Here is a 57,671-nt window from a genome sequence, read left to right as displayed (position 1 = left end):
TCAGCGACCAGACGTGGTTGGTCGACTTCATCCGCCAACTCAAGTAATTCGAGGCGGAGTAACCAAGCGTCCGGTAACTGGACGAGTGTCTGGTCGATCAGTTGCGGCAACCGTTCCCGACCAGCACGTCCTTCGCGAATCTCACGAACAACTTCAAAGATTGGATCAGCCGCTGTCAACGGACGCTCGATTCGTTCGAACTCGATCGTTTCTGGAATTGGCTTCAGTGCTTCAACTTCCGTTCCCGGGAATGCTGACGTGATGTCACCGACGATCAATTCCATCCGGTCCATCGTCATCGTTTTCCCATCGTTCGAGAGCGTTGCTGCTTCTAAGACGACGAGTGCCCGGTGACCATTGACGTTTTGAATTGCTGTGATGTCACCTGTGACGTGAACATTTCCTTCCGCCCAGTCGAGACGTTCACCGACTTTGACTTGCATCAATACTTCGTTCAATTCCTTGCCGTGAAGGAGTGTAAAGCCTTCCGGATGATCTGCAAGTCCTTGACCTGTCAACACTTCACCGTTTGCAGCCAGCGCTGTCGGTCCAGTCAGTTTGACGATATGCAGCGAATCGTGAATTTCTTGCGTTTCAGGAACACCGACGAGTGAGAGACCGCTGTCGAAAACGAGCGTCGACAGGTTGCCTGATTCAACGGCTTTCGTCAGTCCGTGGATGCCACCGCGAATGTAGGACATCGATTGAGCGAATTCTTCAAGTGCGTCGCGGAGTTGTTCAAACGATTCACAGACGAAGAGTTCTTTTTGCATGCTCGTCACGTCATGTTTCGTCGCAAGTGCTTTTTCAAGCGAGAATGGATGTTTAACGACCGCGTCCGTCAAACAATGGCGACTTTCACCGACTGATGATAGAAGACCTGCCCCGTAGATTTGTGGGTTGTCGATATCACCGATCAAACCGAATTCAACCGTCCACCAGAACAGACGTGAGATTTCGTTCGCTTCCGAAATCCCTTTGACGTGTGTCCGTGTCTCTGCAAGCTCAATTTCAGCTTGTTCGATATCGGCTGACGTCGAGAATGGACTCTCTTTGACGATCGTCAATTTCTTTAGTGCCTTGAATACGTCATGCTCGGCTTTATGATTAAAGGCATGTGCTCCGATCTCACCGAAGCGACGAACGAATTCCGCGTAGACCGGATTCATCAAGATCGGTGCATGCCCCGCTGCTTCGTGCAGAATATCCGGTGCTGGTGTATAGAGAATGTTATCGACCTTCCGGATGTCGGTCGCAATCGGTAATAAACCATGTCCTTGGAAATCGAAGAAGGCGACGCCAGGAATGAGACCATCGACAGCGACTGTTCCCCAGCCTCCACGGCTTAGGTTCGCCGTCATCTCACGTACATCTGGAATCCGTTCCGGGCTGATGCCCGATGCAGCAAGCCCTTCGAGGTATGCTGGATGTGCTGTATCTTGTAACGTATTTAAATTCAGTCGCATGACGTATCTCCAAACGGCATGATCTGTTGGCGTGTAGTCTTCGTAGTGCTGTGGTGCGACATGTGGACGTAAGTGACTTGGAATGATTGGTGTAGACATATGAGTTCCCCCTTGAATGAATGTAAGATAACAAAAAAGCCCCTGCCGAACGTATCGTTCGACAGGGGCGACGAAAGCCGCGGTACCACCCTGATTACCCAGTCATCAACTGAGTCACTCATGATTGGGATAACGGTTTGCTCCGCTCGCTTACGCAAGAAGCTCAGAAACTGTAATTCAACACCATCTGTGTACACGTTCGCAGCGCCACGTGCTCTCTGAAACAGGGAGATGGTCTTTACTTCGGTTTCATCATCGCTTAATCTTTCGTTCTGTTATGCTGTTATACTGTTATGCTTTTAGCAAGTAAAGTATCGTTAAGGAGGACTATACGCTTACTTTTTACTTTCGTCAATGGCTTTTTTACGTTTAAATCGATTAAATGTTTTATCACGGACTGATTTTTGTTCGATCGTCAATGATGTGATATGGCGACGAAGCCCACCATTGAGCCGTTTTTCAAAGGATTCGAGTTCTTGTATCCACTCGTTCATCGAGACGACGATCGGTAAAATTTCCATGATTACTTCTTCCTCGAGTTCATCACGGTCGAGAAAAGAGTGCTTGACGAAGGCAATGTTCTCTTTGACGAGATCCTCCATCGCGAGCGGTTCTTCCGTCAACAGGAGATCATATGTCAGCAAGACTTTCTCTTGTCGCTGGGCGATGTGCATCAAGTGATAGAACAGTTCACTTCGAAGATCGTCTGCAATCGAATCAAGTGCCTTCTCTCGTTCTCTGAAGCGCTCCGCCGTCGCGACGCCACGTTCGAGGCACGATTGCATATGTTTGAGGATCAGCAGGTTCCGTAGAAGCGAGGCATGCTTCTGACGCGTTCCTCTAATTTCTTCCTTGTGTAGGTTGAACAGGTTTTGTGTCTCAAGGAGCGAACGTCCCATCTTATCGATTGCTGCCCGATATGGGGTGACCTTGCCTTCAAAGGCAATTGCTCGCGTGACGACGAGTAGTTTCTCAAAGAGTTTCGTCGCTTTCTGGTAATAGACATTGCCGTAACGTGGCGGGAAAATCAACGCATTGATGCCGAGTGCACAACCGATCCCGAGCATGACGAGCAAGTAGCGGATCAAAACGACTTGCCAAAGTGGTTCGGTCGCAGTCGCGACACTTTCGAGAATGACGATGATCATCAAGACGACGTGTGGAATCGTCCGCCCGAAACCAAAAGCTAGCAAAATCGAAATTGCTGCCATGATGACGATCCCGATCGCAAGCGGATTCGCCGGGTTATCGCCTAAAATCCAAAGTGCGAGTAACGTCAAAAAGGCACCAATCAAGTTGGCCTCTGCTTCCTCGAGAAATTGTTTCCATGTCTGATAGACCGAAGGCAGGAGTGTCGTCGCTGCCGAGATCGCAGGCAGGATTGGGCTGAGGTTGAACAGGTTACTGATCAACAGCGCCAAGATGACCGCGAGACCTGTCTTAATGGTCCGTGGTCCGATTTGTAAGGATTGTCCACCCATGTCCATCCCTCCTTCTTATTCAGTATGCCCTCTATTCTTCACCGTTAGCCGTCAAAATTCAACAAAAAATCCCCTCCGCTTAAAAACGGAGAGGAGATTTAGGTGAATTATGATGCTTTCGTACCTGTTCCTTCTGTCATTTCCGCTTTCGCGACCGATTGGTCAACAAGCGGTTTTTTGAGGAAGGATAGGATTGCCGCACCGACGAGTGAACCGATGAGGATCGCACCCGCGTAACCGACGATTGCCATGACCGTACCTGATGGACCATCAAGTAACGGGAAGACGAAGATACCGCCGTGTGGTGCAGGGAGCAAGACGCCGAAGACGATCGTCAACGCACCAGCGATCGCTGAACCGATGACGCTTGACGGAATGACGCGCAGTGGATCGGCTGCAGCGAATGGAATCGCACCTTCAGTGACGAACGATGCGCCCATTGCGTAAGCAGCGATACCTGCTTCACGTTCTTGCGGCGTGAATTTCTTACGTGCGAACAATGTGGATGAGAAGGCAACGATGAGTGGTGGAACCATACCACCTGCCATGACAGCTGCCATGACTTCCGTGTTACCTGCTGTAAGAGCAGCTGTACCGAAAACGTATGCTGTTTTGTTGATTGGACCACCCATGTCGATTGCCATCATCGCTGCGACAAGCATACCGAGGAGGATTGCGTTTCCACCACTGAGTCCGTTCAATGAATCTGTGAGCCATGTCATGAACTTCGCAATCGGCTCATTGATGACGAGCAACATGATCATTCCTGTGATGAATGAACCAAACAGAGGATAGAGCAAGACTGGTTTGATTCCTTCAAGTGCTGCTGGAAGACCTTTGAATACTTTAACAAGCAAGAGTACGACGTACCCGGCAAGGAAACCGGCAATCAATCCGCCGAGGAAACCAGCGTTACCGTTGCTTGCAAGGAAACCAGCGATTAGACCAGGAGCAAGACCTGGTTTATCAGCGATCGACATCGCGATAAATCCAGCGAGGATCGGAATCAAGAGACCGAACGCGGCTTTCCCGATCGTCATCAATTGCGCAGCGAATTCATTGTACGATGGATCTTTTGGGTTCGCAGAGTTGATACCCCAGAAGAAGCTGATTGCGATCAAGAGACCACCTGCAACGACGAGTGGTAACATCGCGGATACCCCACTCATCAAATGTTTGTAGAATCCGCCACGAGCTGGTTTTGAGCTTTCGCTTGAACCGCTCGCTTTGTAGACAGGTGCATCCTGTTTGACGGCACGGTTGATCAATTCTTGTGGTTTCCGAATTCCTTGTGCAACTGGTACTTCAACGACGTGTTTACCGTTAAAACGATCCATCTCAACTGCTTTATCCGCTGCGACGATGATGGCTGTCGCATCGTTGATATCTTGTTGTGTCAAACCGTTCTTGACGCCTGTCGATCCGTTCGTCTCGACTTTGATACGGACACCCATCTCTTCCGCTTTTTGACGAAGGGCATCAGCTGCCATATACGTGTGTGCGATTCCTGTCGGACAAGCTGTGACGGCAAGGATATATGGTGCGTCTTGATCGACGTTGTCGCTTGAGACGTCAACTGGACCTTCTTCTTCGCGTTCCTTCGCTTCGATTGCTGCGATGACTTCGTCTTTCGTTTTAGCCGCAAGGATCGTATCGCGGAAGTTCATATCCATTAAATAAACGGATAGTTTCGAGAGTGTTTCAAGGTGTGCATTATCTGCGTTCTCACCCGCCGCAATCATGAAGAACAACCGACTTGGTTGACCGTCGAGTGCTTCGTAGTCAACGCCTGCCGAACGCCCGAAAGCGATTGCTGGTGTTTTGACCGCTGCTGTTTTTGCGTGTGGGATGGCAATACCTTCTCCTAAACCTGTCGTACTTTGCGCTTCCCGTGCGAGAATTGCTTCTTTATATGCCGAGCGATCGTTTAGTTTTCCTGCCCGATCGAGGACGTTGACGAGTTCATCGATGACAGCGGCTTTAGATGACGCTTGTAAATCAAGTTGAATCGTATCACGTGTCAAGAGATCAGTAATTTTCATGAGTAGTCACACTCCTTTTAGGATTGAATGAGTTCAACGACGTTGACGTCTACGAGGAGACGATCGATATCTTCTTTCGTACAAAGACCGAAGGAATAAGCAGACGCGCTGCCAGTCGTTACCGCATAGCGGAACGCTTCTTCTGGTGATTTGCCGAGCGCGTGGCTGGCGACGAATCCAGCGACGAGTGAATCTCCGGCACCGACGGAATTGACGAGCTTTCCTGCCGGTGTGTTTGCCGTGTAGGCACCTTGACGATTGACGAGCAGTGCTCCGTCTCCTGCAAATGAGATGACGACATTCTCGGCACCACGCTCGACGAGCTGTTGCGCGTATGGAACGGCCATCTCCTTCGAAGTAATCTCGACGTCGAAAATTTCACCGAGTTCATGGTGATTCGGCTTGATTAAAAATGGACCGAGCGGTAAGACTTCAAGCATCGCTTCCTTCGTCGTATCGACGGCGAAGCGGACGTTCCGTTCATTCAAGATCGTCGCGATATGACGATAGAGATCATGCGGTAGACTGCTTGGGATACTGCCTGCGAAGACGACGATGTCACCGGCTTGCATCGTCTTGAATCGGGATAATAAATGCTCCAGCTCTTCCGGTTGAATCTTCGGTCCCGCTGCATTCAGCTCAGATTCTTGATCGGCACGAATCTTTACGTTGATCCGCGTCTCATCTTGAATCGGTGTGAAGTCCGTTAACACGCCTCGTTTCTCGAGTTCCGTCCGGATGAATTGTCCAGTACTTCCTCCAAGGAATCCGAGTGCTTGTGTTTCTACCTCATAGTTTTTTAGGACGAGAGAGACGTTGATTCCTTTCCCTCCGGCCACTTTTTCCGCCTGTTCGACACGATTGACTTGTCCTGCCTCAAATACCGGTAACGTGACATAATAGTCGATTGATGGGTTGAGTGTCAGTGTATAAATCATTTCGCGTTCACCACCTCTGTGTATTGACTGTATTTCGCTGCTTGCTCACTGGATGTCGTCGTGATGATCGTCGCCGCTTGCAAGGACGCCACCCGACTGAAGCTGATCGCATCCAGCTTCGTCTCATCGACGAGTACATACGATTGTTTTGCTAATTCGATCGCTGTCTTCTTTACGAGTGCCTCTTCCGGATCTGGTGTCGTGAAGCCTTGTGCCGGATGAACACCGTTCATCCCAAGGAACGCGACATCAAAATGGTAAATCAACATTCCTTCACGTGCGTTGTAACCGACGAGTGCCTGCGTTGAATGCTTGAGTTGCCCTCCGACGACGAACGTCGGGATACGGTGATAGAGTAACGTGTTCGCTAGAGGAAGACTGTTCGTTACGACCGTAATCGCCTTCTCTTCGAGATACGGAACGATGGCAAGCGTCGTCGTTCCGGCATCGAGATAGACATACATACCGTCTTCAATCAGGTCGGCAGCCGCTCGCGCGATCCGTTCCTTCTCTTCGACATGCTGATCACTCTTCTCGAAGTAACTCAGTTCTTCAATTTGCAAATGGTTTGCTGTTGCTCCCCCGTGCACTCGACGCAGGTGACCTGCTGTCTCGAGTTGTGATAAATCCCGACGAATCGTGGATTCACTCGCACCGGTTTGTTCGACGATCTTTTGCATCTTGACGACTTCTTCTCGGGCTAAAAGCTCAAGGATGAGTTGATGGCGTTTTTTGGTTAACATAAGGTTTCCCTCCGCATCTTTAATATAAAGCGTTTACATATAAAAATCAATCAAAAACGTTCAAAATTTATATAAATTCTTTATAAAACGTTCAAAATACGACTTTTTTCGACATGAAACCGTTCTTATAGTTTCATTATACATCAAAAACGGTCATTTTATGACTGTTTTATTTTTTGAAATCAATCATTTTTTAAATTTTTGACGATTTTCACAAAATAAAAAACCACTTTCCAAAGTAATTTGGAAAGCGGTGAATGCAATTCAATCAATTCGGTCATCTTCGTTCACTGGACTTCATTTTGTAAACGACCGATTCCTTCAATCGATACTTCGACGACATCCCCTGTCTGAAGGTAGACCGGTGGTTTCATACCATGTCCGACACCAGCTGGAGTTCCTGTCGCGATGACATCTCCGGCTTCAAGTGTCATCCCACGTGACACTTCCACTAAAATCGTTACGACGTCACGCAACATTAAGGCGGTTGATCCTGACTGTCGGAGTTGCCCGTTCACACGTGTCTCGACGAGGACGTCACTTGGATCAAAGCTATCCGCTGAGACGATGACCGGTCCAAACGGACAGAACCCATCGAGTGATTTACCACGGAAGAACTGGACGTGTTCTTTTTGTAAATCCCGTGCCGTCACGTCATTGACAATACTGTAGCCAAACACATGATCAAGCGCATTTTCTGGTGTCAGATCACGCCCCGTCTTGCCGATGATGATGGCGAGTTCTCCTTCATAATCCAGTTGCTTCGTCAAATCCGCATGCCGTTCGATTGGTTCGAACGGACCGACGATCGACGTCGGTGCTTTCGTGAACAAGACGAATTTCCCTGCTCCCGCCGTATCCATCTCTTTGATATGATCAGCATAGTTCTTGCCGACGCAAATGACATTTCGTGCTGGTACATACGGTGCGAGTTGTCGCACATCCCCTTTAAGTAGTGGTGCGATATCTAAATCAAGATCAACATCAAACTCACGTGAAATCACTTCAAGCAATGAATCGGTGTAGACTTGCCCTGTTACATCATATGTAGTGCCCTGTTGTTCAACCCCGATGCCAACTTTTCCATCTTGCTCAAATCGAAACCATTTCATCTTAAATGCCCCCTTTATTTTTAGTATAGCGAAACGGATAACCCGTCGCACCTAACCTCTTCAGCCTATATTCAGTCCTAAAATCATTTTACTATTATTTTCAAAGATAGAGCACCATCTATACATGTTACTCAATCGTTCCTCGATCTTGTTGTTCGTTTTATCTGGTGAAAAATTATGAAATCATCCGTTATAAATAGTTATCTCATGAATCATATTGAACAAATAGTACATTTAAATATTGAAACATCCTAAAATTGTTTATTCTTGCGATAAGAAGTTAAACTTTTCTATAGGAATATGATCAACGTTTATTGAACAATTGTATTTTTCTAATATGTTTTGAAGTAATGGAAAAATGTCGTTCAAATTATTTTTTTGTTTAAAATCATCAATAACTTCAACATCAAAGTTCCATCGACATTCTTCTTTATCCTCTAAAAAACCACCCGCCACTATACATAACTCATCATACGTTTCTTGAGTAACTTCCTCAGATGAAATAAGGAGTGCCTTAATATAATTATCATCTCCGAATTCGTCTTCCGAGATTCCATCAATATTTTTTAAATAAGGAAAATCGTCAATTGTGCTAGGACGTTGATAATCAATCAGTATCATGCAATAAATAGGTGGTGTTAAATAACCAGTTCTCAAAAAATATGCTTCGACCGACCTTAAATTGATTATTCTATTCAGGTGGTAATTTTTCATTTAGTGAACCTCGTTTATTTATTAGAGTGAGTTTAATTAATATTTTTAACGTTAGTTCAGATAACTTTCTTTAATAGTTTACACCTTATCACATCATACAACTATCGGATATATAGTACTTATATGACTCGTCAAGATAATAGAAAGGGGTAGCATTCCCATGTACCTAGGAATGCTACCCCTTTGATAAAATTCATTATGCAATCCGTTGCGCTAATCGATCAACAAGAGCCTGAGACTCTTCATTTAATCCTACCAATTCAACTTTTTTGCCGAGTCGTTCATATTTCAAGACGACGTTCTCGATCGCTTCGATGGCTGAATCATCAAATAAGTGACACGCTGAGAAATCGAGCGTGATGATCGATGTTAGATCAGCATCGAGCTGGAACTGTTCCGCAAATGCAGTCGTCGACGCAAAGAATAACGGTCCACGGATCGTATAACGGACTCGTTCTGTTTGCTCCTCACGCTCGACTTGGATGCGAGAAATTTTTGACGCGAATAATAACGCTGCAAGCAAAATCCCGACAAGGACACCCATCGATAAGTCATGCGTCAATACCGTCACGAGCACGGTCGCGAGCATGACCGCAGAATCACTTTTCGGTGACGTCTTGAGCATCTTGAATGAGCCCCAGTCAAACGTCGCATACGAGACGAAGAACATGACACCGACAAGTGCTCCCATTGGAATCGTCATCAATAGATCGTTCATCGTAAACATCAATAGCATCAAAAACACACCTGCTGTCAACGTCGACAAGCGACCGCGTCCACCGGATGTGACATTGATGACTGATTGCCCGATCATCGCACAACCTGGCATTCCACCGAACATACCGGCGATAATGTTCGCAATTCCTTGTCCGCGCGATTCCATCGCTTTGTTCGACGTCGTATCCGTCATTTCATCAACGATTCGTGCTGTCAGTAACGATTCGATCAAACCAACGAATGCGAGTGACAAGGCATATGGGAAGATGATTTGAAGCGTCTCGAGTGAGAACGGGACATCTGGCAAGAAGAAGCTTGGTAACGCCGCTTCGATTTGTCCCATATCCCCGATGACACGGGTATCAAGCGAAAAGACGACTGTTAATACCGTCATGATCGTGATCGCAACAAGTGGCGCCGGAATCGCTTTCGTGACCCGTGGAAATAACAAGATGATGGCGAGTGACGCGGCGACCATCGCATACATAATCCAGTTTTGCCCTTCGAACTGTGGCAATTGCGCCGAGAAAATCAGAATGGCGAGCGCATTGACGAATCCGACCATGACAGCTCGAGGAATGAATCGTAATAACTTGGCAATTCCTAAAAAGCCGAACGCGATTTGTAGAATTCCGGCAAGTATACCGGCAGCTAGTAGATAATCAACACCGTGATCTTTGACGAGCTGAACGACGACGAGTGCCATCGCGCCAGTCGCAGCCGAAATCATTCCAGGGCGACCACCAGCAATCGAGATGACAATTGCAATGATAACGGAAGCGTATAGCCCAACCATCGGGTTGACACCAGCGATCAGCGAAAACGCGATTGCTTCCGGGACGAGTGCTAAGGCAACGACGATTCCGGACAACAAATCCGCTTTTGGTTGCAAGAACCACTCTTTTTTCCATTGAGTAAACATATGATGATTGAGACCCCTTTTCTAACATGAATGATCTCAGTGTAATGGGATTAGTTCCAAAAAGCAACCTTTTTAGGAAGTTTTAGTCCGAATGTGGGCAATCTCATCGACCATCGTTTTATAAGTCGCCATGATTTCCTGGCCCGCAAAGACCGGATCTTCATCCATCGTCTCGAGTGCCCGGCGCAGGAGATGGATTTTCGGTTTCTTACGTTCGAGCAATTCCTCATAGATGAAATCGAGAACTTCTTCATGTGCTTCCTTCGATTCTTCGGAAATCGAAGACAAGGTGATCAAACGCTTCATATGTGCGCTCGTCTTTTCGAATAAATCCTTCCGGATGACGACTTCATCTTGTGGACGATCGAGCCAGACCGATAGGAATCGTGGTGGAATCAACTGTTCCTCCGTCCGACTGACGTCTTCGACAAGATGCGTCAACCGATTGAACACATAGCGGACGACCCGTTCTGGTTGAGTGTTCGGCTCAGATTGACGGAAGAAGTACATTGCATATTGCAACATCCCCGTGTAAATGACTGCTAAATCTAGAAGGTACGGTTCCTTCGTCTGACCGAATAAATCACGTAATCGTTCGAACGTCCACTCGATCTCAAGAAGACGATTGTTTTCCATGAACGTCTTGAGTTCTTTTTCGTTCGAAGCAATGGCCTCTTCGAACAATGTATATAGTTTATATTTTTGCATCAATTCCAAATAACAGTTTCCTTGTTGAATGAACGTCTCGTAATCCGAGACATCCCGTCCGACGAGAATTTCCTTACGCGCGATCCGCATTTTTTCAAAGACGGTATTAAAGACATCAATGAATAATTCGTTTTTAGAGGAGAAGTAATTATAGAACGTCCCTTTAGAAACGTTACTGTGTTCGAGAATATCCTGAATGGATGTCGATTGATAACCCTTTTCGACGAATAGTTGATAGGCAGCATCTAATAATTGTTTCTTTTTTGGATTCATGGTCTTGTCCTTTTCTGTTCATAATTGGTTCGACAACCACTTATTTTAGTGTATGAAGCAAATAATTTGAACTCATTCGACTTCTGCTGGTAAGATAGCCAAGTCAGTCATAGAATTCAAGTCTAACATTTTAGACTCGTAGTACAAAAGGAGCATAACGAAATGCAATCAAGCAAGCAATCATCACGACTTTATTTAATTTTAGCTGTCCTCATGGCAGGTGCGTTCGTTGCGGTCCTAAACTCGACGTTACTCAACATCGCCTTACCGTCGATCATGAAATCGTTCGGTATTCAGGCAAGCACCGCCCAGTGGTTGACGACGGGATATATGCTCGTCAATGGAATCATGATTCCGACGTCAGCATTCCTCGTCCAAAAGTTCTCAACGCGTCAACTGTTCTTGACGGCGATGACATTGTTCTCACTCGGAACGATTATCGCCGGACAAGCACACATCTTCCCGCTTCTACTCGGTGCGCGCATGATGCAGGCGTCGGGTTCTGCGATCATGATGCCACTGTTAATGAACGTTCTCTTGACCGGTTTCCCAATCGAAAAGCGTGGGCAAGCGATGGGAATCTTCGGACTCGTCATCACCTTTGCTCCAGCAATCGGACCGACATTGTCCGGGTGGATTCTTGAACATTATGAGTGGCGGATGTTGTTCCATCTCGTCACACCGATCGCATTGCTCGTACTCTTCACGGGTGCCTTCTTATTGAAGAAAGAGACGGTTCAAAGTTCACTTAAGCTCGATTTGTTCTCACTCGTCCTTTCAAGCTTCGGCTTCGGTGGTTTGTTGTATGGATTTAGTTCCGCCGGTTCTGCCGGATGGGGATCTTGGACGGTCATCGGATCATTGATCATCGGTGTAATCAGTTTGACTTCCTTCATTATACGTCAATTCATGCTCGAAGAACCGATGCTTGAGTTCGGTATTTTCCGGTATCCGATGTTCGCTTTATCGCAAGGGATTTCAATGGTCTTGAACATGTCAATGTTCTCCGCGATGATCTTGATGCCGATCTACATCCAGACAATTCGTGGCATCTCACCATTTCACTCTGGTCTCTTGATGTTACCGGGTGCGATCGTTATGGCGATCATGTCACCAATAACAGGTCGTCTCTTCGACCAATTTGGTGCTCGCATCCTTGCCATCATCGGCTTATCACTGACTGTCTTGACGACGTTCTCATTCAGTCAGCTAGCTGCGGATACGTCATACGCGTTCCTCGTCATCATGTATACGTTACGTTTCCTTGGAATCTCGATGGTCATGATGCCGGTCATGACGAACGGATTGAATCATATTCCACAACATTTGACACCTCACGGGACGGCATTAAACAACACGTTGTCACAAGTATCGGGTGCGATTGGTTCAGGTCTGCTCGTGACGATCATGACATCGCGGACGAAACACCACGTTCCGGAACTCGCTTCACAACCTGAAGCTGCAAATCCGGAATGGTTGCAGATGCAGGCGATGATCGAAGGAATCAATGATACGTTCTTTATCGCGACGTTACTCGCACTTGCTGCTTTGATCTTATCGTTTTTCATCAAAAAACGACGGACAACGACACTCGCAGTCGTCGAATCCGTCGATCAAGAACAAAAATATGCATGATTTGATTCTCCCCTGTCTAAAAAGATGGGGGAATTTTTGTCTAATCCAAACGTTTGTTTAAATGCTGTCGATCATACATTCGTTGATTCGTACTCCCCCGAAAGCTTGTCGTTCGGTCAAGTTTCGATAGGATGAACGGACCATCAATCAATCCATCTAGTCGGCGTAACAAGGGGTGCCATTCTCGGTGCTTGATGATCTCTTCCAACACATAGCCCGTATACAAGATCACTTCATAGTCTGGTCCGAGTCGTTCTAGTAGCCGATAGAGCGCTATTGCTTGTAACAACGGTTCCCCACCGGATAGCGTCAGGCGCCGGTGACCGGTTGCTTGAATCCGTGCGACCGTCTCGTCAATTGTCCAAGCTACGCCACCTGCAGGATCCCAGGAGGACGGATTATGACAGCCGGCACAGTGATGCGGACAACCGGCAAGAAATAACACCGTTCGTAAACCGGGACCATCGACGACGGAGTCAGGAAGAAGCGAGAGGACCCGTAACATCGTGTTTCACCCGATTCTGCTCTTCTGCCCGTTTCGCTTCATTCCAGCGGTCCAGCGTACCGACGAGATATCCGGTGATGCGCCGAATGCGTTCGATCGATCCACTCCCGCAAACCGGACATTGATCCTCGATCGTCTGCTCCGTTCGGCAATCAAGACAACGATCGACGGGATGATTGATTGATCCATAACCGATTCCAGCCTCCGCCATTAAACGAACGATGTCTTCGATTGCTTCCGGATTTCCAGCAAGCGCACCATCCGTCTCGACATAGGTGATATGACCGCCATTACATAATGCATGGAACGGGGCTTCGAGTTGAATCTTCTCACGGATCGTCACGGGCGCATCGACAGGAATGTGAAAGGAATTTGTATAATACGGTCGATCTGTCACTCCTTCGATCTCACCAAAGTCACTTACATCGCGACGTGTGAACTTACCGGATAATCCTTCGGCCGGAGTTGCGAGTAAACTAAAGTTCAACCCTGTCTGTTCGCCAAAATTGTCGACTACCGTCCGCATCGCTTGAATCAATGCAAGACCAATCCGGTGTGCTAGTTCGGAATAACCATGATGACTCCCCGTCAGAACGGACAAACATTCAGCAAGTCCGATGAAGCCGACCGCTAACGTCCCGTGTTTGAGGACCGGACCTACCTGATCCGTATTTCTTAGCGTCTCACCGTCTTTCCAGACGTGTTGATATAAAAATGGAAACTCGTCAGCCGTTCGACTTGCCTGGAACTCATACCGTGCGATGAGTTGCCGGCATGCAAGTCTTGTCGTATCTTGGACGACTTCGAACATTTGATCGACGGTTTGACTCTGGAGTGCCAAACGGACGAGATTGATGCTCGTGAAGGATAAATTACCACGACCTGTGACGGACGGTATGTCTCCACGATCCTCGAATACACGGGTCCGGCATCCCATATACGCGACTTCCGCTTTTCCCGGTTGCTCCTGGTGATTAAATGGTGCATCGAGAAATGCAAAGTTGGGAAACAATCGCTTTCCTGTTACCCGTGTAGCGAGTTGAAACAAATCATAGTTTGGGTCCATTGGTGACAGATTGATTCCTTGTTTCACTTTATAGATCTGAATTGGAAAAATCGGTGTCTCACCCTTGCCCAGCCCACGCTCCGTCGCTGTTAGCAAGGCACGTTGGAAGAGCCGCCCTGCATACGTCGTATTCGTTCCGTAATTGACGGATAAAAACGGAACCTGTCCACCACCGCGCGAATGCATCGAATTCGTATTATGAATGAATGCTTCACATGCTTGAAACGTTTTTTCATACGTCTCCTGCCATGCATGTCGCTCCCGCTTACGCCGCTTCCAATGCGGAACGAGGTCATTTAGTTTCGTCCATTCCCGTTGATAGGTCTTTTCGACGAACGGTGCTAAATCATCATCAAAGGTTGCGAAGGCTTGTCCGCCATGCTGCATGTTTTGATTCGCCTGGACGATGATTGCCGCAAGGGCGAGGGCAGAACGAATGTCTTGCGCCGGACGGATCGAACCGTGCGTTGTCTGAAATCCGTTTGAGAGTAACTGACCGAGCGGAATTTGGGCACAAGTCGTCGTCCCAGTCACATAATAATCGGCGTCATGAATATACAAAATGTTGTCGTCAAGCGCCTGCAAGACATCTGCTTCGAGATGTCGTCGCATCATCTGCCGTGCTGCTTCCCCAGCAATCCGTTGTAACTTCGCAAGTGGTGTTTTGCCATCAATGTTTGCATTCTCTTGTTCGATCTCTTGCGGTGGTGTGAGTAACGCTTCTAAGCTCTCCATGATTCTTCTTCCTCTCACGCTTTTTTGTAATCACTATAGCGAGAGTACAGAAACGTTAGCAATCCCTGCACAATTTACGATTTTTTCAACTGTTTCAGCCGTTCTGTCATCAATCTGTTCGATTTATCGTTCAAATGTCTGCATCTTACTCGTTTTAGCCAAGCGCATGAATTTGGACGAATCTCACACGTGAAACGACAAAAAAGAAGAGGCGCATGATATCGCCTCTTCTTCGTCTCTTCATTCTGCTTCGAGTAACGCGTCCGTCGCACTTGGTAACTTGACCCGAAAAACCGTCCCTTCTCCCAAGATCGATTCGACTTCGATGTTGCCATCATGCGCTCGAACGATTTCCTTACAAATCGATAATCCAAGACCTGTTCCGCCGATTTTTCGGCTGTCTGAGTTATCGACACGATAGAACTTGCTGAATAGATGCGGCATCGAATGACTCGGAATCCCGATTCCGAAATCACGGACGCTTAGTTCAATCTGATTGTGCTGATGGGTCAGCGTCACAACGACATCCCCACCGTCCGGTGAGTATTTGACTGCATTATTCAATAGATTTCCAAGTAGCTGTTTCATACTGTTCGCATCTGCTTCGACCATAAAGTCCTGTTCGTCATTCAAATCAAGCTGCAGACTATGTTGTTCCGTCGCTGCTTGATAAAACTGAATTTGTTCCTTGACGATTTCTTTCAGATCAAAGATTTGTTTATCATACTCTTGCTTTCCTGACTCCATCCGCTGGACGTTCAAGAAGTCGCTGACGAGATTGGTCAATCGTTTCGATTCATCATGAATCGTTTGCAAGTATCGCTTGTTCCGCTCGGGATCCAGATCCCGTTTCAACATCAGCTCCGTAAAGCCATAAATCGAAGAGAGCGGTGTTCGAAGTTCATGCGAAACCGTCGAGACGAGTTCTGATTTGACCCGATCAACCTCTGTCTCAGCCGTGACATCACGGAAGACGAGGATCGTTCCTTTCGACTGTTCTCCATGCGCGATGGCTTCGGCATAAACTTGAATGAAATATTCACCCTGGTCGATCGACAAAGAGAACATGCCCTCAGGGATCTCACCCGATAAGACTTCTTCAAAGTACGCTTCAAAAGCTTCTTTCTGGTCCATCTGCTCGAACATCGTCTCTGGTCGGACTTCAAGAAACGTCATCGAGTCATTGTCTTCCTCGACCTGTAACGACTGGAAGATATCAAATAATGCCTGATTCCCTAAGATCGTCTTTTCCTCATGTTTGATATAAAGAATCGCTTCCCGAACGGAATTCAACAGTTGCGCCGTCTCTTTTCGTTCATATTCCATCTGTTCATAGAGTGACATCCGCATCAATGAAATGGCGATTTGTTTCGAAAATGATTCCAGTTCCGCCAAATCTTTTTGATTGAACGGCGCGTCAAAGCGCGCTAAATAGAGACAAGCAATCAATTCCTCTTTCGCCGGATCCATGATCGGAATGACTCCCTCATAGACATGATACGGATACTTGATAAGATCATCATTGGCGACCTTTTTCGAGGAATGCGCTGTCTCCTTTGAAATCATGACCCGTTTCAGCAGCAATGATTCTGTTTTTAAGCTCTCCTGCTGATCCTCTGTCATTTCCTTTGGAACGACTTGGGCGATCTCATTATTCTTGATCAGCAACAGGGCACCAAATTCCGTCTTCGTCAACCGGACGATCGTACTGATGACAGAAGAATAATCAAATAAACTCTCTTTTGAAGCAAGTGTTTCGATTAATTCGTTCCGATCTTGTAGATGCAACTCGTTCGTCCGAGTCACTTCCAAAGCGCGCTCAAGTTCGTCCTGCTTTTGCGTCAGTACTTCCTGATTGCGTTCCATTTCTTGATTCTTTGCTGACAGTTCCGCATGTTGTGATGAGATCGATCGTGCCATTCGGTAAAACGATGCCGTCAATTGACCGACTTCATTATGGCTGTCGACGTCATGCTCGAGCGAAATCGACTTTCCTTCCGCAAGACGACGACTTTTGACATTCAGTTCGCGGAGCTGTGACGTCACACGATGAATCAACGGACGGACGATGAACAATAGACAAAATAAAAAAACCATCAAGTTCAAAAACCAGAACCATTGTGTCTTTTGTAATTGATCGAGTACTTGTTCCTTCGTCCGACCGTCTGCATTGTCCACGTATAAATAACTGGCAACCGATGTGATGACACTTAGTGCAAAGACACTATAAAAAATTGCCATCAACTGTCTGCCTAACTTCTCAGTCATCCAGTGTTTCATGTTCATAAATCCTCCTAGCAGTATATTGCCCTTCGTTCAAGATTGTTTCCTCCTCATCTATTATCATCTAATGATTCCCGGAAACATCTTTCTTGAATCCTTTATGGTCGGGCAGGCGAGAGTCCAATCCCGGTCACGAGAGCAATCGCATCAATGACTTGCCCTTTCGTCAGATCATCCGTCTCGATCTGTTGACTGAACAGCGGATCGGATAATTGCCGTAGTCGTTGTTCCGCTTGTTGACCGCCCCACGAGTTTGGACGCTCAAAGCGGCTGATCAGGCGGCGTTTGACAGTCGTCTCCTTCGCCATCAAGGCGATATGACGGACATCATGTCCAGTCTCGCGTAACGTCCCGATGATTTCCTGAAAGTACGCTGGATTCGTCAAGGTCATCGGTACGATGATCCGCGCTTCTTCCGTATCGAGCTGTTCGAGGAGCTGACGGTTGAACGTGCGCCATAACGGCTCATCCTGAAAGTCATCTTTGTTTGTCGGCAGCTGTGCTCGTAAAAAATAACCCGTCTCTTCCGGATCAAAAATGTGTGAGCCGCTCCAGCGTTGTTGTAATCCGTTTGCTGCGGTCGTCTTACCAACACCAAACGTACCGTTAATCCAAATGATCATCTTGTTCTCCTCCATCCTGTTTTTGTTGTACTATACTGCTAAAACGGTCGACAAGTTTCAATCGACGATAAAAAAACACTCTGCTAAAGAACAGAGTGTTCACCCATATAACCATGTGATTAAAACCGGTGCGATGACACTGGCACAGACGGCCGTCAAGACCATCGTCAATAGACCGACCGCTCCTTCCCGTTGATCGAGACTCATCGACTTCGTCGCGCCCATGACATGAGCGATTGATGCTAAACCGACCCCACGGCTGACGAAGTGGCGAATCTTCAATCCCGTCATGAGCTTCGGACCGACGATCGATCCAGTTAACCCCGTCAATAAAACGAAGGCAGCCGTCAGCGTCGTCGTCCCACCAGCTTTTTGTGAAATTGCCAAGGCGACGGGTAACGTGACCGACTTCGGTAACAGAGCAAGATTCGTTGTCCGCTCAAGATGAAGCAATAGACCAAGTAACAAATCAGAGCTCATGGCAATACATGTTCCAAGCAAAACACCAAGTCCGATTTCTGGTAGAAAACGCCGAACGTGATGCCGGACGCGGTAGAGCGGAATCGCAAATGCCGTGATTGCCGGACCAAGCATCTTCGATAGATATTGTCCACCTTGCATGTATTCTTCGTGTGAGACTCCAGAACAGACGAGAATTAAGATCAAAACTGCCGTTACCGTCAGGATTGGTAACGTCCAGACACGAGGATAACGTTGATAGATGAACATTGCGATACTAAACAATGCAATTGACAGGATGATCCAAAACAGTGCCTCATTCATGTCGTGTCACCGCCTCTTTTCGGTGTGCTAGTCGATCAACGATATATGCTGATCCGACTAATGTCAGAAGGCTACTGATGATGACGATCAATACGATCTGTAAACCGGATGTCCGGAGAAATGCGGTATAATCCATGATTCCGGACAGTGCTGGAACAAAGAACAATGGCATGACGAACAGAAGAAATGTCCCGCCCCGTTCGACGGCCACAAGCGGAATCAGACGGCTTTTTAACGCCAGGTACAGTAGAATCAAGCCGATGATGTTACCGGGTAATGGTAATTGAAAGGTTTTGCTCACCCAGTCCCCACTGAGTGAAAAGCAAAAAATGAGTGCGATTTGAGCAATGATTTGAATAATACGCATAACGCGTGACAGCATGATAAAGGTCCCCTTGTTAACAGTTTCGGGTCCTATTATCCGCCTCTTTTCCTTAACAATCAATGAAATCTGGTTAATCAAGTGAAGTAACCGTTCTCATGAGAATCCACGTATTTTTTGTACTAGGACAAACAAAAACTACTCAATCGTGTATCAGTACAATAAATGATTCGAGACGAACGAAAAAGAGGCTGACTCCAAAAAAGAATGACGCGTCTTTTCACGCACTTTCCTCAGGCGAGACACAAGCCAGTTTTCCTGCTTTATACAAGCAGGAAAGCGGGTCTTGTTTGTCTCTGAAGCGCATAAATGCGCTTTTTCCTGTAGGAGTTGCGTATGACGCGTCATTCTTTGTAGAAACTAACTTTTGAGTCAGCTCCCTTTTCTATAATCTGAGACGACACCTGAATGGGATCGACTCCTCTTCTTGATCACATGACCCTTTTGAATAACTTCTCGAGTTCATATGTCGTCCATTCGATGATGACTGGACGTCCGTGTGGACACGTGAACGGCATCTCTGTCTTCGCTAAATCATCAATCAACCGACGCATCATCTCATCGTTCAACGGATGATTCGCCTTGATCGATTTCTTACATGCCATCATGATGGCGGCATCTTCCCGATACGTCTCAAGATCGATTTTCCGTTTCATCAATGCCTCATCGAGTAATTCTTGAATCGTCTCTTCCTGGCGATGGGACGGGAACCACGTCGGGACTTCTCGGACGATGAAGCTCTGTGGACCGAACGCTTCGAATTCAATGCCGACGTCTTTCAGCAACGGAAGGATTTCCTCCATTCGTTTCATGTCATCTGACGAGATTTCAAACGTATAAGGGAGCAATAATTGCTGCCGTTGCTCCGGTGGTCGACCGAACATGACTTTATACGTCTCGTATTTGATCCGTTCCTGCGCCGCGTGTTGATCAATCATATACATCCCGTCTTCTCCGGCACAGACGATATAGGACGAATGAAGTTGTCCGATGACGTCGAGGTGTGGAAAGCGCGGACGCGCGTGGGATTCCTCCATCGGTTCGACAACGTCCTGCTTGACCGGTTCTATGGGCTCGAATAGATCATCCTCGTTACTAAATGGCAATGGTTTCTCTACAGAGGGTCGATCGTCCTCTTGGGGTTTTTTCGGAATCGGATAATTCCAGACTGCTCGCGATGACGTCTCTTCGACCGGTTCCGCGACGTAAGAAAAATCGAGTTTCTCTTGACTACTCGGATCCTTTTTCGGTTTCGGTGGCGTCACCTTCGGAATCAACGTCTCTCGGCTGAGCGTCATCTTGATTGTCTCTTGAATCAACTGGCAGAGCTCCATCTCTTTTGAGAGACGAACTTCCCGTTTCGCCGGGTGGACGTTGACGTCAATCAGGAGTGGATCCATCGTCACCTCAATGACGGCAATCGGATACCGTCCAATCGGTAAGAGCGTATGGTAACCGTTCAAGACCGCTTGCGTCAGGGCGAAGTTTTTGACCGAACGTCCATTGAGAATCAACGTAATGTAATTCTTCGAGGCACGGGTCACTTCCGGTTTGACGAGATGACACGTCAATTGATAATCGGCATTCGCGCCCTTGGCGACCAACGTTCCTTGAATCGTTTGATGACCGTAGACACTCGCCAGCGCTTGCCGGACGTCTCCTGATCCGTTCGTCTGGATCAACGTCTTTCCTTCATGGGTAGCCCGAAGCTTGACGTCTGGATGAGCAAACGCCATCCGGTTCAGCACGTCCGTGATCGCCGCAAGTTCCGTATGCGTCGTCTTCAAATACTTCAGCCGTGCCGGTGTATTGAAGAAGAGATGCTCGACCGTCAATTCCGTTCCCCGGTTCATGGCAGCTGGTGTCCGCTGAACGACCGTCCCGTACTCAAGCGTCACTTGAATCCCTTCCGCGTCCTCGCGTTTCGTCTTCAACGTCACTTTACTGACGGACGCGATCGAGGCAAGGGCCTCTCCGCGAAAACCAAGTGTCTTGATTCGGAACAAGTCATGCTCGTCCTTAATCTTACTCGTCGCGTGACGAACGAAAGCCAGTTCAGCGTCATCCGGGTAAAACCCGTGTCCGTTGTCACGGATCGTCATCCGTTTCATTCCGGCTTCTTCGAGTTCGACATCGATTTGGGTCGCACCGGCATCAAGTGCGTTCTCGACCAGTTCCTTGACGACCGACGCTGGTCGTTCGACGACTTCTCCCGCCGCGATCCGGTTCGCTAAACTATCGGATAATTCACGAATGATTCCCACTGCATTCTCCTCACTTTCTCGCTTCGGCTTGTAGACGATACAGCGTATTCAATGCCTCGAGTGGCGTCATATTGATCAAATCAAGACTCGCCATCGTCTCACGCAGCGGATCCGCATCTGAGAACAGACTGAGTTGATCAATCGGCTCCTCCTGAACAGGAGCTTTTACAGGTGCTGCGACCGGAACAGGCTCAGCCTGCTCGAACTCGGACAAGAGGACTTGCGCCCGTTCGATCAGACTATCTGGTAAATCAGCTAACCGTGCGACATGGATTCCGTACGATTGGTCGGCTTTTCCGTCGCGTACTTCATGCAAGAAGACGACACGCCCATCTTGTTCAACGGCACGGACATGAACGTTCGCTAATCGATCAATCGATTCTTCGAGCACCGTCAGTTCATGATAATGGGTCGAAAATAGCGTCTTCGCTCCAACGTGCCGGGCGATGTGTTCAACGATTGCTTGTGCGAGTGCCATCCCGTCGTACGTCGAGGTCCCGCGACCAATTTCATCAAGCAGGATCAAAGACCGGTCCGTTGCACGCGTCAAGGCTTCTTGTGTCTCGACCATCTCGACCATGAATGTCGACTGTCCACTGACGAGGTCGTCTGCTGCCCCGATCCGGGTGAAGATTTGATCGAAGATCGGCAGTTCCGCTTGAGCAGCTGGTACGAACGAGCCAATTTGATGCAATAAAGCAATCAAGGCGAACTGTCGCATATAGGTCGATTTACCGGACATGTTCGGTCCAGTGATCAACAGCATCTCGCGTCCTTCGTTTAAGGTAATCCCGTTCGCGACGTATTCACCGCGCGGTAAGACTGTCTCGATGACCGGGTGACGTCCTTCCTGAATATCAACCGTTCGGCCGGTCGTCGTGATTGGTCGGACATAGTCGTGTGTTTCGGCAATCTCAGCCAGTGCGACGAGGACGTCGAGTTCCGCAATCCGGCGACTGACGCGCTGTAAGCTTTCGATATGTCCTTTGACTTCATCGCGCACTCCACAGAAGAGATCGTACTCGAGCGTGACACTCTTCTCTTCCGCCCCTAGGATCAGCGCTTCTTTTTCTTTTAATTCCGGTGTGATATAACGCTCAGCATTGGCGAGTGTCTGCTTCCGTTCATACCGTCCTTCCGGTAACAGTTTGGCATTTGCACGCGAGACCTCGATGTAATAGCCGAAGACACGGTTGTAACCGATCTTCAACGTCTTGATGCCGGTTGCTGCTCGTTCATTTGCTTCGAGTGTCGCAAGCCACGTCTTGCCGTCTTTTGAAGCGACAAGTAACTCGTCGAGGTCTGGTGAATAACCGGACTTGATCATCCCGCCCTCTTTCGTTGAGATCGGTGGGGCTTCAACGAACGCACGATCGAGTAGATCGCTCAATTCGTCGTGTGGATCGAGTCCGAGACTAAGTTGACCGAGACGTTCGCTCATCATCTCTTCAAGTGCTGATTGGATACGGGGAATCAATCGCAACGTCGACTTCAATTGAACGAGATCACGCGCTGACGCTGTTCCGTAACCGACTTTTGCGACGAGTCGCTCAAGATCATAGACTTCCCGTAACGTATCTTTTAATTGCTGACGCTCGAAATAGTGTTGCAACAGTTCCTCGACAGCGTCGAGCCGTTCCGTGATGACTCGCTCCGATAACAACGGTTTTTCCAGCCAGCGTTTCAGCATCCGTCCACCCATCGCTGTACCTGTCACGTCAAGTAGACCAAGCAACGAACCCTTTTTGTCTCCTGTCCGTGCCGAGCGGACGAGCTCAAGATTCTTGACCGTATTCGGTTCGAGTTGCATGAAATCGCTCGCTTCGTAGACAATGGCTGGTTGCAGATGTGTCAACGCTCGTTTTTGTGTATCGTGCATGTAGGCATAGAGGACAGCAAAGGCTTCCGCTTGGGCTGTATCAATCGCGCGATCTCCATGTGGATGTGTCTCGCGTCGTGAACTGCGCGTTAGCGGGATCCGTAAGGACGCAAGTGCCGTCTCATGTTCCTCTGTCGTGACGATGATTTCCCGTGGCAAGATAATGCTTAATTCTTTGATTACACCATCGAGTGTTGCAACGCTTGTCAAGGCACTCTCACCTGTTGAGACATCACCGCGGGCAATCCCAAAACGACCGTCCTGTTCGACGACCGCTACTAGGTACCGATTCTCTTTTTCCGTCAACGCAGACATCAACGTTCCCGGTGTGATGACTTGGATGACTTCGCGTTTGACGAGTCCTTTCGTCAACTTTGGATCCTCGACTTGATCACAAAGCGCCACTTTATAACCACGCTCGATCAACTGTTCGATGTAGCCGTTCGCCGCGTGATGGGGTACGCCACACATCGGAATCGGATGCTCCGCGTTCTTTCCGTTTTTCGCCGTCAACGTCAACTCCAGTTCATGGGCGACTTTCTTGGCATCCTCAAAAAATAATTCATAAAAATCACCGAGCCGATAAAACAAGAAAGCGTCCGGATAATCTGCCTTAATCGAGAAGTATTGTTTCATCATCGGTGTGTTGTGTACTGCTTCCATTCTTCCACCTCATTCGTCGAAAAAGCCGACGGATGTCCGTCGGCTTTTCGTTCATTTCGTGATTAGTAGCCGCAACCGCCGCTTTTGTTTTCTGCTTCCATGCCGCTACCTGTCTTACCTGCAAGAACGTCTCCGTCCGTTGCTTCGATGATTTGATCCGTAATCCCGTTCGAGATCGTCACCGTGATGTATTGGAGAAGTCCGTTGACTTCTTCTTGCGTTTCTTGGAACTGTTGGACGACAGGCATCTCATCAAGCTCAGCGAACAATTTATCGAGCTTCGCTTCGACACGTGCGAGTGCTTCTGTTTTGCCGTAATGTTGGCAGTTGACTGCCTCTTTTTGAAGGAACTTGATTTGTTTCATCATCTTTTGGACTTTTTCATTCCCATTGATGTTGGCTTCTGCCGCTTTGAATCGTTCTACTTCCGGTGTCTCTGAAATCATTTTGGCGATTTCATTGGCTTTTTCGATGATTTGTTCATCTGTATACATCCACATTCGTCCCCTCTATCGTTAGCGAACACGTCGCTTCCCTTAGCATTTCTGAACGATTCCTCGTTCTATCGCATTCATTATACCGTTCTGACGATAGAGTGACAAGAATAGTTCCTTATTCAATCGAACGCCATAATAGATAGGCAGCGTGACTGCGAACAGGAGCGAATTCCTCTGCCAGTCGCGTCGCTTCTTCTACTGTCGGTCGATATCCAAGTAATCGTTCAAAAGCCCGTAATATCCCAATGTCCGATGCCGGGAAAAGATCCGGACGACCGTACCCGAACATCAGGACGTTTTGAACCGTCCATGGTCCGACACCTTTCAGTGCAATCAATGTCTCAGCGATTTCTGCGTCGGTCGCTGACGTCAATTCCTCATAATTAATCTCTGCTGTTGCTACCCCGAGTAGATAATCGACTTTACGTCCTGATAGTTGCAGAGCGAGCAAGTCCTCGCGACGCGCTGCCGCTAGTTGGCGCGGTGTCGGCGGTAGGATGATTCCATCCTTGACCGTTCCGAATGTCCGAAAGACACGTTCCGTCAACGTATGCGCAAACGACAGATTGATTTGTTGATGGATGATCGAACGAATCAAGGCCGTGAACGGTGAATGATCAAGAACGAGCCGTTCGTCGCCGAACTGTTCGACGATCGCATGTAATGACGTCGTCTTAAGACGCTGCGCAGGATTCGGCTCACTGAGTCGAAAGCGTCGCTTGAGTTGTGCCAACACCGCTGCTTGCGGTCCTGAACCGTCAATCCGTAACGTGAAGCCGTCGATATATTCAACCGTCGTAATATACGCCTGTTCTTCAACGAAGATTGGAACAACGAGTCGCCCATTCTGTTCGATTTGTAACGGGTCTTCCGTCAAACGAGACACGATTCCTTTAAAATCAAATGCTTCCGACAACGTCAGATCATACGTCCACCGACTCATCCGACGAACACCTTGATGGCACCGAGGATCAAACCGATGATGAATCCACACAATGCTCCATTGACCCGGATCCATTGCAAGTCACTGCCAACCTTATCCTCGATCATGTGAATGAGTGTCTCGGTATCGAACCGATTCAAGTTCTCGCGCACGAGTCCGCCGATTTTTTGGTGATTTTGTTCGACGAAACGCACGAGTTGCTCCTTCATCCACTGATCACTGCTATCCTTGAACGTCGGATGCTGTTCCCAGTCGTCTAAAGCGCGCGAAAGCATCGGCATCGCCCGTTCCGTCCAGAAAGCGTCTGACGTCAAATAGCGTTCGAGCTCGATCAGACCAGCGTCATATGCACGTTCAATGACCGGAACGAAGTCAAACCGGTCGACCTCACTTGCCTTCCAAGCATCGATTTTCGCGAGACGCTCTTCATCAATCGACAACTGTGCCAGGTTACGACGCAGATGATCGAGAATCGCGAGTCGATTCGGATGATGGACGTGTCGCATATCTTGAATGACCGTCAACAAGACGCCTTGAATGACCAGACTGAGTTTTTCTTCCGAATAGACTTTTTGGACGGTTCGCGCCGTCACCCGCAAAAACGTATTCTTTTCTTGGTCAATCATTGCCGTATAAGCAAGGCGGCCAATCTGATCGCGAATGATCGGATCTTCGAGAAGACGTTGGCCGTAATCGAGTAACTGATCCATCAGCCACTCGTCGAGTCGACGTTCCTCATTCAACTCCATCGCCCGGACCGCCAGCCGTTTGGACGGATACGCTTTGATCGTCTCCGTCACCCGTGTATTCGCAAACTCAAGAATTGCCTCTTTCGGTAGTTTCCGAATCAAACCCATCAACAGCTCGGTGACGGTTGCTCGAAAGGCAGGTAAGACCAGAATCGAACGTAAAATTTTGATGACACGATCTGCAAGCGTCATATGTTGCAGCTTCGCAACGATACTTTCTTTGTTCAGTAAGTCCGTCTCGAGCATATGAACAATCGATTCGATGACCCGTTCCCGATTTTTCGGCAATAGGTTCGTATGGGGAATCTTTAAGCCAAGCGGATGACGAAACAGCGCCGTGATCGCGAACCAGTCGGCAATCCCACCGACGAGTCCGGCTTCAAAACCACTCTGGAGCCAAAAGACCCAAGCATTTTCTTTAAATGGCAATGAGACGACGAATCCGACCGCCATGAAAATCAACGAAACGGTTGCAAGCCGCCGTGTCGATGTTTTAGGTTGTTCAAATGATGACACATCGTTTCCTCCTTCAACTGAGTCACTTATCTACCTTACGAACGGGACAAGGATTAGGTTTCGACACGAAAGAGCCCCAGTCATCGACTGGGACTCCCTATGTACTTAAAACGTGTATTCACCAAAACGGTCGCCATCCCATGTCGCGGTTGCCGTTGAGACAAAATAGACCAGTCCGTTGCCGAATGTATTTTCCATTAATGAAACGAGTTGTTGACCATTTGTCTGTTCAACGAACGCTAATCGGACTTCTTCTTTCCCTTGATAAATCCGTTCGTAGACACTTAAACCGCGTGCATTGAGAAACGTACGCGCCGACTCGAATTGAATCGGACCGACTTCAGGTCGTCGTTCCTGAATGAACGACTGACATTTTTGCTCGAATGTCTCCATGGTTCTTCACTCCTTCTCTCTTTGTGTTCATGGATATCATGTTCCCGACTCTTCCTCATCATAATCCTCAAATGTGAAAAAAGCGACAGATGCGTCGCTTCTTTCATCATTTTACGACGATTTCTCACAATCTGACTCCAAACTGTCGGGCAGCATGGATCGCAGACGTCGTCGCACCGATCGTTCCAGCACCCGGAAAGATGGTATCGCCGATTGCAAAGAAGTGATTGACACCTGTTCGAAACGGTGCCGCGAATAGGAGACTCGTACTCGGACGTTGCGGATATCCACCGACTCCACCATCCGGACGGAACGTATAGCGGACCCATGCACCTGGTCCACCCGGATGGCGTTCGATTGCCTGTTGCGCGAAGCCAGGAAACTGCTGTTCGAGAATGGCTTCGAAGATCGCCGACATCGTCTCGACTTGTCCGTCATAGCGTTTCCGGTTCGTCTTATCAAACGTACCAATCGGAACATGGCATGACATCGTCAGCGTCCGCTGACCAACTGGTGCACGTAATCGATCATCCGGACGGGACAGCGAGATGAAGGCATGACCTGAAGGTAAGGACGGATCATGAACTTGCCGGAATGCTTCGTCAGACAAAATGAGTGCCTCTGGAATCGCCGCATAATACGTAAAGGTCGCCCATTGCTGTAATTTTTCCTGTCGTCGGTACGTTCGTCGTAACGTTCGTCGCATATCCATGCTGACGACTTCCCGGATGCCTTCAAGAGGAACCGCACAGATGACAGCATCAGCAAGCATCAAGCGTCCTCGGCGATCCTCAATCAAAAATCCATCTGATGTCTTTCGAATCGACGTGACTTTTCGCCCAAGGAGACAGGTTGCCCCGCTCTCCTCTGCTGTCTCTTTCAATTGCTCAGCTAGTCGGTACAAGCCTCCCGGAACATAATAGGCACCTTCATGATAAATCGATAAGGCGACGGCTCCTAGTAAAGCTGAGGCCTCCTGCCCTGTCTGCATGCTGTCGAGCAAAATCCCATCGATCACTTGTGCGAATAACGTATCCGCTAGTCGATGTTTTCGTAACAAATGACCAATCGTCAGCGGAAAATACGGCAAGAGAACAACACTTTTCGCGTGACGGACTAACCGCCGGACGTCTGCTGGATCTTGAAGTGGTAATGCTGGAAGTTCTGCCATTAGCGGACGAATCATCTCGTGAATCTGCTCGATTTCAGCAAAGAAAGCCTGAATCGACGATGCCTGCTCCGGAAAATGTGACGTCAATTCGGTTAGAAACGCAGCACGATCCTGATAATAATGAATCGTCCGTCCTGCGATGCGAATCGTCATGACGACGTCGAGCGACTCGACCTGATGCGTTACTCCAAGATGATCAAGAACACGGGCGTGAATACCACCGGGCTCAAACCCCATTCCGAGTGTCGCCCCTACCGGATACGTCAGGTCCCGGCGCGTGAACTTCCCGGCTGATCCCCCCCATTCACGACTTCCTTCAAGGACGGTAACAGTATGGCCTTCTTGTGCGATCAGAGCCGCAGCCGTTAAACCTGCAATTCCTCCGCCGACGATGACGACGTGTTTCATGATGATTCCTCCTCCGTGACCCGATTTTCTTTAAATAGGAAATTGCGGATTTCGCGGAAGACCGGCTCCCGGCGATGAATCGTGAAGTGATCATATTTATACGATTTTGTCTGGATATTATCCGTGTAGTTCTCGAGTGCAAAGGAACTCTTTAACGAAATCAGATTGAAATCGCCTCCTTTGGCACCAAACGAATAGACGAGTACATCGCGCGGCCACGTCTCGAGCCGCTTAGTTAAATTGTTCATCGCTGGTGAGCCCTTCGCGAGATCACGAATGGCGGGACTGTTCGTATTCGTGCCAAGCGGTGCGAGCGTCAACCCGAGTTTTGCATAATCGGAGCCGGCGATTGGTGAGTCGAGCGTCACAACTTTTCGGACGTGATACGGCATCTCTTCTTGGACCGTATAGGCGACGACATCCACACCACCCATGCTGTGCCCGACGAGCTGGATATCGGCAAAGGTCGCTTTTTGTTTCGCATCATACGCAGCAATCGCTGCATTCAACCACTTTTGTTGATCGGCAAGGCTCGCCTCGTCGTCTGCAAAGACGATTCGGACAAGCGGGTAGCCGGTTGGCGAGGGTGTGACGCTACAAGTCGCTTTCCCAGAACGAGTCACGTCACATCGACCGCCATCATCGGCAACTTTTTTTTTCGTGAAGTTCTGAATCATTGGGACGAACGTCCGCTCTGTACCGAACAATCCATGGACGAGGAACGTCGGTACGATTTCACTCTTTCCTTGCGTAACGATCTGACGCGTTGGCGGTGGAGCACTCGATGTATCTTCCGCGAATAGCCACCATGCCCCTCCTCCGACAATCAAACAGACAAGGAGCGAAATACTGATTGTCTTCAACTGTTGCCGACGCAAACGACGGACACGGTGAAAGATCCAGTAAAGCAATAAGCCAACACCGATCAATAATACAACACCGGTGATGATCCAGCCTGTCGGATTTGGTACATAGGCAATCAACTGTAGTTGGTTTGCTTTCGTTCCGTATAATTTCCATGACACATCATGGTAATTCGACCAGTCGATCTTTTCTCCGTTTTGGAGACCAATCACTTTCGGACCGTGGAGCTTGATCTCGATATCGGCTTGGCGAATATAACGATCAGCAAGTTTCTTGACTTGACCCGTCGGTTGATACCCTTTGATGTTCAGGCGATCGATACTTAGATCGATGTTCGTATCAAGTCGATACGTATCAAACCAAAATCCGTCTGATTTTTTCATGTCGAACTTCGTATCAGGTGGAATGAGAATCCCACCGATGCCCGTCTTCCATTCGTCTTTGATCGACGTCATGTCCTTGAAGTTCGCAAATGTCTTCTGCATCCGGATGCCTTCGTAGTCATCCTTCGTCTTGAACGTCTTTGCCGCATAGCCATTCTTTTCTGCCTGTTTGACATAACCTTTCCAATTCGGATTTAGATTCAGTAAACGCGCCACTGGATGTTCCTTTGCGGCATATGTCGTTTTTAAGGTGACGCTCTGATCGGTATGGATCGTTGCATCGTACTGGATGCGAATACACCCCCCAAGGAGTAGTGTCAGCATCAAAAATGAGAGCAGTATCCCTTTCTTCTTCATACTCATCAGGTCACATCCTTTCCTCATCTATTATTCCCTATCTCGCAAAAGTAAAAACGGTCGACTTTGATTCTTTCGTCATGACGCACTTCAGGCAGCGGATCGCTGATCCGCTGCCTGAAAGTATGCGGACCTGGTTCGTCCGTGATCGATATCAACCGATCAAGTTTAATTCACGACCGACTTTTTCGAACGCTGCAAGCGCTGTCGTCAAGTCTTCGCGTGTATGTTCCGCCGTTACGATCGTCCGAACACGTGCTTTTCCTTTTGCAACGGTCGGGAAGGCGATTCCTTGAGCAAAGACACCTTCTTGACGGAGGCGATCGGATAATTCGTGACAACGCGCCTCATCACCGACGATGACCGGTGTGATCGGTGTCGTAGACGTCCCGATATCGAATCCAAGATCCCGTAATCCTTGTTTGAAGAATTCCGTGTTTTCCCACAGACGATCAAAGAGGACCGTTTCTTCTTCCATGACACGAAGTGCTTCCCGGTTTGCTTCAACGACTGCTGGTGGATGTGATGTCGAGAATAAGAACGGACGCCCTTTATGGATCAAGTAATCTTTGACGTGTTGTTCACACGCAACGTATCCACCGAGGACTCCGATTGCTTTTGAGAGTGTACCGACTTGCAAGGCAACACGACCGTCAAGACCGAAGTGATTGACCGTACCGCGTCCTGCTTTCCCAAGAACACCTGAAGCGTGCGCATCATCGACCATGACGAGCGCGTCATAACGCTCGGCTAATTCAACGATTTCTGGAAGTGGTGCGATGTTCCCATCCATCGAGAAGACACCGTCCGTGACGACGAGGCGCGTCCGTGCGTCTTGTGTTTCTTGTAATGCTGCTTCAAGATCCGCTAAGTCAACGTGTTTATAGATCCGGCGTTTCGCTTTCGTCAGACGAATTCCGTCGATGATCGAAGCGTGGTTCAACTCATCCGAGATAACAACGTCTTCAGGACCGAGTAACGCTGATAAGACACCGAGATTCGTTGCGAATCCCGACTGGAAAACAAGTGCCGCTTCCGTATGCTTGAATGTCGCGAGTTCCCGCTCAAACGCTTGGTGCATCTCGAGCGTTCCAGCAATCGTTCGAACCGATCCTGTTCCGGCACCAAACGTCCGCGCTGCTTCCGCTGCTTGTTCAGCAAGACGCGGATGTGCTGCGAGTCCGAGGTAGTTGTTCGACGACAGTTGGATCAGTTCCTTCCCGTCAATCGTCACGCGATTGTGTTGCGCGCTCTCGAGTGCTACAAGGTTGCGGAACGTGCCCGCCTGTTTCATCTCTTCTAATTCTGTCCGTAAGTGTTCAAATCCCATTAATTCGTCCCCCTTGGTTGTAATACGACTTTCCCGCATTTCCCTTGACGCATCAATTCAAATCCTTCTTCGAACCGCTCAAGCGGCAACGTGTGTGTAATCAACGGTCGGACATCAACTTTTTCACTTGATAAGAAAGCAGAAACCTGACTCCATGTCTCATACATCTTCCGACCGGTGATGCCTTGAACCCGGACGCCTTTGAAGACAACGTGGTTCGTCAAATCGATTTCGACCGGTTTGACCGGCAGACTGAGGATGTTGACGTCTCCACCTGCTGTCACCATTTCGAATGCTTGACGAATCGCAGCCGGATGTCCACTCATCTCACAGACAACGTCGATTCCGTCGCCGTCGGTCATACGCTCGATCCGCTCTAAGACATCGTCATGACGTGAATCGATGACGACATCCGCCCCCATCGTCCGTGCTAGCTCGAGACGATATGGATTGACGTCGATCGCGACGACTTCCGCAGCACCGGCTGCTTTAGCGACTGAGACTGCCATCAGACCAATTGGACCACAACCGACGATTGCGACCGTTTTAGCGCTGACATCACTCGCAAGAACGGTATGGACAGCATTTCCCATCGGCTCTTGAATCGAAGCGATTCCCGCTGGCATATCTTCCGGGTTGACCCAGAGGTTTTCTTCCGGCATGACGACGTATTCCGCAAAACAGCCTTGTGTATCGACACCGATGATCTTCGTGTTCTTACAGATATGATATTGCCCACGAAGACACTGTTTACATTGATGACAGACGATATGCGTCTCAGCCGAGACACGGTCACCAAGTTTCAAGCGTTTCGTACCCTCCCCGAGCTCGACGACTTCGCCCGAGAACTCGTGACCGAAGACATACGGCGGATTGACACGTGACGCTGCCCACGCATCCCACTCATAGATATGCACGTCCGTCCCACAAATTGATGTTGCCTCGACTCGAATCAAGACTTCTCCACGATCCGGTACGGGTACGGGTACTTCTTTCAGTGCCGCACCGAATCCGCGCTCTTCTTTGACAAGTGCACGCATCGTTTTCGTCGTTGTTGTCTCTTCTACCGCTGTTACTAATTTCGTCATCTTTCCCCGACTCCTTCGCGGAAGCTCACGTTTATTTATATGTGGCGAACTTCCAAATGTTTAGCATCCCCAAAAAACCAAACACATCTTTCCTCTATCTTACATGAATTCTGCCGCTAGTTTACCGAATGTTTCTTCGTTTAGCTCAAGATCCGCATACGCGAGACCGGATTCTTGGTACCCATCGATTTGTGACTGGTAATCAGGACGTGTTTCATCCTGATAGATCAATCCCATGACGAGACCATCGTGTGCATGAACGGTCTGTTTTGCAAGATCCAAGTTCGACGGGTCGTATCCTTCGATATCGGACAGCTTCGTCAAGTTCTGCTTGAACCAATCGTACGTATTGACCTTGTTGAATGTGACGCATGGACTGAAGACGTTGATGAACGCAAATCCTTTATGTGCCGTCGCTTGCTCGATCAGTTGCGTCAAGCCCTTCAAATCATTCGAGAAGCTCTGGGCAACGAACGTCGCGCCAGCCGTCAAAGCAAGTTCAACCGGTGAAACACTCTTTTCAATCGATCCTTTTGGCGTCGATTTCGTCTTGAATCCAGGTGCAGAAGTAGGTGACGTCTGTCCTTTCGTCAAGCCGTAAATCTGATTGTCCATGACGATATACGTCATGTCGACATTCCGTTTGAATGCATGAATCGTATGTCCCATGCCGATCGCGAATCCATCACCGTCGCCACCAGACGCGATGACCGTCAATTCGCGGTTCGCCATCTTGACACCTTGGGCGATCGGTAAAGATCGTCCATGAACGCCGTGGAAGCCATACGTATTGATGTAACCGGAAATCCGACCAGAACAGCCAATCCCGGAAATCAATGCTAACTCTTCTGGTTCGAGCCCGACGTTTGCGACAGCACGCTGAATCGCTGCTTGAATCGAGAAGTCTCCACACCCTGGACACCAGTTTGGTTTGACATCATTTCTAAAATCCTTAAAGGTTGCCATGATATACCCCTCCTACGACCTGCTCGACGACCTCTGCCGGGTAGAACGGGTCGCCATTGAATTTCAGGATATGCTCGATCTTCGATGCATGTCCACAGTTCATCTGGATCAGCTTCGCCAGTTGTCCTGTTGCATTGTACTCGACGACGATGACTCGTTTTGCCCGCTCTAAGTGCGGCGTGACGAGTTCACTTGGGAACGGATGGACTTGACGGATATGCAAGTGATCGACCTTGATCCCTTGTGTTTCGAGTCGTGGCATGATTTCTTCGATTGTTCCACGTGTCGAGTTGAAACCAACGAATAAGATATCCGGTTCTGCATGATGCTCCGTTACAAGAACGGCATCCTGTAAGCGGAACGTATTCAGCTTACGAAGTCGTTTCGTCATTTGATCGACCCGGTTCTTCGTCGCTTCCGACGGACGCCCTTCCTCATTGTGCTCAACACCCGTCACGTGATGAATCCCGTGCTTGACGCCTGGAATGACACGTGGGCTGATCCCATCTTCCGTCACTTCGTAGCGTTTGAAGTACGCTTTCCCTTCAAGTTCCGGTAAGTCTTCCTGAATCAACTTCCCGCGACGGATCTCAACGCGTGACATATCTGGTGGCTCAACCGATTGTTTTCCGAGCGATAGCATCAAATCCGTCAATAGAATGACAGGACATTGGTACTCTTCTGCGATGTTAAATGCTTCTGCTGCATCGTAGAACGCTTCCTCGACCGTTGATGGTGCCAAAACGACCTTTGGAATTTCACCATGTGTACTATAGATCATCGCCATCAAGTCAGATTGTTCCTGTTTCGTTGGTAGACCTGTTGACGGACCACCCCGTTGTGTATCGACGATGACGAGCGGTGTTTCCGTCATCCCGGATAATCCGATCGCTTCCGCCATTAGTGACAATCCTGGACCAGCAGACGCCGTCAAAGCACGGACACCTGCGTAGTTGGCACCAATTGCCATCGTGACCGCTGCTAGTTCGTCTTCCGTCTGGACGACCGTTCCACCGAACTGCGGTAATTTCTTGATTAAGTATTCCATGATCTCAGATGATGGTGTGATCGGGTAAGCTGCCATCAGACGCGCTCCACCGGCAATCGCGCCAAGAGCAATTGCGTCGTTTCCAATCATGAACATCCGTTGTTTTCCGTCAGCCGGTTCCAAGACGAACCGTTCGCCCTCTCCTGCAAGAGCTTCAAACGCTGCTGCTCCTTCACGAATTGCTGCTAAGTTCTTCTCGACCATATCTGGACCTTTTCGTCCGAAAATCTGTTCGACGACGGCTTGGAAACGCTCTGGTGCAATGCCGAGAATCGCACTCGATGCACCAATCGCGACCATGTTCTTCATCAATGCCGTACCGAGATCAGCTGCGATCTCCGTAAATGGAATCGCATACAATGAGGCGCGTGCTTCGTCCGGATTTGTCGGATTGAATTTCGCATCCGCGATGATGATGGCACCTTGACGCAATTCATGGAAGTTGACGTCGATCGTCTCTTGATCGAATGCGACCAAAATATCGAGATCATCGGAAATCGTCCGGACTTCCTGTGTCGCGACACGAATCTTATTATTCGTATGTCCTCCCTTGATACGTGACGAAAAGTGACGGTAGCCATACAGGTAATAGCCGAGTCGATTCAAGGCAATCGCAAAGATTTCGCCTGTTGATTCGATCCCTTCTCCCTGCTGACCGCCAACTTTCCATGATAACTGATTATACATCGACGTTCGCTCCTTCTCTGTCCCCTGAAATGATAGTTCTCTCTATCCTCCCTCATGATACCGATTTACCGGAAGTAGTACAATGCTCCCTCGGTGGAAAGGTGAGAAAAATTCGAAGACGCAGCAAAAAGACCATCTACTCCAGTCGAGTAAATGGTCTACTTGTAAATATAGGACCTATGTCCAATTCATCATCGTGGTTCGATGATGAGTTTGATGGCGGTTCTTTCTTCTCCATCAATTAAAATGTCTGTGAAGGCTGGGATACAAATCAAATCGATGCCAGAAGGCGCCACGAATCCGCGTGCGATGGCGACGGCTTTGACAGATTGATTGAGCGCTCCCGCACCAATGGCCTGAATCTCGACGGAACCTCTCTCTCGAATGACACCCGCGAGTGCACCTGCTACCGCGTTTGGATTCGACTTAGCTGATACTTTCAGGACGTCCATGCGTGTACCTCCCCATCCAGAAATGGCAATCAGTCGAAGAATACTGACTGATCCGTCAGATGAATCCGTTCAATCTTCGTTGCTTTTTTTGTTGTGTCATCGATATGAATCAAGACTCCATTAAGTTGTTCCCGTCCTTCGGCAACTTCAAACCGCGTTGGGAGCTGTGTCTTAAATTTTCGTAGGACATCTTCCTGACGCATCCCGAGCACACCGTTCAACGGACCTGTCATCCCGACATCCGTGATATAAGCCGTTCCTCCGTCAAGAACACGCTCATCTGCTGTCTGGACGTGCGTATGTGTGCCAACGACAGCTTGTACACGACCATCGAGGTGATAACCCATCGCGATTTTTTCACTCGTTGCTTCCGCATGGACATCAACGAAGATCGCATCGACTTTTCCTTCGACTTCCGCAATCAGTTCATCAACGGTACGGAACGGGTCACCGAGAGGTGGTAAGAAGACCGTTCCTTGGACGTTGATGACGGCAATCTTTTTATTGCCTGCCTTAACGATCATCATCCCACGACCTGGTGTGCCTTCCGGATAGTTCGCAGGACGGATGATCCGGTCCGCGTCGTCAATCCAGTCAAAGATGTCACGGTTATCAAACGTATGGTTCCCCATCGTGATGCCGTGGAATCCGAGTTCGAGGAATTGATGATAAATCGATTTCGTGATGCCGCGTCCGTGTGCTGCATTTTCACCGTTGACAAGCATGACGTTCGGATTGTATTTCGCTTTCAAGCGTGCTGTAAATTGTTGCAGGATATGTCGACCGGGTGCACCGACGACGTCTCCGACGAATAAAATCTTCATTGCTGTTCCTCCGTTCATTAAAAAAAGTGGCGGTCGCCCGCCACTCCACTTATTTCGCGTATTCGACTGCTCGTGTTTCCCGAATGACCGTGACTTTGATGTGTCCCGGATAATCGAGTTCTTCTTCGATTTTTTTCCGGATGTCACTCGCCATCTTGTGAGCCAGTACATCATCGACGACGTCAGGTCGAACGATGATGCGGACTTCACGACCCGCTTGGATCGCAAATGATTTTTCGACACCGTCGAACGATTCCGAGATTTCCTCGAGGCGTTCGAGACGGCGGATATAACTTTCGAGTGTCTCTTGACGTGCACCTGGACGAGCAGCAGATAATGCATCCGCAGCTGCAACCAAGACAGAAATGACAGATGTCGCTTCCGTATCTCCGTGGTGTGATGCGATCGCGTTGATGACGGTTGGATGCTCTTTGTACTTCGTACCGAGCTCGACACCAATCTCAACGTGACTGCCTTCGACTTCGTGGTCGATCGCTTTCCCGATATCATGCAGAAGACCTGCACGCTTCGCAAGCGTGACATCTTCTCCAAGTTCAGCTGCCATCATACCTGCAAGGTGGGCAACCTCAAGTGAGTGATACAGGACGTTCTGTCCGTAACTCGTACGGTACTTCAAGCGACCGAGAATTTTGACAAGGTCCGGATGAATGCCGTGGATTCCGACATCATACGTCGCTTCTTCCCCGATTTCTCGAATCCGCTCGTCGACTTCACGACGGGATTTGTCGACCATCTCTTCAATACGAGCCGGGTGAATCCGACCATCCTGAACCAATTTCTCGAGCGCCATTTTAGCGACTTCGCGACGAATTGGGTCAAAACCAGACAAAATGACGGCTTCCGGCGTATCATCGATGATCAAGTCGATCCCAGTCAAGGTCTCGAGCGTACGGATGTTGCGGCCTTCCCGTCCGATGATGCGACCTTTCATCTCATCGTTCGGCAAGTTGACGACCGATACAGTCGTCTCTGCGATATGTTCAGCGGCGAACCGTTGAATCGCAAGTGACAAGATGTTACGTGCTTTCTTGTCGGCTTCTTCTTTTGCTTTTTGTTCGATTTCTTTTTGAAGAATGGCTGCGTCGTGTAAAGCAGCCTGTTTCGTCTCATCCATGATGATTGTTCTTGCCTCGTCTTGCGATAAATTCGCGACGCGGACAAGCTCTTGACGTCCCTGTTCATACAGGTCCTCTACTTTGCGCTCTAGTTCTTCAGCTTGATGCTTCCGTTTCGCGATCTCTGCATCACGTGTATTGATTTGATCTTCCTTACGGTCGATAGCGTCAACACGGCGATCGAGTGTCTCTTCTTTCTGGAGCAACCGGGCTTCTTGTTTCGCTAGCTCTTGGCGACGTTCACGCAATTCTTTTTCCACTTCGTTACGAAGTTTGAATGCTTCATCTTTCGCTTCGAGTACGGCTTCTTTTTTCGTTGCCTCAGCCGATTCACGCGCACGTTCAACGATTTTATTCGCTTCCGTTTCTGCGCCTTGAATTTTCGCTTCTGCAATCGATTTCCGCAAGAAGTAGCCTACGATGAATGCGATCAGCAAAGTGAGGAGAAGTATGACAATCCAAGTCAGTGTACTCATGGGTTCACCTCCCCTTTGCAAGGTGTTTCTTAGTTCATTTCGGTATTTCATCGAAGCTGTCTAAAAAACGTACATCTATATTGTAAGGATAGCACTCGTTCATTGTCAACGAACGGACGGGAAAGAATTCCACTGTTTTCCTCTTTTACACTAAAAAAGAGAGGATTCGTATGCGAATCCTCTCTGAAACGGTTTATTCAGCAAATAGATCTTCTGGTTGTTCTGCTTCGAAATCAACCGGCTCTTCGCGATCGACGAGACCGTGATGTTCACGAATCAAACGTTCGACCTCTGCTGCGACTTCCGGATGCTCGACCATGTATTGCTTCGCGTTCTCACGCCCTTGACCAAGACGCTCTGAGTTGTACGAATACCATGCACCACTCTTTTGAACGATATCCAGATCCGTTCCGATGTCGATCAACTCACCGACCTTCGAAATACCGAGACCGTACATGATATCAACTTCTGCTTGTTTAAACGGAGGAGCAATTTTGTTTTTGACGACCTTGATCTTCGTTTTGTTACCGACGACGTCCGTACCGTTTTTCAACGCTTCCGCACGACGCACTTCTAAACGAACAGACGAGTAGAATTTGAGTGCTCGACCACCTGGAGTCGTTTCCGGGTTACCAAACATGACACCGATTTTTTCACGGATTTGGTTGATGAAGATGACGATCGTTTTCGATTTATTCGTTGCACCAGACAACTTACGGAGCGCTTGGCTCATCAAACGCGCTTGAAGACCGACGTGTGAGTCACCCATCTCGCCTTCAATCTCTGCTTTTGGTACGAGTGCCGCAACAGAGTCGACGACAAGAATATCGACCGCACCAGAACGAACGAGTGCTTCCGCGATTTCAAGTGCCTGTTCCCCAGTATCCGGTTGTGACAAGAGGAGCTCATCGATGTTGACACCGAGTTTATTTGCGTATGCTGGATCAAGCGCGTGCTCTGCATCGATGAATGCTGCTTGTCCACCTTGTTTTTGAACTTCTGCGATTGCATGAAGCGCTACCGTCGTTTTACCTGACGATTCAGGTCCGTATACTTCGATGACCCGTCCACGTGGGTATCCACCTGCACCTAGGGCAATATCTAATGTAATCGATCCAGAAGAGATCACTGATACCTTCTGATCCGCATTTTCTCCGAGTTTCATGATGGAACCTTTACCGAACTGTTTCTCTATCTGGCGTAACGCCATCTCAAGTGCTGCTTTACGATCACTCACGTAGCAGGCCTCCTTTTAATTATCTTACTGAGATTATTGTACTTCTTTTGAGACCGAATGACAAGCATTTTACGAACATTTATTCGCATACTTGCACTTTGACCAATTTTCTCACTCGGATGCTTTTTCGAGATGTTTCAGTAGAAGGAAATAGGTATCCTTGACGGCGCGCAGTCGAATCATTCCCCGGTCGAACGATGGATATTGCCATTCGACGATGCGTGTTCCATGTGCGTCCGCAACAGCACAATAGACGGTTCCGACCACTTTTCCGCTGTTGCTTGTTGGACCTGCTTCCCCTGTCAACGCGACGGCGATATCGGATTGATACAGTTCGCGTACCCCTTCAGCCATCGCGATTGCGACTTCTTTACTGACAGCAGTATGCTCTCGTAACAAAACTTCCGGTACCGATAATACGCCTTGCTTCGCTGCATCATCATACACGACGGCGCTCCCACGCAACACTTGACTCGCACCGCTGACATCAACGAGTCCACTTGCGACAGCTCCTCCCGTCAGTGATTCGGCGAGTGACAGTGTCAATCCTGCTTCTTGATACCGTTTCAGTACGACTTCCGGCAGGCTTGTCTCGCCATATCCATAAAAGTACATGCCCACTTCAGCCAGTACGTGTTGTTCCAGTTCATCGAGCATACGGTCGGCTTCCTGTTGATCGAGTGCTTTAGCAGTCAGACGCAACCGTACTTCAGCGAGTTCCGCATAAGGGGCGACCGATGGATTGGTTGCTTCTTTGATTAACGTTTCCAGGCGATCGTTTAGAGCCGATTCTCCGATTCCGAAGAAACGTAGTGTTCGGGAACGGATTGTCTCTTGACCGAACAAATGACTGAAGTGATCTTTGAGGATTTGCTTCATCTCACGTGGCACACCGGGTAAAACGATATATTGGTGGTGCTCCGTCTGCACCGACATACCGGGAGCAAGACCCGCATCATTGCGTAAAACCGTCGCGCCAGCGATGACTAATGCTTGTTTCCGTTCATTGTTCGTCATCTCCCGTTGACGTGTCTTCAAGAATCCTTCGATTCTTTCGTACGCTGCTTGATCGAGAACGAGATCGCGCCCAAGCAGGTCAGCGAGCACCTCTTTCGTCAAGTCATCCTCGGTCGGTCCAAGCCCCCCTGTGATGACAAGGAGATCCGCCCGCTGTTGCGCCTGACGGAACGTTTCCTGCATCCGCTCGCGGTTGTCACCGACGACTGTATGATAATGAACGTCAATTCCTGCACTGGCTAGCCATTCGGAAAGGTACTGTGCATTCGTGTTGGCGATTTCTCCAAGGAGAAGCTCACTTCCGACTGCGATGATTTCTGCTTTCATGTTGATTCCTCACCTTCTTGAAGTATAAGAAAAGACTGTTCGGTATGACGAACAGTCTAAATTGATCCAACTTACATGGATTTCGTAATTAACTTGATGTTTTTCGAGAAATACTCGACGCCTGAATAGATCGTCAAGATAAGAGCAAGCCACATCGTGATATCTGCGAATGGAATATTCCACATCGCAAAAACGATATCGTGCAATAAATACGCTGTAATCGATGTCAACTGGACCCATGTCTTTGCTTTTCCAGAGTTTCCGGCAGCAAGAACGATGCCTTCGTCAGATGCGACAAGACGAAGACCTGTGACAGCGAACTCACGGCAGAGAATGATGACGACGATCCATGCCGCAACGAACTCAAGTTCCACAAGGTAGACGAGCGCAGCAGCGACTAACATCTTATCGGCAAGTGGATCCATGAATTTTCCAAAGTTCGTTACTAGATTTTGTTTGCGGGCGATATACCCATCGAGCCAGTCCGTCAGTGAAGCAACAAGGAAGATGATGGCTGCAACGAAGTGTGAGACGGGAAGTTCAGCTCCTAGTACATCCCACTGTCCCCAGTTCGGATCAATCGCAAGTACGATGACGAACACGGGAATTAATAAAACGCGTAATACTGTCAATTGATTCGGTAAGTTCATGTAACGCCCTCCTCCTTCATTTCATATGTAGATGAATATGCCATCTAAAAGAAGGCACGCCGGTTTACGGCGTGGCTTCTTTCTTCAGATAGATGTTTTGGACGAGAAGCGAACGGTTCAGTTTCAGTTCTTGGTCATTGACGACGATTTTATCAATCCCTTTAATCGAACCGATCCGGATCCGGATCAAGTCCGTCTTCGCGTCCTTCACGACGATCGGATTCGGATCCGACGCGTTGATGTGATCTGGCGCGAGTGCTTCTCCTTCAAGGGATGTATCACGCACACCAACGAATGGTGATGGAGAGGCATCTTTCTTGATTTGAATCGAGACACTCATCGTATCTTTCGTTGCGACTTCATAGGTGACATCTTGACCAGATGTCGACTTCGCAGCAAGCGCTTCTTTTTTAGGTTTTTCTTTTGTTTCTTCTTGTTTCGCCGGTTCTTCCTTCGGCTTTTCTTCTGTCTTCGCAGGCGCATCCGTTTCTTTACTCGGTGCGTCTCCTTGGTCGATCGTGACATCGTTTTGCTTCGGTGCAGACGTTTTTGCCTCTTCGTTACCGTCGAGGAACATCTGAAGTCCATAATACAAGGCAGCACCAATCGCAAAAATCAGCACGATGATGATGATGTTCGGAATCCAGCGCTTTGCAACGCTTTTCTTCGGTGCACTTGATTTCGAATACGTCGCGCGTCGTGATAATTCGACGACCGGTTGTGCCTCCGGTTCCGGAAGATCACGCTTATAGGTCGTGAAGACTTCGTCGACGTCAAGACCGAGTGCTTCCGCATATGTCTTGATGAAGGCCCGGGCGTAAAAAGCACCTGGTAATTGATCATAGTTGCCTTCTTCAATCGCGACGATGTAACGCTTTTGAATCTTCGTCGTCGTTTGAATTTGTTCGAGAGAGACGCCTAGCGCCTCTCGTTGTTCCTTTAAGTAGGTTCCGAGCTCGGTCATCGGTAACACACCTTCCATTTTTCATACTTATTCAAAGTTGAACCAATCATTTCCCCCATGGGAACGAGGCAGTTCAGTCACAATGATTTCTTCTGTCGTGTTGCGTAATTCAATGATGTAATCAAAATCATCCCACGTATATTCACTTGATTTGACGAATGCATCCGGATGTTCGACGATTTTCGTCGCCGGTAGTCGCATGACTTCGCGTAAAATCTGCCAGTGCCGTTCATCGAAATTCCGTTGCGACACCAAGGCATCGATGATGTAGACGTAATCCCCAGTCCGTTCGTCATCGAATAACGACGTTCGTACCGTCTGTTTGATCAGCGTCGAAGAAAGGAACAACCATTTCTTGTTCGCACTGACGCTTGCAGCGACGATCGATTCCGTCTTCCCGACTCGTGGCATACCGCGGACACCAATCAACAAGTGCCCATCCTGTTTACACAGCTCTGCCATGAAATCGACGAGAATCCCTAAGTCTTCCCGAACGAAGCGGAACGTCTTTCGTTCATCACTGCTTTGATCGATATAACGACCGTGACGAATCGCGATCCGATCACGCAGTTTTGGTTTTCGTAGTTTGATGACCTCTATGGTTGACATCGTCTTGAGAATAGCAGCGAGTCGTGGAATTTGATCCGGTTGTTTCGTTTGGAGCAACATACCGCGTCGTTGATGATCGACACCATTGATCGTCACGATCGAAATATGTAACATTCCCATCAACGAAGCAATGTCCCCGAGTATACCGGGACGGTTGACCTTTAATTCATATTCGAGATACCATTGCTCGAACTCACTCACGCGCCCATCCTCCTCTATTGATACGATTATCCATTCCTCATGTTAAATGATTTTTTGAAAAATGAAAAGCATTCCTGAACTGAAATTCCAATGCTTACATCCACGCACCATCTATTTTAAGGATGGCTCCCGACACATAACTCGATTCTGGTTGCACCAAGTAACGGATCGCGGAAGCTACTTCCTCTGCTTTTCCGAATCGTCCGGCAGGGATTTCAGCAATCGCTTCTGCCTTTTCATCCTCAGAAAAAATCGCGTTCATCGGCGTATCAATCCATCCTGGCGTAATCGCATTGATGCGTCCATGCATTGGTCCAAGTTCTTTACTGTATGCTTTGACGAAGCCCAGCTGTGCTGCCTTGCACGTCGAATAGGCAACTTCACCCGCGACACCTTGTTCCCCTAATACACTACTGATGACGACGATCGCCAGCTGCGACGTAAACGGTTTCGTCCGCGTCACGGTTTGACTGATGCGCATCAACGCATCGACATGTATTCTCCAAAGTTCACTCATTGATGTTGCCGATTGATCGAGCAACAGACCGCTATAACTCGTTCCGGCACAATGGACGAAGGCATCGACGACAGGTAACGCCGTACAAAATGCCTGCAAGTCCTCATCATCCGCTAAATTCGCCGTCAGGATGTGGTGCTCTCCTTGCCACTCCTCTATCATCCGTTCCAAAACCGCTTGCTGTCGATACGTCTGAAGCACCAATTCATGTCCGGCGGCAGCAAGTTGTTTTGCTGCCGCAAGACCAATGGCGCCACTCGCACCGGTGATGAGGATTCGCATCACGCGTACGGTTTGACGATTGAGATCGCCCGGTTTTCAATGGCGAACAACTCGTCGAAACGGGCTTCAATCTCTTCTTTCGTAATCGAAGCAATCAATGTCGGAAGCGTGAACAGATTCGTACCGGCAAGTGCGTGACGCGAGAACTGATTAGCAATGAATTCCGGTGAATTCAAGGCACGGAGGAATTTCCCTTGCATCATGTTCCGCTTGCGCGTGACCTCGTCTTCCGTAAAGTCAGGACGAGTTTGCAGAAGTGTCTCATACGCTTGGATAAACTTGTCTGGATCCTCTGTCTCCATGCCGAACGTCGCGAAGGCGAACTCTTCTTCACTCGAGTAATCAAAGCTGAACGTATCGTCGATCAGACCGTCTTCATACAATTCCAAATACGTCGATGATGTTTGATCGAATAAGAGGTGCAATAATAATTCACTCGTCAACTCACGACGGACTTGTGCTTCGCCGCGGACAGATTCGTCTTTGTAGCCGATCAATACCTTCGGTGTCTTGACGTCGAGCTCGAGTTCAAGACGTGGACGATGCACGCCGTGCGGTTCTTGACCGTAATCCCGTTCAATCGCCGGGCGATCCGTATAATCCTTCTTCGCCTGATTCGCCTTGATCAATGCCAGCGTCTCTTCCGGGTCGATGTTTCCGACGACGAACAACACCATGTTTGATGGATGATAGAACGTACGATAGCACGTGTATAGGTCATCGGCTGTGATTTGATTGATCGATTCCGGTGTTCCTGCGATATCGATTCGGACCGGATGCGTCGCATACATCGATTCGATTAGACCGAAGAACAGACGCCACCCTGGATTATCTTGATACATCTGAATTTCCTGCGTGATGATCCCCTTCTCTTTTTCAACGCTTTCCGGCGTGAAGTAGGGATCTTGTACGAAATCGATCAATGTCTCGAGGTTTTGTTCGATCAGTGACGTTGCTGAGAACAAGTACGCTGTTCGTGAGAACGAGGTAAAGGCGTTCGCTGAGGCACCGAGACGACCGAACTCTTGGAAGACGTCACCTTTTTCGGATTCAAACATCTTATGCTCGAGGAAGTGGGCGATGCCGTCCGGTACCGTGATCCATTCCTCTCCTTTTTTAAATCGTTGATCAATCGAACCATAACGTGTCGTAAACGTCGCATACGTCTTTTCGTATCCTTTTTTTTGCAACAGATAGACGGATAAGCCATTATCGAGCTGCTCGTGGTATACCGTTTCGTCTGTATCGTGATAAGTCAGTTGTTCCATCATGCTTCACCTCGCAATAGATATACGGCATCTAGATCGATTGCCGTTGCTAATCGAACGACGTCTTCACGTGTCGCCGTCTCGATGATGTGGATCTCATCTTCAAGTGTCAGTCCACGCATCTTCGAACCATTCAACCAACCAATCAATTGCCCCGGCTGATCAAGAATTTGACGGCGCGCATTGATCAACATCGCCTTCGTCTGTGTCAATTCTTCATCCGTGAACTGTCCCGCCTTCAAATCAACGAGTTGCTCTAGGATGATTTTCTCGGCACGTTCCGCTTCTTTTGTGTCAACCCCTGCATAGACGTAGAGTGCACTGTTTAATGCCGCATATCGTGAAGCCGCATAATACGCGAGACTCTCTTTTTCACGGACATTCATGAACAGTTTCGAATGTGGGAATCCACCGAACAGACCGTTGACGATTTGCATCCGGATTGAATCGGCAGACGTCGGATCGACCGCTACCCGGTAACCAAGGTGCAGCTTCCCTTGTTTGATCGGTTGCGTTTCGCTCGACCGTTTCACACCGTTGACCGGTTTTTGTTCAGGGATGTAATGGCTGACTTTTTCTGAGTGCGATGGCAAGAAGGACAACGCATCTTCCATTTCCTCCTTCGTCACCTGTCCGACGACGAAGACATCGATTCGATCGTCTTCGATCATCGAACGGTATGTATCACGCAAGGACGATGGAGTGATCCGTTCGAGTTCTTCGATTGTCCCAAGCGATGGTAACGAGACGGCTTCACCTGGTGCCATCAATTCAAGGAGACGCTGCTGTGCGTAGCGCATCTTATCGTCGTACAGCGAGCTGATTCGTAAGGCATGCAGTCGCTTTTCTTGTTTGACGAACTGTTCGCGGAAACCACTTTCCGTCAAGTCTGGATACAGCACCATTTGCTCTAGCAATTCAAGTGCTTCTTTTAATAACGACGGGTGATGGACGAGTTCTCCACGGACGACATCAAGTTGGAACGAGATGACGTGCTCTTCTCCGAACTTCGACGCGTCCGCATAAAGCCCCGCATCATATAATGTCTCAAGTGGCTCACGTAATGCTTTCATCGACGGATAAGTAGCTGTCGATTTTTCCATGATGTATGGTAAAATCGCGCGGCTAGTCAGTGTTTTCGCCTCTAGCGGTGCTGAAAACGTGACGAGGATCGTCGTCGTCTTGAATTTATCGGTCGGAACGAGGTGGAAGCTCGTTCCTTCCTTTTTCCATGTGCTAAATGACTGACTCATTACTCTCCATCCTTTCGTTTGAACACATGCGCACTGCGAACGTATTCAATATCTGCTTTTTGGTTAACGGCATTCTCATAACGGGCTGCTGTAAAAAAGAAATCACTGAGCCGATTGATGAACGGTAACAAATGAGCCGTTTGGGGAACATCGATCATCGAACGTTCGACGCGACGGCAGACCGTCCGTGCCACATGCAATGTCGCGGCCGCTTCCGTTCCGCCTGGTAAGATGAACTTGTCGAGTGGTGGCGATAATTCCGTTAAACTATCAATCCAACTTTCTAAATCAACTGTTGCTTCCTGACTTAACCGTGATGGACGAGGTTCGACATACATCAAGTCACTGCCACAGTCGAACAACGCATGCTGGATGACCGTCAATTGTTCTCGTACTTCGATCGATGATGCTTTGGTCCGAGCAAGTCCGACGAAGCTATTCAATTCATCGAGTTCTCCCATCAAGCTGATCAATCGATCATTTTTTTTGACTCTCCCACCGACAAGGGATGTTTCTCCTTCATCGCCTGATTTCGTATAAATTTTCATGTTTTATTCACTCCTATAGCGAAAGGAAGCGACTCATAATGTTCGCTTCCTTTGTTTTTTTGGTAATCGGATTCGGAAAGTCGCTCCTTCTCCTAAGCGGCTGTCGACTTCGACCTCTCCACCATGAGCACGGACGACGTTCGCGACGATCGCAAGACCAATTCCTGTACCGGTCTTACCGCGCGTTCGTGCCTTGTCCGCCTTATAGAAACGATCAAAGACGAAAGGTAGATCTTCTTCCGGAATCCCGTCACCTGAATCGATGACGGATAATGTAATGTCTTCCCTATCTTCGTCAATCTTAATCTTGATTTCTCCGTTCTCCGTATAACGAAGGGCGTTTCCAAGAAGATTCGTTAAGACTTGTTCCATCTGATCCGGATCGGCGTCAAATGTGATGTTCGGACCGGAAACCGAGAAAGTGACCTGCTTATCGCGTCCCATTTGTTTGAATTTCTTGATGACTCGCTGTGCAAACGAGACCGTTTCGATGGCTTCAATCCGTAACTCCTGATAACCGGCTTCCATCCGCGCGAGATCGAGTAGATCATTGACGAGACGGGACAAGCGTTGCGATTCATCATAGATGATTGATGCAAATTCTTTCGTCGCCTCGTCACTTTCCGTCATCCCGTCGACGATCGCTTCCGAATACCCTTGCAACATGACGAGTGGCGTCCGCAGTTCATGGCTGACATTCGCGACGAAGTCGGCCCGCATCTTCTCCAGTTGTTGTGCTTCCGTCATGTCGCGCAGGACAGCGACCGCTCCGATCTGCTCTTCTTGTTCGAGTAACGGACTGACGATGATGATGTAAAAGCGTCCTTCCCGTTCAAACGAAACCGTCATCTCTGTCTCTTCCTTCATGACTGTCTGGAACAGCTCGATCAGTTCATCCGGTACGGGAGAACCTGCAAGAAATGCTTCAGCTGGTGGATTCGTCGCGAGTAGCTCACCTGATTTTGAGAACGTCAACACGCCGTCTGCCATACAGCGCAGAATCGAGGAGAGCAAATGCCGCTCCTTATCGAGATCCGTGACGTATTGATTGAGTTGGCTACTCATCTCGTTAAAGGCAAGCGCTAAGTCACCAATCTCATCACGTGAACGTTGCGTCAGGCTTTGATCGAATTTCCCTTCACCGGCCTCAACGACGGCTTGACGAATCGTCCGTAGTGGTGCGGTGATCCGTGTCGATAGGAAGAAAGCAAAGACGGTCGTCCCGATGATCGCTAACAAGACACAGAGCTGAATGATTTGACGTGCGCCTTCATTCGCTTGCTCGATATTCGTCAATTGTTCGATCAAGTAGATCGTTCCGTTGCCGCTATCCGTAATGAGCGGTGCTCGATACGCGAGTGCCGCCTTTCCATCGAAGGTCTCGTAATTACCGATTGCCGTTTCACCTTCTTCACCATCGATCGCTTTCCAGTTCTGACGTTCGAGCTCCTTGATAATCCGGTTCGCTTTCGCTTGTGAAATGTTCGCTTCGACAGAATCGTCCTGGGTCTTCGCAATTAATGTCGCGCCATATATATCCGTGATTTCGACAGCAGTACTCGATCCTTCCTCGATACCGGAGTGCGCCTGAAAGACGGTCTCGACTTGTTGACCGAGCTTTGCAAGGTGCCCCCGCTCCTGTTCGATATGAAAAGAGTTGAAAAATTCAAGTAACAAGATCGTCAAGGCGATCAAGACGACCGAGACAAGCAATAGGATCGTGCCCCATAGTTTGATGACTACACTTTGCAACCATTTCATCGTCAGGTCGGACTATTCTCGAACTTGTATCCGACACCCCAGACCGTCGTGATCATTTGAGCAGCGTTCGGAGACAAACGATTCAGCTTTTCACGCAGACGTTTGACGTGTGTATCGACCGTCCGAAGATCCCCAAAAAATTCATAGTTCCAGACTTCCTTGAGTAGTTGTTCGCGTGAGAATACTTTGTCCGTTTGTTTTGCCAAGAAATACAGGAGTTCATATTCTTTTGGTGTTAAATTGACTTCTTGTGATTCAACCGTCACGCGGTGTGCGTCATTATCAATCGTCAAATGTGGGAAGACGATGACATCTTTTGTTTTCGCATCCGTATGGAGGAATTTCGTTGCACTCGCTCGGCGAAGGATTGCTTTGACACGCAAAACGACTTCACGTGGACTGAATGGTTTGACGATATAATCATCTGCCCCCATTTCAAACCCATGGACGCGATTCGTTTCTTCACCTTTTGCCGTCAGCATGACGACCGGCGTCGCTTTCGTTTTCCGTAGTTCTTCACAAACTTGCATCCCGTCCATCTTCGGCATCATCAAGTCGAGGAGAATGACATCGTATTCTGTCTCAAGCGCCATTTCAAGCGCCGTCTCTCCATTGTCTGCTTCCTCGATCGTGAAATTTTCCCGCTCCAGATACATCTTCAACAGGCGACGAATTCGTTCCTCATCGTCGACGACTAAAATACGTGCTTCTTCTGACATGCTGTCTCCTCCTATAAACTAAACTCTACTCCTCTATCCTACTACTCTTTTAGTATACTATGAAACGAAAAGAATGGCTTGCACTGGTTGATTTCCCCTAAACGATACTCTTTTGTCAGAGAAACATGAAAAAGCAGCGGACCGTTTCCGGATCCGCTGCTTTTCTTTTCCTTATGCGTACGAGTGTAATCCCGCTACGACAAGGTTGACGAAGACAAGGTTGAACATGATGACAGCAAAACCACCAACACATAACCATGCTGATTTTTTACCGATCCACCCACGCTGGATGCGCATGTGGAGATAGAACACGTAGAAGAGCATCGTGATCAGTGCCCAAACCTCTTTCGGGTCCCAGCCCCAATAGCGGCTCCATGCCATTTGCGCCCAAATCATTGCGAAGATTAATCCGCCAAGGATAAAGATCGGAAGACCGATTGCGATCGCACGGTAACTAATCTCATCAGCTGTTTCTAGATCAATCTTCCGCGCGATTGGTTTCAGACTCTCTGCGACACGCTTACGGAGAACTACGAAACGTAGCAACACATATAAGACGACCCCACCAATGACTGACCATAAGACCGTATTGACCTTATTCGCATTCAAGAAGTTCGGCAATTCAATGACGGCACCTGAACCAGATAAGACTTTTCCGTTCTCAGGACCTGTCAGAACCGGCATCGTGTATTCATGTGTCATCTTCGCACCATTCTTCGCGACGTATTCGATCGTTGATGCAGAACCTGTTGCTTTGAACAAGAGGCCGACGAGGATGTAACCAACGACACAAACGAGTGAGAACATGACGATCTCAAGCCATGTCCGTGTTTTCGATTCTTTATTGAAATCCGTCGCGTGGACCAGATAGAGCAATCCGGTCGCAAAACTGACAGCGAGAATCCCCTCACCGAGCGCTGCCGTCGTAACGTGGATTTTGAGCCAGACACTTTGAAGTGCCGGAATCAAGGGTTGGACCTCATCCGGGAACATCGACGCATAAGCGATGACGAGCAAGGCAACCGGCATTGCAATCAAGCCAAGGACATTGTTTTTATAGATGGCATAGACGATTAAGAATCCAAGGACCATCATCATACCAAAGAATGTCGTGTATTCGTATAAGTTCGAGACCGGAACGTGTCCAGCACCCGCCCAGCGCGTAAAGAAATACCCTAACTGAGCAAGAAAACCGATGATCGCGAGCGTATAGGCGATCTTACCAGAACGTGTCGGACCTTTTTTACCACTCGTCGCAACAGCGAAAAAACCTGTACTGACGAGGTAGACGATGAATGACGTTAGGAGCAGATTACTGCTCAACTGAAGCATGTTCATTTAGCTTCCCCCTCTTCCCGCAACTTTTGTCGGTCCTCAAGTTCTGGTAGACCAACTTCCGTCAACGCGAGATTGGCTTCTTTTTGAAGCCCTAATGCGTTTTTGTTCGTAAATCCAGCAATCTGAATGCGACCGTTCTTCTCACGTAACCAGAGACGACGGTGCGGCCAGTACATCCCGATCAATAGACCTGCCATGAAGATGATGCCACCCGCAAAGAGGAATGGGAGCGTCAAGTCTTTCTTGATTCGGACACCTGAGATGTTTGAGAGCTCCGTACCGGCAAACGCCATCTTGTACTGGTTCTCATCCCCACCGACATTCAGCTTGATACCAATCAAACTACGCTCCCCTTTTGGGTGCTCCGGTGATTTGATATTAAAGACGAACGCCGGATTGACAGGACGTCCAGAATTGGTCGTCGGCTGTCCATCCTTGACGACGAAATCAGGCAAGAAATCCTTCAATTCGACATCATAGCCGTTTTTCAACTTGTATGTCTCTTTTGGTTCACGTAAATCGACCTTGATCGTATCCACGACTTTACCTGTCTTTTGGTTGACGATGCTAAACGACATCGTCTTAAATTCTGGATCTGCCGCGTATTGTTCTTGGAAGACTTGGAAATCATCGAATTCGAATGGACGGTTGACTGCCGTCTCACCTGATTTGACTTCTTCGAGTTTCGGTTTGAAATCACTTGTCTCTCCGACTCTTTTATAGAGCGTCATCTTCGTGTCGTAGTTTTTCGGTACATTTCCGCCCGCTGCTTCAAGTGATTTCTTGAATTTTGCGTCCACCTTCTCAGGATCATAAAACTCGATATTGAACGCCTCATTCTTCAAGTAATACGTGTTGTCTGTCGCCTCGATCGGTAATGTTTCTCCTTCACGAAGCCAAAGCAGTTCATCTTCATGCATGCCCGGTACGACCCGAAGCATCGCCCCTCCGAAGAATAGTACAAGACCGATATGGTTGATGTAAGGACCCCATCGTCCAAAACGTTGCTTTTCCGCTAAGAGCGCCCCGTCTTGCCGACGAACTTTATAGCCCTTTTTCTCAAGTAACGGTGCGATCGCATCGATTTTTTTGACGTCTCCAGTCGCTTCAGCGCCAAATCGCTGACCATTCATGAAACGGTCCGACTGGATGACCGGTTGTTTCTTCAATGCTCGGTAGAGCGGGAAGAAGCGGTCAATCGACACGATGATGATCGATAAGAGTAACAGTGTGATTAATCCGATGTACCACCATGATTCAAACAGGTTGTGGAATCCTAACGTATAGTAGATATCCCCTGCCGTACCGTATTCTTTTTGATAAAATTCTTCCGGTGGTGTTGCCTGCGGAATATACATCTCTTGCGGGAAGATCGTACCGACCCCACTCGCGATGATGATCAGACCGATCAGCCATAACCCAACCTTGACGGACGAGAAGAACGTCCATGCCCGGTCGATCCAAGATGGATTTTTACGTTTCGAACGAAGTTCTGCTTCCTCGTAACGCATGTCCAGTTGTTTAAAATCTTCTTGCTCCTGCATCCTTAAATCCCCCTTCGATGCGTTACTGGTTCGCCTTCTTCACCATCTCTTCCAGCTTCGCTTGATCAATCTCACCTTCGTATTTCTCGACGACCTCACCTTTTTTGTTGATGATGAACGTCACAGGTAAGTTGTAGATCCCGTAAGCCTTCTCGACCGAACTATTCGTATCCATGAGGATCGGATAATCCGTTCCGCCGATATCCTTGATGAAGCTTGAGACTCGAACCGGTGTTTCTCCGACATTGACCGCTACGAAATTGACACCTTGATCCTGCATCATCTGATAGTTGTCATTGATCAAAGGCATCTCTTTCTTACATGGTTCACAGAATGTCCCCCAGAAATTGAGTAAAAGTCCTTTTCCTTTGTATTCATCCATCGAGTGCTGTTTCTCACCGTATAAATCGACGAGCGCGAAACCAGGAGCATCATCGCCAGCCATGACACGTCCGTTTTTATCGCGTGTCGCCTGATCGACGAATTGCATGATGACAACTGCGCCTGCAAACAAGACCATCGTCATGATCATCAGACGCCAGAAGGAGCGTTTCTTCTTTTTTTGCTGGGCCGCTGCTAAGCGTTCTTCCGGATTTTGTTTTGTTTTTTTCATATTTTACCGCCTCCACCCATATTGTACTTGAAATCGCTTAAACGTTGACAAAATGTGAAATTCGTTAATCGTTTTGTCACAAAAAAAGAAAACTCAACCCGGAGGATGAGCTTCTCGCTTTACAAATTAACGTTTTTTTGTGTTCTTACGTCTTTTCGTAGGTGGAGCGGCTGGATCCGCTAGCTCACGCAATTGATTGACTTCTTTTTTTGAAAGTTCACGCCACTCGCCAGAAGTAAGACCTGCCAGTGTCAAGAAACCGAACTGTTCACGTTTCAACTTCAAGACTTCTGAACCGAGTGTCTCGACCATTTGACGGACTTGGCGGTTATGTCCCTCGTAGATGACCATTTCGAGGATAGCCGTGTTTTTCTTCTTATCGATGTCACGCATCTCGACGCGTGCTTTCCCTGTCTTAAAGCCGTCCGGCAAGACGACGCCTTTTTCAAGACCTTTGACGTGGAAATATTCCGGTACGCCTTTGATTTTGACGATGTAACGCTTCGGTACCTTATACTTCGGGTGAAGCAGAAGGTTTGAGAATTCACCGTCATTCGTCATCAACAGAAGACCGCTCGTATTGTAGTCGAGACGACCGACTGGGAAGACACGATGACCCGGTGGTACGAGATCGACGACCGTCTTACGTCCTTTATCGTCTTCAACCGTCGAGACGACACCTGTTGGTTTATATAGCATGTAATAAACGTGCTCTTCCCGCTCGAGCTTGACACCATCGACTTCGACTTCCGCTCGCGCCCCGACCTTCGTACCGAGCTCCGTGATGACTTTACCGTTGACCTTAACGCGACCTGCTGTGATCAATTCTTCTGATTTACGCCGCGAAGCGACACCTGCTTGTGCGATGATTTTTTGTAACCGTTCCATTAATTCACTCTCTCCTCTAATGAGGGATCATTTCGGAAGAAGAGGTCTCCATCCGATTCGAACGTTTCTTCGAACTCGAGTGGCGGTAACTCTTCAATGCTATTTAGACCAAAATGGTCCAGGAAATGATCCGTCGTTTTATACAGTTTCGCGCGACCGACGCCTTTGGCGCGTCCCGCTTCTTCAATCAAACCTTTTGCACTTAACGTATGGATGACACGCTCCGTCTTGACGCCACGAACGACTTCGATGTCAGCACGTGTGACGGGTTGTTTATACGCGATGATGACGAGAGTCTCCATTGCTGCTCGAGACAAGGAGTCTTCTGCAAGTGAACCCGCATACGCCTGAATATACGGCGACATCTCTTTTCGTGTCACCATCTTAAAGACGCCACCCGACTCTACGATTTGCAACACCCGTTGCTCTGCTTCAAACATCGTCTGAAGAGCCAGTAACTGTTCACGCGCCGCCGCTTCACTGATCTCTAGTGCTTGACTGAGACCACGTGGGTCGATGCCGTCATCGCCGACGACGAATAACAAGCTTTCAATGATTTGTTCATACGCCAATCTGACTCTCCTCCTTCACCATGCTACGCAACAAGATGTCATCCGTCATTTGTTCACAATCAATGACGCGTTGCTTCACGAGTTCTAGGACGGCGAGGAAACTGACGACCAGTTCTTCGACCGTCGGCTGCTCCACAAAAAAGCCAAAGAATGTCGTACGCTCACGCGTCGCGACGTAACGAGCGACAGACTCCATCTGTTGCTCAAGTGACCGTTCTTCCCGTTTGACCGTCTTCGAACGACGCACCTTCCAAGCTTCCCGTTGACGCATTTTTTCATATGCACGCAATAAATCACTTAGTGATAACGTACCATTATACTCTTGTGCGTCCGTATCGAGATAGCGCATCAAATCTTCTGGTTGTTTCGAGAACAGCTCAAGGCGTGCCTCTTCCTTTTCCTTCAGGACGAGGGCTGCTTCCTTATATGCCTTATACTCGATCAACTGTTGAATCAGACCTTCTCGTGTCGGTTCTTCCTCGAAATCGGGAATCTCATCATATTCCGTCTGTTCGATCGGCAAGAGTTGTTTGCTTTTCAGTTGCAACAGCGTCGCTGCCATGACAAGATATTCACTAGCAATATCTAGTTCAAGATGTTGCATCGCACGGATATAGGACACATATTGATCCGTCACCATGGAAACGGATATATCATAAATATCGATTTCTAATTTACCAACCAAGTGTAACAGCAAGTCCAGCGGGCCTTCAAACGCATCCATCTTTACACTGTATGATTCCATGATTCTCCCTGCCCATCAACGTTTTTTGCGCCTTAGTATACCATACAACGGATGGGTTCGACTATGTTATATTCAAAAGGAAGAGGTGATTCCATGAATCCGATCGAGCGATTCGTATTTGAATTCAACATCCGGCACGATTACTTCGAGTGCCATGAAATCTTAGAGGAAGTCTGGCAAGAAGGACAACGCCAGGACGAAGCACTTGTTGGTTTAATTCAATTCGCCGTCGCCCGCTATCATCACCGCCGCGGCAATACGACTGGGGCACAGCGGACATATGCGAAAGCATTTGATAAAATCGAACGCCACCGGGCAACACTGATTGCGTCCGGGATCGACGTCTCATATTTGCTGGATTATCGGAACCACTTTACGGAGCCGGTCTATCGACACATTCCGTTACCAGTCTTCCCGGACGTCATCCGAACCGTCGCCCTGGAAGCGACAGCACCTGATCTCGACTACGTGACGCATAAACATCGTTTGCGTGATCGTACGGATGTCGTTCTTGCACGGCAAGAAGCGCTACAAAACCGAAGAGACCGGTCCATCTAAGCCATGGACCGGTCTTTTTATTGATTTTTCCATTTGTCGACGAGGCGTTGCGTCTCTTCGGTCGCACCCGTAATATCCGTTCGAAGCAATTTGGCTGCTTCATCGAGTAGGAGATACGACATCCGTTCTCCACGGAAAGACGGTGATAACGCGATATGTTTCAATTCAGCATGGCCATCCATTAATTGAAACCCGATGACACCGACGAAATCCTCATCTTGTTTGTACAAATACAAGCGTTGGTCTTCTTCCTGTTCATAGGCTTGAACCGTTTCAAGCAAATACTTCGGATCCTTCACTTCGCACGAAAAAGCGATCAGCCCCATCGCGGTCCGTTCATTCAACTTCTTATATTTTACTAGCATGTGATTCTACACCTTCCTAATTTCAACAACTCTCAGGAGCATGAACGACTGAGACTCATTCATTCTACACCTTCTCACACAGAATTACTGCATTTTTTTCATAATCCATGAAAAAGGCAGGAGACCGTCATGTGACGTCCCCTGCATCTGAATCATGCTTGTTCTTCCATCACTTGGATGAAAGCACGCATGTAATCTGGTAGATCAGGCGGGCGACGGCTCGAGACGATATGTCCGTCGACGACGACGGCTTCATCGTGCCAAATCGCACCTGCATTCGTCATGTCATCCTTGATTCCTGGCGTACTCGTGACATTAACACCTTTTAAGATGCCAGCAGAGATCAGCACCCAACCAGCATGGCAGATTTGACCAATTGGTTGTTTGTTTTGGTCAAAATGACGCACCATGTTCAGGACAGAGTCAAAGCGGCGTAACAAATCGGGTGACCAACCACCTGGAACAAGAATTGCATCGTATTCGGCTGGATTGATCTCGTCGAACGTCTTATTCGATTTGATTGGGACGCCATACTTCCCGATGTACGTCTCGTCTGACTTCTCCCCGACGATGTCGACGATCGCGCCTTCTTCACGTAAGCGATGGACAGGATACCATAATTCTAAATCCTCGAAGTCATTGCTGACGACTTGGATGATTCGTTTTCCTTCTAAACGCATGACAAACACTCCTTTACTAGTTGAGTTCCCTTACTGATTGTACCCGCTTCTAAAAAAAGAAAAACTCCTCTTCAAACGTTTGAAGAGGAGCAAGAACTTATGCTTCGACGCGGATTTCTTTGATGCCAGCGCCTTGCTTCATTTTTTGTGCATGTTCGAGACCTGAAGTCACTTGTCCGAAGACTGTGTGTACACCGTCGAGGTGCGGTTGTGGCTCATGTACGATGAAGAACTGGCTTGATCCAGTGTTACGACCAGCGTGTGCCATCGAAAGTGAACCCGCTTTGTGTTTGTGTGGGTATGATGTAGACGTTTCGCAAGGAATCGTTTTTCCTGAACCGCCTGTACCGTTTCCGATTGGGCATCCGCCTTGTGAGACGAAGCCTGGGATGACACGGTGGAAGTTCAATCCATCGTAGAAGTTCGAGTTTGCAAGGTTTTCGAAGTTTTCAGTCGTGATCGGTGCTTCATCGTTGAACAATTCGAATTCAATTTTATTTCCATCTTCTAATAAGATATGACCAGTTTTTTGCATGTTTGACCAACCTTTCGTGCTTTTCAGCTAGAGATTCGTCACGATTTTAAGATCGTGATTCCATCGTACAGTGTACCAAATTTCAGGGCATCGTGCAGACCTTTTTACTCGACGGCTGCCTCTAACACATCAAGTGTCACCGAATCTGTTACTTCGACA

Annotated in this window: 53 protein-coding genes and 1 other annotated feature (2 of these 54 cut by a window edge); of the genes, 2 read left to right on the top strand and 51 right to left on the bottom strand. The window is 48.4% G+C overall.

Annotation, left to right across the window (positions count from 1 at the left end; genetic code table 11):
• From ASG02_RS02440 to ASG02_RS02400, 9 genes are all read right to left on the bottom strand, one after another.
• Window positions 1–1,565 carry the 5' portion of an aromatic amino acid hydroxylase gene (locus tag ASG02_RS02440; protein WP_056060485.1) on the bottom strand. The gene continues 85 nt to the left of window position 1, outside the view, so only the first 1,565 of its 1,650 coding nucleotides appear in the window; it begins with the start codon at window positions 1,563–1,565; its stop codon lies off the left edge, out of view.
• Window positions 1,566–1,625: 60 nt separating this feature from the next.
• Window positions 1,626–1,830 (bottom strand) — a binding site (T-box leader).
• 70 nt (window positions 1,831–1,900) lie between these two features.
• On the bottom strand, window positions 1,901–3,046 hold the full coding sequence (locus tag ASG02_RS02435) for an aromatic acid exporter family protein (RefSeq protein ID WP_035408788.1): 1,146 nt from the start codon (window positions 3,044–3,046) through the stop codon (window positions 1,901–1,903).
• A gap of 107 nt (window positions 3,047–3,153) precedes the next feature.
• Window positions 3,154–5,088 carry a fructose-specific PTS transporter subunit EIIC gene (locus ASG02_RS02430; RefSeq protein WP_035408791.1) on the bottom strand — a complete coding sequence of 645 codons (1,935 nt, stop codon included), beginning with the start codon at window positions 5,086–5,088 and terminating at the stop codon, window positions 3,154–3,156.
• 17 nt (window positions 5,089–5,105) lie between these two features.
• Entirely contained in the window at window positions 5,106–6,026 is a 921-nt protein-coding gene (pfkB, locus tag ASG02_RS02425; RefSeq protein WP_035408794.1) for a 1-phosphofructokinase, read from the bottom strand.
• Window positions 6,023–6,769, bottom strand: a complete 747-nt coding sequence (locus tag ASG02_RS02420) for a DeoR/GlpR family DNA-binding transcription regulator (protein WP_035408796.1) — start codon at window positions 6,767–6,769, stop codon at window positions 6,023–6,025. Before ASG02_RS02420 ends, pfkB begins: the two co-directional genes overlap by 4 nt.
• 287 nt (window positions 6,770–7,056) lie before the next feature.
• Entirely contained in the window at window positions 7,057–7,881 is an 825-nt protein-coding gene (locus tag ASG02_RS02415) for a fumarylacetoacetate hydrolase family protein (RefSeq protein WP_035408799.1), read from the bottom strand.
• 261 nt (window positions 7,882–8,142) lie between these two features.
• Window positions 8,143–8,595 carry a hypothetical protein gene (locus ASG02_RS02410; RefSeq protein ID WP_056060482.1) on the bottom strand — a complete coding sequence of 151 codons (453 nt, stop codon included), beginning with the start codon at window positions 8,593–8,595 and terminating at the stop codon, window positions 8,143–8,145.
• Between the two features lie 196 nt (window positions 8,596–8,791).
• Window positions 8,792–10,234, bottom strand: coding sequence for a SulP family inorganic anion transporter (locus ASG02_RS02405; RefSeq protein ID WP_056060479.1), 1,443 nt, complete (start codon window positions 10,232–10,234; stop codon window positions 8,792–8,794).
• A 72-nt stretch (window positions 10,235–10,306) separates the two neighbouring features.
• Window positions 10,307–11,215: a TetR/AcrR family transcriptional regulator gene (locus ASG02_RS02400; protein ID WP_056060478.1), complete on the bottom strand. Its 909-nt coding sequence runs from the start codon at window positions 11,213–11,215 to the stop codon at window positions 10,307–10,309.
• 162 nt (window positions 11,216–11,377) lie between these two features.
• Here ASG02_RS02400 and ASG02_RS02395 point away from each other — a divergent pair, with 162 nt between their 5' ends.
• The gene (locus ASG02_RS02395) at window positions 11,378–12,850 is read left to right on the top strand and encodes a DHA2 family efflux MFS transporter permease subunit (protein WP_056060474.1); all 1,473 of its coding nucleotides are present in this window, start codon (window positions 11,378–11,380) and stop codon (window positions 12,848–12,850) included.
• 40 nt (window positions 12,851–12,890) lie between these two features.
• Here the strand turns inward: ASG02_RS02395 and ASG02_RS02390 are convergent, their stop codons facing one another.
• From ASG02_RS02390 to ASG02_RS02205, 38 genes are all read right to left on the bottom strand, one after another.
• Window positions 12,891–13,355: a 4Fe-4S single cluster domain-containing protein gene (locus tag ASG02_RS02390; protein ID WP_035408815.1), complete on the bottom strand. Its 465-nt coding sequence runs from the start codon at window positions 13,353–13,355 to the stop codon at window positions 12,891–12,893.
• Complete coding sequence (locus ASG02_RS02385; protein ID WP_035408818.1) at window positions 13,327–15,156, bottom strand: anaerobic ribonucleoside triphosphate reductase; 1,830 nt, start codon at window positions 15,154–15,156, stop codon at window positions 13,327–13,329. The genes ASG02_RS02390 and ASG02_RS02385 overlap by 29 nt, the downstream gene beginning before the upstream one ends.
• Before the next feature lie 240 nt (window positions 15,157–15,396).
• Window positions 15,397–17,436, bottom strand: a complete 2,040-nt coding sequence (locus tag ASG02_RS02380) for an ATP-binding protein (RefSeq protein WP_056060471.1) — start codon at window positions 17,434–17,436, stop codon at window positions 15,397–15,399.
• A gap of 101 nt (window positions 17,437–17,537) precedes the next feature.
• Window positions 17,538–18,062 (bottom strand): AAA family ATPase, encoded by a 525-nt coding sequence (locus ASG02_RS02375; protein ID WP_056060467.1) that lies wholly within the window; start codon window positions 18,060–18,062, stop codon window positions 17,538–17,540.
• A 99-nt stretch (window positions 18,063–18,161) separates the two neighbouring features.
• Window positions 18,162–18,845 carry an LrgB family protein gene (locus ASG02_RS02370; RefSeq protein ID WP_056060464.1) on the bottom strand — a complete coding sequence of 228 codons (684 nt, stop codon included), beginning with the start codon at window positions 18,843–18,845 and terminating at the stop codon, window positions 18,162–18,164.
• Window positions 18,838–19,227, bottom strand: coding sequence for a CidA/LrgA family protein (locus tag ASG02_RS02365; protein WP_056060461.1), 390 nt, complete (start codon window positions 19,225–19,227; stop codon window positions 18,838–18,840). The genes ASG02_RS02370 and ASG02_RS02365 overlap by 8 nt, the downstream gene beginning before the upstream one ends.
• Window positions 19,228–19,658: 431 nt before the next feature.
• Complete coding sequence (gene mutL / locus ASG02_RS02360) at window positions 19,659–21,491, bottom strand: DNA mismatch repair endonuclease MutL (protein WP_056060460.1); 1,833 nt, start codon at window positions 21,489–21,491, stop codon at window positions 19,659–19,661.
• A gap of 10 nt (window positions 21,492–21,501) precedes the next feature.
• Entirely contained in the window at window positions 21,502–24,033 is a 2,532-nt protein-coding gene (gene mutS / locus ASG02_RS02355; protein WP_056060455.1) for a DNA mismatch repair protein MutS, read from the bottom strand.
• Window positions 24,034–24,095: 62 nt separating this feature from the next.
• Window positions 24,096–24,533, bottom strand: coding sequence for a RicAFT regulatory complex protein RicA family protein (locus ASG02_RS02350; protein ID WP_023467714.1), 438 nt, complete (start codon window positions 24,531–24,533; stop codon window positions 24,096–24,098).
• 112 nt (window positions 24,534–24,645) lie between these two features.
• Window positions 24,646–25,473 (bottom strand): DNA-3-methyladenine glycosylase, encoded by an 828-nt coding sequence (locus ASG02_RS02345; RefSeq protein ID WP_056060454.1) that lies wholly within the window; start codon window positions 25,471–25,473, stop codon window positions 24,646–24,648.
• Window positions 25,470–26,738, bottom strand: a complete 1,269-nt coding sequence (locus tag ASG02_RS02340; RefSeq protein ID WP_035408840.1) for a DUF445 domain-containing protein — start codon at window positions 26,736–26,738, stop codon at window positions 25,470–25,472. Before ASG02_RS02340 ends, ASG02_RS02345 begins: the two co-directional genes overlap by 4 nt.
• 105 nt (window positions 26,739–26,843) lie before the next feature.
• Window positions 26,844–27,131 carry a hypothetical protein gene (locus ASG02_RS02335; protein ID WP_029341204.1) on the bottom strand — a complete coding sequence of 96 codons (288 nt, stop codon included), beginning with the start codon at window positions 27,129–27,131 and terminating at the stop codon, window positions 26,844–26,846.
• Window positions 27,132–27,255: 124 nt separating this feature from the next.
• Window positions 27,256–28,710 (bottom strand): NAD(P)/FAD-dependent oxidoreductase, encoded by a 1,455-nt coding sequence (locus ASG02_RS02330; RefSeq protein WP_056060451.1) that lies wholly within the window; start codon window positions 28,708–28,710, stop codon window positions 27,256–27,258.
• Window positions 28,707–30,320 carry an alpha/beta hydrolase gene (locus tag ASG02_RS02325; RefSeq protein ID WP_231496874.1) on the bottom strand — a complete coding sequence of 538 codons (1,614 nt, stop codon included), beginning with the start codon at window positions 30,318–30,320 and terminating at the stop codon, window positions 28,707–28,709. Before ASG02_RS02325 ends, ASG02_RS02330 begins: the two co-directional genes overlap by 4 nt.
• A 148-nt stretch (window positions 30,321–30,468) precedes the next feature.
• Window positions 30,469–31,644 (bottom strand): glycine C-acetyltransferase, encoded by a 1,176-nt coding sequence (locus tag ASG02_RS02320; protein ID WP_035408845.1) that lies wholly within the window; start codon window positions 31,642–31,644, stop codon window positions 30,469–30,471.
• On the bottom strand, window positions 31,644–32,732 hold the full coding sequence (gene tdh, locus ASG02_RS02315; RefSeq protein WP_056060447.1) for an L-threonine 3-dehydrogenase: 1,089 nt from the start codon (window positions 32,730–32,732) through the stop codon (window positions 31,644–31,646). Before tdh ends, ASG02_RS02320 begins: the two co-directional genes overlap by 1 nt.
• Window positions 32,733–32,831: 99 nt before the next feature.
• Entirely contained in the window at window positions 32,832–33,698 is an 867-nt protein-coding gene (locus tag ASG02_RS02310; RefSeq protein ID WP_023467707.1) for a 2-oxoacid:ferredoxin oxidoreductase subunit beta, read from the bottom strand.
• A complete protein-coding gene (locus ASG02_RS02305; protein ID WP_056060443.1) occupies window positions 33,685–35,433 on the bottom strand; it encodes a 2-oxoacid:acceptor oxidoreductase subunit alpha in 1,749 nt (582 codons plus the stop codon). The genes ASG02_RS02310 and ASG02_RS02305 overlap by 14 nt, the downstream gene beginning before the upstream one ends.
• Window positions 35,434–35,624: 191 nt before the next feature.
• Window positions 35,625–35,885 carry a stage V sporulation protein S gene (locus ASG02_RS02300; protein WP_023467705.1) on the bottom strand — a complete coding sequence of 87 codons (261 nt, stop codon included), beginning with the start codon at window positions 35,883–35,885 and terminating at the stop codon, window positions 35,625–35,627.
• A gap of 29 nt (window positions 35,886–35,914) precedes the next feature.
• A complete protein-coding gene (locus ASG02_RS02295) occupies window positions 35,915–36,709 on the bottom strand; it encodes a TIGR00282 family metallophosphoesterase (RefSeq protein ID WP_035408850.1) in 795 nt (264 codons plus the stop codon).
• A 49-nt stretch (window positions 36,710–36,758) separates the two neighbouring features.
• Window positions 36,759–38,321: a ribonuclease Y gene (rny, locus tag ASG02_RS02290; RefSeq protein ID WP_023467703.1), complete on the bottom strand. Its 1,563-nt coding sequence runs from the start codon at window positions 38,319–38,321 to the stop codon at window positions 36,759–36,761.
• A 193-nt stretch (window positions 38,322–38,514) separates the two neighbouring features.
• Window positions 38,515–39,558: a recombinase RecA gene (gene recA / locus ASG02_RS02285; RefSeq protein ID WP_023467702.1), complete on the bottom strand. Its 1,044-nt coding sequence runs from the start codon at window positions 39,556–39,558 to the stop codon at window positions 38,515–38,517.
• Window positions 39,559–39,669: 111 nt separating this feature from the next.
• On the bottom strand, window positions 39,670–40,902 hold the full coding sequence (locus tag ASG02_RS02280) for a competence/damage-inducible protein A (RefSeq protein WP_056060439.1): 1,233 nt from the start codon (window positions 40,900–40,902) through the stop codon (window positions 39,670–39,672).
• Between the two features lie 71 nt (window positions 40,903–40,973).
• On the bottom strand, window positions 40,974–41,552 hold the full coding sequence (pgsA, locus tag ASG02_RS02275) for a CDP-diacylglycerol--glycerol-3-phosphate 3-phosphatidyltransferase (protein ID WP_056060438.1): 579 nt from the start codon (window positions 41,550–41,552) through the stop codon (window positions 40,974–40,976).
• A gap of 64 nt (window positions 41,553–41,616) precedes the next feature.
• Window positions 41,617–42,516 carry a RodZ family helix-turn-helix domain-containing protein gene (locus tag ASG02_RS02270; RefSeq protein ID WP_056061909.1) on the bottom strand — a complete coding sequence of 300 codons (900 nt, stop codon included), beginning with the start codon at window positions 42,514–42,516 and terminating at the stop codon, window positions 41,617–41,619.
• 27 nt (window positions 42,517–42,543) lie between these two features.
• Window positions 42,544–43,326, bottom strand: a complete 783-nt coding sequence (locus tag ASG02_RS02265) for a DUF3388 domain-containing protein (RefSeq protein ID WP_023467698.1) — start codon at window positions 43,324–43,326, stop codon at window positions 42,544–42,546.
• Window positions 43,327–43,420: 94 nt separating this feature from the next.
• Window positions 43,421–44,125, bottom strand: coding sequence for an elongation factor P 5-aminopentanone reductase (ymfI, locus tag ASG02_RS02260; protein ID WP_056060433.1), 705 nt, complete (start codon window positions 44,123–44,125; stop codon window positions 43,421–43,423).
• Complete coding sequence (gene yfmH / locus ASG02_RS02255) at window positions 44,125–45,396, bottom strand: EF-P 5-aminopentanol modification-associated protein YfmH (RefSeq protein ID WP_231496875.1); 1,272 nt, start codon at window positions 45,394–45,396, stop codon at window positions 44,125–44,127. The genes ymfI and yfmH overlap by 1 nt, the downstream gene beginning before the upstream one ends.
• On the bottom strand, window positions 45,393–46,646 hold the full coding sequence (gene yfmF, locus ASG02_RS02250) for an EF-P 5-aminopentanol modification-associated protein YfmF (protein ID WP_056060431.1): 1,254 nt from the start codon (window positions 46,644–46,646) through the stop codon (window positions 45,393–45,395). The genes yfmH and yfmF overlap by 4 nt, the downstream gene beginning before the upstream one ends.
• Window positions 46,646–47,194 carry a cob(I)yrinic acid a,c-diamide adenosyltransferase gene (locus ASG02_RS02245; RefSeq protein WP_056060428.1) on the bottom strand — a complete coding sequence of 183 codons (549 nt, stop codon included), beginning with the start codon at window positions 47,192–47,194 and terminating at the stop codon, window positions 46,646–46,648. Before ASG02_RS02245 ends, yfmF begins: the two co-directional genes overlap by 1 nt.
• Before the next feature lie 33 nt (window positions 47,195–47,227).
• Window positions 47,228–48,955: an ATP-binding protein gene (locus ASG02_RS02240; RefSeq protein WP_056060425.1), complete on the bottom strand. Its 1,728-nt coding sequence runs from the start codon at window positions 48,953–48,955 to the stop codon at window positions 47,228–47,230.
• Window positions 48,956–48,957: 2 nt separating this feature from the next.
• Window positions 48,958–49,674 (bottom strand): response regulator transcription factor, encoded by a 717-nt coding sequence (locus ASG02_RS02235; RefSeq protein ID WP_035408876.1) that lies wholly within the window; start codon window positions 49,672–49,674, stop codon window positions 48,958–48,960.
• 171 nt (window positions 49,675–49,845) lie between these two features.
• Window positions 49,846–51,012, bottom strand: coding sequence for a c-type cytochrome biogenesis protein CcsB (gene ccsB / locus ASG02_RS02230; RefSeq protein WP_035408879.1), 1,167 nt, complete (start codon window positions 51,010–51,012; stop codon window positions 49,846–49,848).
• Window positions 51,009–52,556: a cytochrome c biogenesis protein ResB gene (locus ASG02_RS02225; protein WP_082478640.1), complete on the bottom strand. Its 1,548-nt coding sequence runs from the start codon at window positions 52,554–52,556 to the stop codon at window positions 51,009–51,011. The genes ccsB and ASG02_RS02225 overlap by 4 nt, the downstream gene beginning before the upstream one ends.
• A 22-nt stretch (window positions 52,557–52,578) precedes the next feature.
• Window positions 52,579–53,169 (bottom strand): redoxin domain-containing protein, encoded by a 591-nt coding sequence (locus ASG02_RS02220; RefSeq protein ID WP_035408882.1) that lies wholly within the window; start codon window positions 53,167–53,169, stop codon window positions 52,579–52,581.
• A gap of 126 nt (window positions 53,170–53,295) precedes the next feature.
• Complete coding sequence (locus ASG02_RS02215) at window positions 53,296–54,057, bottom strand: pseudouridine synthase (RefSeq protein WP_056060423.1); 762 nt, start codon at window positions 54,055–54,057, stop codon at window positions 53,296–53,298.
• Window positions 54,057–54,629, bottom strand: a complete 573-nt coding sequence (gene scpB, locus ASG02_RS02210) for an SMC-Scp complex subunit ScpB (protein WP_056060419.1) — start codon at window positions 54,627–54,629, stop codon at window positions 54,057–54,059. The genes ASG02_RS02215 and scpB overlap by 1 nt, the downstream gene beginning before the upstream one ends.
• Entirely contained in the window at window positions 54,619–55,374 is a 756-nt protein-coding gene (locus ASG02_RS02205; RefSeq protein WP_056060416.1) for a segregation/condensation protein A, read from the bottom strand. The genes scpB and ASG02_RS02205 overlap by 11 nt, the downstream gene beginning before the upstream one ends.
• A 93-nt stretch (window positions 55,375–55,467) precedes the next feature.
• On the opposite strand from ASG02_RS02205, the gene ASG02_RS02200 reads away from it, so the two are divergent.
• Window positions 55,468–55,932, top strand: coding sequence for a DUF309 domain-containing protein (locus ASG02_RS02200; RefSeq protein ID WP_056060413.1), 465 nt, complete (start codon window positions 55,468–55,470; stop codon window positions 55,930–55,932).
• Between the two features lie 17 nt (window positions 55,933–55,949).
• Here the strand turns inward: ASG02_RS02200 and ASG02_RS02195 are convergent, their stop codons facing one another.
• The 4 genes from ASG02_RS02195 to ASG02_RS02180 form a co-directional block, all read right to left on the bottom strand.
• Window positions 55,950–56,297 (bottom strand): GNAT family N-acetyltransferase, encoded by a 348-nt coding sequence (locus ASG02_RS02195; RefSeq protein WP_023467684.1) that lies wholly within the window; start codon window positions 56,295–56,297, stop codon window positions 55,950–55,952.
• A gap of 152 nt (window positions 56,298–56,449) precedes the next feature.
• Window positions 56,450–56,977 carry a type 1 glutamine amidotransferase domain-containing protein gene (locus ASG02_RS02190; protein WP_056060410.1) on the bottom strand — a complete coding sequence of 176 codons (528 nt, stop codon included), beginning with the start codon at window positions 56,975–56,977 and terminating at the stop codon, window positions 56,450–56,452.
• A gap of 97 nt (window positions 56,978–57,074) precedes the next feature.
• Window positions 57,075–57,512, bottom strand: a complete 438-nt coding sequence (locus tag ASG02_RS02185) for a peptidylprolyl isomerase (RefSeq protein WP_023467682.1) — start codon at window positions 57,510–57,512, stop codon at window positions 57,075–57,077.
• Between the two features lie 104 nt (window positions 57,513–57,616).
• Window positions 57,617–57,671 carry the final stretch of a S66 peptidase family protein gene (locus ASG02_RS02180; protein WP_056060407.1) on the bottom strand. Its footprint extends 950 nt past the window's final position, so the window shows 55 of its 1,005 coding nt (coding positions 951–1,005); its start codon lies off the right edge, out of view; it ends in the stop codon at window positions 57,617–57,619.

It is taken from the genome of Exiguobacterium sp. Leaf196, assembly GCF_001423965.1.
Classification (GTDB): domain Bacteria; phylum Bacillota; class Bacilli; order Exiguobacteriales; family Exiguobacteriaceae; genus Exiguobacterium_A.
Note: the sequence above shows the minus strand (reverse complement) of the source record. Positions and strands in the feature narration are given on the sequence as shown.

Coding starts and splice junctions, on each gene's coding strand:
- ASG02_RS02435 (WP_035408788.1), bottom strand. CDS start 3,046: ATGGGTGGACAATCCTTACAAATCGGACCACGGACCATTAAGACAGGT.
- ASG02_RS02430 (WP_035408791.1), bottom strand. CDS start 5,088: ATGAAAATTACTGATCTCTTGACACGTGATACGATTCAACTTGATTTA.
- pfkB (WP_035408794.1), bottom strand. CDS start 6,026: ATGATTTATACACTGACACTCAACCCATCAATCGACTATTATGTCACG.
- ASG02_RS02420 (WP_035408796.1), bottom strand. CDS start 6,769: ATGTTAACCAAAAAACGCCATCAACTCATCCTTGAGCTTTTAGCCCGA.
- ASG02_RS02415 (WP_035408799.1), bottom strand. CDS start 7,881: ATGAAATGGTTTCGATTTGAGCAAGATGGAAAAGTTGGCATCGGGGTT.
- ASG02_RS02410 (WP_056060482.1), bottom strand. CDS start 8,595: ATGAAAAATTACCACCTGAATAGAATAATCAATTTAAGGTCGGTCGAA.
- ASG02_RS02405 (WP_056060479.1), bottom strand. CDS start 10,234: ATGTTTACTCAATGGAAAAAAGAGTGGTTCTTGCAACCAAAAGCGGAT.
- ASG02_RS02400 (WP_056060478.1), bottom strand. CDS start 11,215: ATGAATCCAAAAAAGAAACAATTATTAGATGCTGCCTATCAACTATTC.
- ASG02_RS02395 (WP_056060474.1), top strand. CDS start 11,378: ATGCAATCAAGCAAGCAATCATCACGACTTTATTTAATTTTAGCTGTC.
- ASG02_RS02390 (WP_035408815.1), bottom strand. CDS start 13,355: ATGTTACGGGTCCTCTCGCTTCTTCCTGACTCCGTCGTCGATGGTCCC.
- ASG02_RS02385 (WP_035408818.1), bottom strand. CDS start 15,156: ATGGAGAGCTTAGAAGCGTTACTCACACCACCGCAAGAGATCGAACAA.
- ASG02_RS02380 (WP_056060471.1), bottom strand. CDS start 17,436: ATGAAACACTGGATGACTGAGAAGTTAGGCAGACAGTTGATGGCAATT.
- ASG02_RS02375 (WP_056060467.1), bottom strand. CDS start 18,062: ATGATCATTTGGATTAACGGTACGTTTGGTGTTGGTAAGACGACCGCA.
- ASG02_RS02370 (WP_056060464.1), bottom strand. CDS start 18,845: ATGAATGAGGCACTGTTTTGGATCATCCTGTCAATTGCATTGTTTAGT.
- ASG02_RS02365 (WP_056060461.1), bottom strand. CDS start 19,227: ATGCTGTCACGCGTTATGCGTATTATTCAAATCATTGCTCAAATCGCA.
- mutS (WP_056060455.1), bottom strand. CDS start 24,033: ATGGAAGCAGTACACAACACACCGATGATGAAACAATACTTCTCGATT.
- ASG02_RS02350 (WP_023467714.1), bottom strand. CDS start 24,533: ATGTGGATGTATACAGATGAACAAATCATCGAAAAAGCCAATGAAATC.
- ASG02_RS02345 (WP_056060454.1), bottom strand. CDS start 25,473: ATGAGTCGGTGGACGTATGATCTGACGTTGTCGGAAGCATTTGATTTT.
- ASG02_RS02335 (WP_029341204.1), bottom strand. CDS start 27,131: ATGGAGACATTCGAGCAAAAATGTCAGTCGTTCATTCAGGAACGACGA.
- ASG02_RS02330 (WP_056060451.1), bottom strand. CDS start 28,710: ATGAAACACGTCGTCATCGTCGGCGGAGGAATTGCAGGTTTAACGGCT.
- ASG02_RS02325 (WP_231496874.1), bottom strand. CDS start 30,320: ATGAGTATGAAGAAGAAAGGGATACTGCTCTCATTTTTGATGCTGACA.
- ASG02_RS02320 (WP_035408845.1), bottom strand. CDS start 31,644: ATGGGATTTGAACACTTACGGACAGAATTAGAAGAGATGAAACAGGCG.
- tdh (WP_056060447.1), bottom strand. CDS start 32,732: ATGACGAAATTAGTAACAGCGGTAGAAGAGACAACAACGACGAAAACG.
- ASG02_RS02310 (WP_023467707.1), bottom strand. CDS start 33,698: ATGGCAACCTTTAAGGATTTTAGAAATGATGTCAAACCAAACTGGTGT.
- ASG02_RS02305 (WP_056060443.1), bottom strand. CDS start 35,433: ATGTATAATCAGTTATCATGGAAAGTTGGCGGTCAGCAGGGAGAAGGG.
- ASG02_RS02300 (WP_023467705.1), bottom strand. CDS start 35,885: ATGGACGTCCTGAAAGTATCAGCTAAGTCGAATCCAAACGCGGTAGCA.
- ASG02_RS02295 (WP_035408850.1), bottom strand. CDS start 36,709: ATGAAGATTTTATTCGTCGGAGACGTCGTCGGTGCACCCGGTCGACAT.
- rny (WP_023467703.1), bottom strand. CDS start 38,321: ATGAGTACACTGACTTGGATTGTCATACTTCTCCTCACTTTGCTGATC.
- ASG02_RS02280 (WP_056060439.1), bottom strand. CDS start 40,902: ATGAAAGCAGAAATCATCGCAGTCGGAAGTGAGCTTCTCCTTGGAGAA.
- pgsA (WP_056060438.1), bottom strand. CDS start 41,552: ATGAACTTACCGAATCAATTGACAGTATTACGCGTTTTATTAATTCCC.
- ASG02_RS02270 (WP_056061909.1), bottom strand. CDS start 42,516: ATGACCGAGCTCGGAACCTACTTAAAGGAACAACGAGAGGCGCTAGGC.
- ymfI (WP_056060433.1), bottom strand. CDS start 44,125: ATGCGAATCCTCATCACCGGTGCGAGTGGCGCCATTGGTCTTGCGGCA.
- yfmH (WP_231496875.1), bottom strand. CDS start 45,396: ATGATGGAACAACTGACTTATCACGATACAGACGAAACGGTATACCAC.
- yfmF (WP_056060431.1), bottom strand. CDS start 46,646: ATGAGTCAGTCATTTAGCACATGGAAAAAGGAAGGAACGAGCTTCCAC.
- ASG02_RS02245 (WP_056060428.1), bottom strand. CDS start 47,194: ATGAAAATTTATACGAAATCAGGCGATGAAGGAGAAACATCCCTTGTC.
- ASG02_RS02240 (WP_056060425.1), bottom strand. CDS start 48,955: ATGAAATGGTTGCAAAGTGTAGTCATCAAACTATGGGGCACGATCCTA.
- ASG02_RS02235 (WP_035408876.1), bottom strand. CDS start 49,674: ATGTCAGAAGAAGCACGTATTTTAGTCGTCGACGATGAGGAACGAATT.
- ccsB (WP_035408879.1), bottom strand. CDS start 51,012: ATGAACATGCTTCAGTTGAGCAGTAATCTGCTCCTAACGTCATTCATC.
- ASG02_RS02225 (WP_082478640.1), bottom strand. CDS start 52,556: ATGCAGGAGCAAGAAGATTTTAAACAACTGGACATGCGTTACGAGGAA.
- ASG02_RS02220 (WP_035408882.1), bottom strand. CDS start 53,169: ATGAAAAAAACAAAACAAAATCCGGAAGAACGCTTAGCAGCGGCCCAG.
- ASG02_RS02215 (WP_056060423.1), bottom strand. CDS start 54,057: ATGGAACGGTTACAAAAAATCATCGCACAAGCAGGTGTCGCTTCGCGG.
- ASG02_RS02205 (WP_056060416.1), bottom strand. CDS start 55,374: ATGGAATCATACAGTGTAAAGATGGATGCGTTTGAAGGCCCGCTGGAC.
- ASG02_RS02200 (WP_056060413.1), top strand. CDS start 55,468: ATGAATCCGATCGAGCGATTCGTATTTGAATTCAACATCCGGCACGAT.
- ASG02_RS02195 (WP_023467684.1), bottom strand. CDS start 56,297: ATGCTAGTAAAATATAAGAAGTTGAATGAACGGACCGCGATGGGGCTG.
- ASG02_RS02190 (WP_056060410.1), bottom strand. CDS start 56,977: ATGCGTTTAGAAGGAAAACGAATCATCCAAGTCGTCAGCAATGACTTC.
- ASG02_RS02185 (WP_023467682.1), bottom strand. CDS start 57,512: ATGCAAAAAACTGGTCATATCTTATTAGAAGATGGAAATAAAATTGAA.